Genomic DNA, 57,671 nt, shown 5'->3' on the forward strand with positions numbered 1-57,671 from the left:
GTGTGCAAGGGACGTGGGAGGGCGGTGCGAGGTTGCGGGAACAGGGCTGTAGTCGAGCGCGGTGGGCCGTGTTTTGCGGGTTTTTCAGACTATTCCTAGTCCGGTGCTCAGCAGTAGATCTTACGATTTCAAGCATCAGTTCTGGCTTGTTTGGCTTTGTCCCAATCAAGCTTGTTCAATGTTTGCCAAGGACGTCCATGTTCGCACCCACCACCTTCCCAGCCTTGCCCAAGATGCAGATGGGAGCGGCTTGCCAGGATGATTTGAAATCCGGTTTGTGGATGCCTAAACACATTTCGCCCTTGCTGTTGCGCTCGGCGGTGGGTTCGGGCGAACTGCTTGCTCCAAACAAGGCGGCTCACAGTCGGGGGGGCCGCTCCAAGCTGGTTGCAAGTGGCGGTGTGAGCAGTCAGGCAGATCAGGGAGCCATATTGATCAATCGGGCTGTCTTGCTCAATGCTCTGCGCAAGGAGCAGATTCAGGCCTGGTTTCAGCCCAAGGTCAAGGTGCAGTCGCAGCAGTTGGTAGCGCTGGAAGCCTTGGCTCGTTGGTGTCATCCGCACTGGGGGCTATTGTCGCCTGACGTGTTTTTGCCTTGGTTCAGTGCGCATGGTCTGGACGAGGCCTTGCTGATGCATATGCTTGGTGAAGTGCTGAGCTTGCAAGCCTATTGGCGGCGTCAAGGCAGGGTGATACCGGTGGCTGTGAACGTGCCCACCCATTTGCTGGATGACGCGGGTTTGCCAGATCGTTTACTGGCTTGCGTACAAGCCAAGGACGGATGCGCAGGCGATATTACGTTGGAGCTTCTGGAAAACTCCAATACTCGTACTCCCTGCGCTTTGTTCATGGGGGCATCGCGTCTAGTGGCCATGGGTTTTGGGCTGGCACAAGATGATGCGGGTGTTGCTCACAGCTCGCTGGAGCGTCTGGCTTCGGCCCCGTTTTCGGAGTTGAAATTAGACAGGCAGTTCGTGCATGGCATGGCCCATAGCCCTGAGCAGGCAGAGCAGGTGCAGCACTGGATTGGAGCCGCCAAACAGCGGGGCCTGCGGGTGACGGCTGAAGGCGTGCAAGAGCGAGCTGATTTGGAGTGTTTACAGCAGATGGACTGCGACTATGCGCAGGGGTATCTGTTTGCCAAGCCCACCCCGGCATTTGCGATGGATATGTGGATGCGTCAGCGTGCGTTTCTATGAGCAGTCAGCAAATAGCTCCGTCCTGCCAGCCCCTAGGTAAACAAGCTGTTTTGGGTGCAGAACGCAATCAGGTCCTGGTTGTTATGTACGTTGAGCTTGCGCATGGCGGAGGTTTTTTGGGCGCTGATGGTCTTGATGCTGCGGTTCAGTTTTTCGGCAATGCTGCTGATGGAATCGCCCATGGCAAACAGCCGTAACACTTCAAATTCGCGCGGGCTCAGGGATTCCAGGCGTTCTTGGACAGAACTGGCCAGCATGGTTTTGGAGTGATCTTGCTTGAAGTCGGCCGGATAGTATTTAACCCCCTGGCGCAGCAAGTGCAGGGCCACTAAAGCCTCGGACAGTTCGTCTTGTTTCAGGACCACCCCTTGGACGCCGGCATCATAGAGCGAGGAGATGATCATGGGATTGGAGACCATGGTCAGGATGATCAGTTTCACCTGAGGGAAGCGACGGCGTAGATAGGAAATAAAGCGCAAGCCATCGCCGTACTGTTCATCGCCGGGCATGGAGTAGTCGGTAATGACGGCATCTGGCGGATTAGCCTGCAATTGTTCGACTAGCTCGGACGGGGAGGATGCCACGGATTCGACCGATAGATTAATGTCTCGGCTCAAGAGCTCACGGATACCCATGAGTATCAAGGGGTGATCATCCGCGAGGATGACACGCAGTTTTTCTATGGCTGGCATGCCTGTTTCCTTGCCTTTGTAACTTAAGCTCGTTGAATCAGGTCGCGCAAATCGGCACAGAGGATCTGTGCTTGGGCTTCCGTCTCTGGATCGTAGCTATTCTGCCTGAAATTTTGCTCTAACTCTTTCATGCGTGCAGCGATTTCTTGCTGCCCCATAACTAATAGCGCCCCCGCAATACGGTGCAAGACGGTTTGCGCCGTGTTTGCGTCTTCGTTTTCCAGAGCTTGTTCCAAAGCGCTTAGATCTGCATTCATGGTCTGACGAAAAATTGCGCGATAGCGTCGGGGGACGGGCGCTTGTGCCACCTTGTCCAGCAAGCTGCTCAAGGTAGCCAGATTCATCGGTTTGACCAGACAAGCATCCATGCCGCTTTGTTTGCAGCGTTGTTCCTCATCGGACATGGCGTTGGCTGTTATGCCAATAATGGGCGCTGTCATGCCTCGTGCCCGCAGTTCTCGAGCCAGTTCATAGCCATTCATATGAGGCATGTTCACATCGGTCAGCAGCAAGTCGTGGGTTTCTCCGTCCCAAAGGCCCAAAGCTTCATCGCCATCATGAGCCAACGTGACAATGCAAGCTAATCGTTCCAACTGTTCGCGCAATGTTGCCTGGTTAAGCGGGTTGTCTTCGGCGACCAATACATGCAAACCCGGTTTGCTGGATTTGATGGGGGCCATCTTGGCGGAAGGCTCTACGGGCTTGAGGGCGCTTGCCGTCTGTCGCCAACGCGCCAGTGCGTAGCCCACGCTTTCGGGGCTGGTGCCGTCCGCTTCAGGCAGGGTGTCGCTGCCGTCCCGGCTGGAAACGCTTAGGTACTGACCTGCCCAGTCCGGAGCGGGCGCAGAAACCGGCATCATGATATCCAGCAGGATTTCGGTGGGCGTGCCTTTGGGGCGGTCTCCTGGCCTGCAGGCTAGGGCTTGTGCGCCCCAGCGCTTAAACCAGCTACACATTGATTCTGACAATTCAGCATGGGGGCTGCGTACCCGCAAGGTCATGCCATCCAGAGCAGGCGGAGGCAGGGGGGCTAAAGACGGGGCAAGTTTATCCAGCGTCAGTGTGAAAGAAAAACTGCTGCCCAGACCCGGTTCGCTGGTGAGTTGAATTTCGCTGCCCATCAGTTCAGCCAGTCGCGCACAAATGGACAGCCCCAGGCCCGCGCCGCGTATGATGTGCTCGCCAGAATGGGCGACATAAAAAGGCGTGAACAACTTGTCTTGGCGCTCACGCTCTATGCCCACGCCACTGTCCACCACTTGAAACTGCAATTGCGCCTGGCCGTTTGCATTCGTTTGCTGATGCAGGCGCACAATCACATGGCCGGCTTGGGTGAACTTGATGGCATTGTTCACCAGATTGCTTAAAACCTGGCGTGTGTGCAGCGGATCGCCCATCACACTGCGAGGGGTGTCCGGGTCCACGGCACAAAACAAGAGCAAGTTCTTTTGCTGTGCCATGGCGGCAAAGGTGGCCGTACATTCTTGAACCAGTTCCACGGGGTCCATAAGCTGGGCTTGCACTTGGGTTTGACCCGCTTCAATCCGGCTGATGTCCAGGATGTCGCTGATAATTTGCAGAAGCTGTCGAGAGGCTCCCTGAATGCGGTCTACTTGCTGGTGTTGCTGAACATTCAGCTCTGTCAGGGACAGCAGTTCCAAAGAGCCGAGCACGCCGTACAAGGGGGTGCGAATTTCGTGGCTCATAGTGGCCAGAAACGCGGATTTGGCGGTACTGGCTTCATCAGCCGCCGCACGGGCGCGCTTCAGTTCCTGCTTGATTTCCTCTTGCGCGGTCAAGTCCATCAAGACGCACAGCAGCACATCCTGGTCGTGGTAACGACTGGGGGCGCAGGCCACATGCAGGCTACGGCCATCGGCTAGATGCAGCTTGACGTTGGCCTGCTCAGACGTGGAGGCGTCTTGGGCGAGCAAGGTATCAAGCGCTTGGGACAGTTCTTCGTCAGGGGACAGGAGGTCGCCCACTCTCAGATCCAGCCATTCCAGAGCCTGTTTATTGCCAAAGATGACCTGCCGCTCTTGCTGGCTGATCACACACAGGGCCACAGGCGAGGTATCCATAATGCTGCGGTTGAAGTTCTGGCTGTCCAACAGTGCTCGCTGGGCCTGGCGGGCCGGTTCGACGACATGACGCGCATACCAGCGTGCATAAGCCAGCCCGCCCATTAGGCTAAGCAGTAAAAAGAGTAGTAAGCCAGCCGGAACCCAAGTGCTGTCCAGCAGTTGGCTGGGGCTGATCAAATAATGCCCGGTCCAGGTACCCGAGGGGTCCTGCATCCGAAAAGACAGCCCTTTCAAGCTAAAGCCGAACCCATCTTCATCCATTTCCGGGACATCGTTTTTGCCGATGAGTAGACCTTGCTGGGCGTGGCTCAGCCAAAAACGATAGCCAATAGGCGCTTCGGACTGATCAAAAAACTCCCGCAACCGGCCTTTATCAAACAGACTGACGGCTTGAAAAAGTTCAGGGTCCGTTCCTGGTACGGCCAGCCCTGGAAGGGCGATTTGTATTAGACCCAACATGTGTAAAGGATGTTCTGGCACAGAAAGCCATTGCACGCTTGGATTATGTGAGCCCAGCAGCGGGGCTGGCAGGATATGTTGACGGGCTGCCTGGTGCACATCCACGGGCAAGCCCGTGTCCTGGCGCGAGGGGGCCAGTTCCGGGATGCTCAGGCTGTCCTGCATTTGCGAGTGAAACAGGAACAGGTAGCCGGATGGAAAATAGGAGCGTGCCCAAAACGAGGCGAAACTGTCGGCCAGCTCCGCCCCCAAGGTGCCGAAGTCCTCTTGGGAAACCGTGCATTTATCAGGGCAGATCATAGAGAAAGACACGCTGGCAGTGGGGCGCCAGACACGATAGGTCTTGCTGGCAGCGACGGGTGGCGGCTCGGGAACGGGGCTGGCTTCCAACTTGTTCGCCTCCGCCTGCAACTGCACCAAAAACCGCTCTTGCTCCTTGATAGAGGCCAGTGTCACTCTGAAGTCCGAGCTTAAACGATGGCGTTCCGTACTGAAAAAGTGCTGGCCGCCCACCAGCAGTGCGCCCAGCAGAATCAAGCAGAAGGGAATGACGCCCAGTAGCAGACGAGTGTGCCCGCGAGAGCGACGTGTCATGCGGTTAAAGGGTGAGTTGGACATGCTTCTCCAAGGTGCACTGTGCGCGGCTGGTTTTTTGTATCATACCGCCCACAGCGCCTGTGGCAGCGCAGCAAAAAGGGGCATGATTACAGGGCTTATTGGGTAGAACTCAGCAGACTCGCACGCAAGCTAGCCATGGGTAAGGGCTTGATCAGCAAGTCGTTCATACCGGCTGCTGACCACTCCTTGTCTTTGTCCAGAATCGCGTTGGCTGTAATGCCAATAATGCGGCCACGGTATCCTTGCGCACGCAGGGCGCGAGCCAGGGAGTAGCCGTCCATGCCGGGCATGAACAGATCGGTAAACACAATATCAAAGTCTTCCTTCTGAGCCAGAGTCAGAGCCGATTCGCCTCGTGCCTCCAAACGAGTTGTGCAGCCTAACAAGCTCAGTTGTTCATCCAGGATTTGCCGGTTGACGGGGTTGTCGTCCACCACCAACACATGTTGTTTGCGTATAGGCGGGTTGGCCGGGCAGGCTGGTTTTTCTGTGTTTGCATCCAAGGATTGGGCTTGTTGCACAGCTAGAGCGACATCGCTCATCGCGGTGGAGGCAGTGTAAAAATAATCTGGCTGATCAGCCCGCGGCTGATTGGAGTGGCCGCTGGGTTGCACCCGCACTTGCGGCCCTGTCCATTCGGGCGCTGTGCTGGAAAACGAAGGCCAGGTGTGCAGCAAGATTGCCCCTTCCTGGGGAGGCTGGCGGTCGTAAGGCAATGCGTAGGCCCCCCAATGACGCAGCCATTTGCAGACATTCGTAGTGATTTCAGGAATGTCGCCGGTGACATAGACTGCCTGAAAAGCCAGGGTAGGCGATTGGGGAGCAGCAGAGGTGGGGGTAGCCAAAGGCAAGCTCACCTCAAGGCTGATGCTGGTGCCCAAGCCTGGCTCGCTGACGACCGCCAAAGAGCCACCCATCAAACTGGCCAGACGTTGGCAAATAGGCAGGCCCAAGCCCGTTCCCGTCGTGTCGGAGGCATTGTTGTTCTGGCTGAAGTAGGGCATGAACAGCTTGGGGATGGCTTCGGCATGGATTCCTTGGCCCGAGTCCGTCACCTGGAAACGCAAGGCCACGCGATTCCCTGCTTGCAGGTCCATATGCAGACGCAATACCACATGACCAGAGCTGGTGAATTTGATGGCATTGCTCACCAGATTGCTCAGAATTTGGCGGATCTTCAAAGGATCACCGATGACGGGGGTCAAGGCCTGCACGGGGGTAACGGAGTACAGCAGCAAGCCCTTGTTCTGGGCGGTAGCAGCAAATGCGGCGATCACCTCGTCAATTTGCTCTTGCGGGGCAAATTGACGGGGTTCCAGCGTGACATGCCCGGCTTCAATACGCGACAAGTCCAGGGATTCCCCAACGACACGAAACAAGGTCTCGGCTGATCGGCGCAAGGTGTCCATATATGGCGTGTGCGCCTGTTGCGGCTCCGACAAGGAAATCAGCTCCAGCGTTCCCAAAATACCGTATAGCGGCGTGCGGATTTCATGACTCATAGTGGTCAGGAACTGAGTCTTGGCGATATTGGCATTTTCTGCCAGTTGCCGGGCCTGACGCAGGGTGGCTTCTTCCTCTTTTTCTGTCGTGACATCAATAATCGAGCACAGTGCAGCCCGCTGGCCTCGATAGCTCAGGCTGATCGCGTGCACACGTACCGTGCGGCCATCTTTCAGGTGGACCTCCGAACAGACGCTTTGATCCTCTTGTTCAGGAAGGCGGCTGCGCCATTGGTCGTCGCCTTGCATCCAGCTACGAGCCTGGCTGTTTTCCTGAAAAACAAGCTTTCCTTGTGCATCAAGCAGGGCTAGACCAACGGGCGCCATGGCAATCAGTTTGCGATTCAATGACACGCTATCAACCAGACTTTGCTGTTGCTGCCGTGCTGGCAGCAATAAACGGCGTCGGATCAGGGTGGCCCCCACCAGAACCACGGTCGTAAAAACGGCCAGAGTCATCAAGGCGGTCATCAAGGCGGTGCGCCCATCGTGCAGCAATTGCTGGATAGGCAAGGCATAGAGAACCCGCAGGCCGCCGGTACCAATGGACTTGCTCAGGATGATGTGTTCAGGCCAGAGTTTTCCATCAAAACCAAAATAGTCTTGTTGTACCCAGCGCAGTTCGGACAAGGCAGGTGGGCCGCTGCTAAAGAGCACGGCCTGGCCGCGCAGGTCGAACAGAATGTATTCGGTTCGGGGGGGCGGAGGGCTGAGGGTCAGGGCCCGGTCTATATCTTTAAGCTCCAGTCCCAGCCAGCCACCTTCGCGGTTTTCACGGTCGATAGGGGTGTAAGCCACCAGGCGTGAGGGGGAATCATTGGCTTGATGCAGCCAGACCACGGGTATTTGACGAGCATGCGGTTCCTGATTAATGACATTCAAGCGGGCTGCCTGTATGTCTGTTTGGGCTTCCCAGTACAACGATGAGGTTTTGCGCTCCAGCCTGTAATCCTGGGCGGGGGCAAGCTGGCTGTAGGTCAGCGTGCCGGTACGATGGATGGCGTTCCAGTGGCGTCGTGTCAGCAACAAGGTGTAGTGGTCGGATAGACCTTTGCCGGGCGTGCTGATCGGCTCCAGATTGCGGGTGTCGGGCGAGAGCGTCAGTGCGTTTGAACTAACCGCGCTGGCAGCGACGGCTCGCAGCAGAACTTCTCGCTGGTCAAAGAACAGTTGTGCATGGTCTGCCGCACTGTTCAGGTGACGGCGATATTCAGAGATCAAGTGTGTGGCCGAGGCATACAGATAGGCCCCTGCGCCCAACGAAGCACATAGAATCAGGATCAAGGACAGCGCACCTAGCAAGACGCTGGGAAAGCGCGGAACCTGCATGGGGGGCAGGTTCTCTCGCAGGGGGGCTTTGTCCAACACCGTGTTCGATGTCGTCATACCGTCCCATCCTGGGCATCGCCTTGCTTGACCAGGTTGCCTGGCATCATGGGATCGGGTTCGCGATTGATGCAGTTCAGACGCAGCAACTGGTAGTTCAGACCTTCAGCACCCTCAGACAGTTCGTAGCGAGCGCGGCACAGTTGGCCGTCACGGCTGATATCCAGGTAACCACGAACTTGCTCCGGCGACACCATGGTCAGGATGCGGCCGCGGGGGTCCGTCATGCCCAGTTGTTGGCCGGAAGCATCACGCACCATGGCACCGAAGGGCAGGGCCACACCTTGCTCGTCACGCAGTTCAAATTGCACGCGGTGGCCCACTTCCGCTGTGAAGGTCGCCAGGGCGATAGCGCCACGGGTAGGAACGACCTCTTGCACGGCGTTGTCAAACTCCGCATTACGGGGAGCGTTACGCGTATCCAGGCTGATGTGGTTGCCACGATAAGGGGTGGCGTTCGGGATGATGGCGTAGCCATTCGAGCCGGTTTTGACACCCGCATGGCTGGAGATACCTACACCTGCCACTGCTGGTTCCACCTTGGCCAGCATGATGGTCTCGCCCAGCGCCTGGCCCAGGTTCACACCGCCGCCGTGGGCCACAATCGACCCATTGGCCGAGAAATTGCCGGAATTGTGACGGTTGCCGTAGGAGTAACCGGCATTCATACGGGCAAAGGAGGTAGCCGTGCCGACGTTGACCGATGCGTTGCTGTCACCGCTTGCACTGCGTCCACCTGCCACGGCATAGCTGACTTCGCGCTCGGTGGGCAGCAGACCACTGGCACCGGCCTGTACGGCATTGCCGCTGCTGTCGTGGTTGATCGTGGTAAAGCTTTGTGGCGCGTTGGCGCCACTGCCCAGTGGGATGCTCAGCGTCAGCATGATGGCGTTGTCATGCGAGCGCGAGGGGCCAGAAAAAGACTGCAGATTGCGGGTACGGGTATAGGACAGGTTGTAATTGACCTTGCCGATATTGTTGCTGTAGCCCACTGACAGGCTGTTGGACGAGCTGTCTTCCCAATGCTTGTTATAGGAAGCATTCACATACAGATTGCCGCCGCCCACAGGCTGGCTGATGTTGGCGTCGATACGCTGGCGCGAGTCGCGTCGGCCGTACAGGCGCAGATACGCCGGTGTCTCGGCTGCGGTGACGTGATCGGACAGGGTGCGATAGCCACGGCTCAGGTCGTGGCGCATATTGATGGAAACGTTCGAGCCTGTAGTTTCGATGAACTTGTTGTAGCGCAGGTTCATGCTGGTGCCTTGGGATTGCTGGCCTTGAACACGGCTGGTGGCACGGATCGCGTCCAGCGACACTGCGCCCAGCTGGGTGTTCATCCCTACGCCCAGCGAATAAGCGTTGAAGTCTTTGGATGCCTGAACACCGGCGGCTAGCGTGGTATTGGCGGTGGCTCCATACAGCATGGAAGCGCTCACAAAATTGGGGCGCTCCTGCATGTCGTCGTTCAGACGGACCTGGCCGGCTGCCACGTCATAGCTCAGACGGCCTTCGCGCACCATCAGGGGCGGGGCGGAAAAAGCCTGACGCAAGGTACGACGCGAACCATCGGCCTCGATAATGGTGATATCCAGATCGCCGTTCGAGCCCGAGGGGGCCAGATCACTGATGGCAAAGGGGCCTGGGGCCACGGTAGTGGTGTAGATAACAAAACCGTTCTGGCGCACCTCTACGGTGGCATTGCTCTCGGCCGTGCCACGAATGACAGGCGCATAGCCTTGCTCGCTGTCGGGGCGCATGGCCTCGTCAGACAGCAGTTGCACACCCATAAAGCGCACGCTGTCAAAAATAGGCGAGCGGGTATAAGTCTGGCCCGCCAGCATTTGGCTTTTCAGGCTGACGATGTCGCGCTGGGCGTAGGTGTTCTGGCTGGTAAAGGAGCTGGAACGGTTGCTGCCCGAGGTGTAGTACGAATTATTGCGCAGGCGCCAAGGGCCAAGGTTGACGCCCATGCGCAAGTCCGCGCTCATGTCATTGGTGGCCGACATGCCTTTGCTCTGGTCACGGCGTACATTCACGCCGTAGTTCACAAAGGCGGCGGTCTGACCCGAATCCCACAGGGATGGGTCCACATACCCGCGTTTGCTGGGGTTCAGATAAATCTGCGGGATGCTCAACATCAGACGCAACTGGCCACTTTCATAGGTAACGGTGGCCTCAGGCACGATTTCAGTCAGACGCACGCAGGTGGCCTCTGGGGACACGGGCGTGGGCAGTTTGCTCGGATCAATCCCGATTTGTTCGAGCATGTTCAAGTTAAAGCAGGGCTCGTTATCATCGGTGCGCGGGTTGCGTTTGAAGGTGATGTCGCGACGTCCCGTGCGCTGCTGGTTCACATATAGGTCCACTCGCTGCACACCTTCAGACACGTTGCTATTGGACAGCAAGGTGCGCAGGTCAGCGGTAGAGGCGCTGCCTTGAAGGAAAGCGGTGTTAAAGCCCATGGTCTCAGAAGCGGAAAGGGCCGCAACTTGCACCGGTTCTGCCTTCTTGTCCTCGGGAGCGGGAACGCTTTGGGTGGGTGTCGTTTGAGCCTGTGCGGTGCAAGCCATCATCACCATGCAGGGCAGCAAGGCAAGTCGCAAAGCGGCCAGGGACTGGCGGCTGGTGGGGCGAATGCGCTGGCAGAACAGATGGTTTTTTTTGAACATGACTCTGCACCCATGGGGCGTGGTGGACGATTTGAAGACGTGCAAGGGCTCCTGCTACTGGCTGGATGCCAGTAGCCGAAAGGGGGTCAGACGTGACGCGGGGTGAGAAGCGGCGGGCGGGTGCCGCCGTATTACGGCGTGTCCGGGCTCAAGGCTCGGGGCTGGACTTTGGTCCGGCCGTTCAGGCGGACCTCATACGGGTCAGCACTGCCGTAGTCACTGATAGCGCGAAACTCCAAGGTGTCCTGTGGGCCCGAGCGGCCCAATGGCAACAGACGGGTCTGGCCGGGGGCAATCATGCCGGGGTCTTCCAGATTCTGACCTTTGGCGGTACGCAAAGTGGACATGGACACGTGGTAGGCGCTGGGGTTGTGGACCTCCAGCATGGGAGCGCCCTGACTGTTCACCACAGACCACTGCAAGGCAGTAGGGGCTTGCTCTGCCGAACCGGGCAGGCCATCAGGACGGAAAAATAATTTGATGCGTTGGCGAATGGCAATCTGCAGCTGGTTGTCGCCAGGGCCCTGTTGGGGAATCTCCTGAATATTCAGCCAGAGCACCGTTTCACGGTCACGGGGCAGGCCTTGGTCGCCACCGGCGTACAGCACTCGCATGACTTGCTGGCCGTTAGGAGCCACTTTGACCAGTGCAGGTGTAATAGCAAAAGGCAGTTCGGCCTGATCGTGATCGGTATTTGTTTCCAGCCAGGACTGAACCAGGATGGGGGAGTTGTCATTGCGAACAACGATGGATGCTTCTTGTTGTTTTTCTGGCAGGATCAGACGGGTACCACTCAAGGAGATCGATGCCTGTGACTGGCTGCTCAATAAAGCAGCCCCCAGCGTCAGACATCCGAAAGCCAGTTTCTTGAAAGTTAAGATGGACATGGTTCATTCTCCTTGAGGGCTTAGGTCCGGCGAAGAGGAGGCCCCTTCGCCAGGGGCGTGGGCGGTCTTATTCGTAAGACAGCTCGTAGGCAACAGTGGCGTTGGCCTGGCCACCGACTACGTCAGCAACTTCAGAGCCAGCCTTGCGGGTGTAGTAGGCCGTCAAAGGAATATTGATGGCGCCGTCCGCGTAAGGAGCTTCCAGCTTGGCGGTGCCGCTTGTGAAGTCCAGAGCGGTTTGGTTGCTGACCAGCATGATTTGCACGTTCTGTGCGCCACCCGTAACAGCAATACCCTTGCCGGAGGTAGCGGTAGGAGTCAGTTTCAGTTCAACCTTGGTGCCGCTTGCACATTCGATTTGCATGTCTATGTTCTTTGAAATCGAAGTGATGCCACCGGCGGAGGTGGCTGGCACAGCTTCGGTACCCAGCGTCTTGGCCGATACAGGGCCCATATCTACCAGCATGTTGGCACCGGAGCTGGAAGCACCCGGCGAGCGCACGGTGCAGCTGTCAGCGTTGATGCTGCCGACAAAGTTGATGTTGCCACGGGCTGCGGTCGTGAGTTCTGCTTGGGCACCGGTAGCAGCGAAAGCGGAAAGGATTGTGAGGCCGAAAAGGATCTTTTTCATGATTGATTTAACTTCCGATTGTTGGACAAACGAAGCAACCTTGTTGTACGCCTTGGGGCGCTCTAAGGTTCCCAGGAGTGTGCTCTGTTTGGGCACAATTGAAGTTTAGGAAATCAAGCGGAGAAAAAAGTTAGGACTATTCTTAAACTGAAATCCGATTGAAAAATGGGGTTGATAGTTGTAGTTAACTTCAGGTCAAACTGACTTTCTTTCGGCTTTGTCGTTGTTGCGGCTTGGTTACTGCGGGGAGCAAGTATCTATAAAAGTTGGAAAGGGTATTCTCGGAATAGTCTTAAATAATTCAAGACATTGCGCTTTTAAAATCTCATTCTCAATTGGCCTGTCTTTGGGCTGACAGCAAACGGTGATGAATGAGGAGCGCGACATGTTGAACGTTCTAGTGAAGAAGCGGGCGTCTTCCCGCCCACGGGCCTGGTGGCCCAACGTAATGCTGTTGTCAGTCGCGCTTATTTTCGGGATTGGACAAGCTCAAGCGCAGAGCGTGTCGTGTAAGCGAAACAGAGATCTGACTCCTATGGGCTCTTGGAAGATGGCCCCTAATGGAACCGTGTTTAAAAATGGCGATCTGGTTGGGAAAATAGGAGCCAGTATCGAGTTCGACATGCCTATCAGTCATGGGGACACCGCCGGGATCATCGCGGGTGGCGCAACAACCACGAATAATTATCAAGCGGTTCCTTTGACGGGGATGCCCGGTTTAGGACTCGTTGTCCGGTGGGGCAATCAATACACCACCACGTCGCTGACAATGCTCGCTCCTCCCTTGGCTACCGGCACTATTATTTCGAGCCAGCCATGGATAAGTGTTCTGCAGGCTCGAGCACGGGTTTCGTACACCATGGTTCAAATTTATGAATTTGAGCTGGTTGTCATAGACGAGACTATCTATAAGGGCGGTAAGCTGACATTTACGGACCAAGGTCAGGTGTTTTCTGCGACCTCTCTGGCGAAGGGAAATGCCACTCCCCAACTGTGCATGGGTGGCTGGCTTGATTTGATGGGCGCTTTAACGGGCTCCGTACAGGTGCCTGAACTGCCCAAGCCGGCCTTGCCGTCTTGTAAGTTCTCGACCAGTACTTTGGCTCAAAGCGTCACCTTGGGGCCGGTTGATCCCGGTCAGATTCCAGCGGCCAGTTCACTTCGCCCTTCAGGAGAGGCAGGGCAAAATCATTTTCTGATTGAAGGCACAGGTTGCACGAAAGACACCAAGCTCAGTTTCTACTTCACTGATACCAGAGATACCGCAACGACTAAAAGCTATCTGTTGACGAGCAATCCGGCAGTGGGCATACGTCTGTTTCACCGTGGAGAATATGAGCCCGTGCCTTTTGGGCCGCCTCCCTCAGGCTCCTGGGTGCCGCCCCGTTATGCGCCTTCCGTTGGACCGGCAGAGGCAAACGGGGCTACGCTCTCGACTGGTTTTACCGCTCAGTACGTGCGTCTTCCGAATAAAACCGAGGCTGATATCCGGCCGGGGCCCTTGCAGGCGGCGGCAACCTTCGTGATTGTCTACCCTTGATGGAAAAGAATAAAAAAGCGGAGCCTGGTGGCTCCGCTTTTTTATTGCTGTTCAAGTTTTTGTTGCCAGCGTAGATAGGCGTTGCGGGTCTGGGCAGACACAGATTCCAGCACTTTTTGATGCGTCACTTTATGGCGCATCTGCAGGCGGGCATCGGCCACCGTGCGCGACTTGCAAAACCAGTGGCAACTGTGCTGGAACAGGTACAGTTCTGCCGACATATGAAAGGCACGGGTTTTGGGGTCCAGCTGTTGGGCATTGTCCACAACATGGCGCATACCTGCGGCATGAATTTGCAAAAGCTGCCGGAAGTCGCGCGTCACGGAGGGCAAAAAGCGCTCTGCATAAGGCAGGCAAAAAGGCAGCATGCCCATCCGCGTTTGTTCTGCGGGTTCTTTTTGCATGAGGTCCGCCAAAGACTGGGTCTGTGTGGCAACAGCGCGTTCGGTCTGTGCAAACATCTCCAGCACTTGCAGCTGCCGTGCCGAGTCTTGCTCTCCAATGGCGCGGGCATAGCCTTCTGTCAGCGTTTCCATATGGCGCTCCAACTGGAAGCTGCTCAAGTGGCGGCCCAGCAAGATAATGCGCCCGCGTTGGTAGCGCACCCGCACAAAGTGCAGGGCAATGGCGGCTATCAGAAGAATTATTACTGTGTCCATCGTCCGTGTTTCCGTGCTGGGCCAGACGCTCTTGCCGTGTGCAAGCTGCGTGGCATCGCTATGGCTTTTGAAGGCCGCTGTTCAAGTGAACCGGCCATTGTATCGCGGCGCGCAGCATTCTTGCTTTACTGTCATGTCCTGCAGCTGCGTGCGCCCGGGATAGCAGCCGGGCTGGGCACGTAGCAAAACAGCGAACCTGTTTGTTAAATGGCTCCTTTATATTTTGCTGACTGCTGGCATGGCGACACTCGGGTGGGGCAAGGCTTGGCCTTGCTTGATCTGACGAACCACCAGCAGCATGCAAATCGCCGAGACGATAATGCAAGGAATGGCAGAGCTGATTACGCCAGCCGCACCATAGCCCTGGCTGAGCAACATGCCTGCAATGGTGGGGCCCAAGGTGGCACCAATGCGGCCTACTGCAGCGGCGGTGCCTACACCTGTGGCACGCACGGCGGTGGGGTAGACGATGCCGCCAAAGGCATACAAGACACCCTGACAACCGATCACGAACGCACCGGTCAAGGCGGCGGCCCAATACATTTGCTCAAGTCCCGAAGCCCCGTTCAGGCTGAGCAGGCCGGCCAGAATGCCGCCATACATCAGTGCGATCACCAGGGCTTTGTGCCAGCGATCAGTTAAATACCCCAGCAGGACGGTGCCTACCGTGGCGCTTACCATGAACCAAAATTGTGCTGTGCTACCTTGCTTGCGGCTAAAGCCCAGTTCCTGGAACAGGGAAGGCAGCCAGCTCAGCATCAGGTAGACCACCATCAGCGTGAAAAAATAGCTGACCCACAAAAGCAGGGTGCGGGATGTCAGACCATTGCTGAACAAGTCTTTGAAGCGTCCTTGAACCACGTTGCGGCTTTGGCGGGCCTGTAAAAACTCTCGCGATTCGGGCAGCAGCCAGATCATGATGGGGATGACAACCAGTGGCAGCAGGCCGCCCAGATAGAAAATGTTTTTCCAGTTCTCGCCAAAGTTGGAGGCAGCCACTAGCGACAGAATAGCTGCGCCCACTGGCATGCCGGCATACATCATGCCAACGGCACGGGCGCGCTGTTCTGGCTGGACTGACTCGGCGGCCAGGGTAATCAGGTTGGGCATGGCTGCGCCCAGACCTGCACCAGCCAGAAAACGCACCATCAAGAGGATGGCCAGGCTGTTGACCCAAGCGGTGAACAAGGTAAACAGGGCAAAGATGGCGACTGAGGCAATCAGCACGGCCTTGCGACCGTATTTATCTGCCCAGCGCCCGCCCAGCAAAGAACCCGGCAGCAGGCCCAGAATACCTGCGCTAAGAAAATAGCCTTGATAGGTCTTGTCCAGGCCAAAATCGGCCGCCACGCCTTTGACAGCGATGCCAGCTGCCTGGATGTCCATGCCTTCAATAACGGCGATCAGAAAGCAGATCGCCACAGTGATGACCGCATGCTTGCGGCCGTGGGTTTGTGTCATTGCAATGTCTCCTCGCTTGACCGGGACGTTTTTTTTATTGCTTCTGCGACCTGCCCGCCCCGAATTCAGGGCGCAGAAATCCGCTCACCGCGTGTTAAAGCGGCGGTGAGTCGGGGTAGAGCTTTTTTAGAGTTCTGGAGTCAGGCCGTCGCGGCTTGTCGTTGCAGCAAGTCCAGGGCCACGTCCACAATCATGTCTTCCTGGCCGCCAACCATGCGGCGTTTGCCCAGCTCAACCAGAATGTCCACGGTTTTCAGGCCGTATTTCTGGGCGGCTACTTCGCTGTGACGCAAGAAGCTGCTGTACACACCTGCATAGCCCAGGGCCAGCGTTTCGCGGTCCACCCGCACCGGGCGATCCTGCAAGGGGCGCACAATGTCGTCCGCTGCATCCATCAAGGTGTACAAATCGGTGCCGTGGTTCCATCCCATGCGTGCGGCGGCAGCAATAAACACTTCCAGCGGGGCATTGCCGGCTCCGGCACCCATGCCTGCCAGGCTGGCGTCAACACGGTCGCAACCTTCTTCAACAGCCACGATGCTGTTGGCCACGCCCAGGGACAGGTTGTGATGGGCATGAATGCCGGTCTGTGTTTCGGGCTTGAGCACCTCTTTGAAGGCGCGGAAACGGTCGCGTACATCGTTCATGCTCAAGGCGCCGCCCGAATCGACGACATAGCAGCAGGTGGCGCCATAGCTTTCCATCAGCTTGGCTTGCTGGGCCAGGTGTTGCGGGGTGCTCATGTGGCTCATCATCAGAAAGCCTGCCGTGTCCATGCCCAGATTGCGGGCATATTCGATGTACTGCTTGCTGACATCGGCCTCGGTACAGTGCGTGGCAACACGCACAATACGAGCACCGGCATCGTAGGCCGCTTTCAGGTCGTGAATGGTTCCAATGCCTGGCAGCAGCAAAGTAGCGATTTTGGCGTGCGTGACGACAGAAGCCACGGCCTCAATCCATTCCAGGTCCGAATGTGCACCAAAGCCATAGTTAAAGCTGGAACCGCATAGACCGTCGCCGTGGGCCACTTCGATGGAGTCAACCTTGGCCTGATCCAGCGCACGGGCAATATCCATGGCGTTTTGCAGGCTGTATTGATGACGGACCGCGTGACTGCCATCGCGCAAGGTCACATCGGAAATAAAGAGTTTTCTACTGGGATCGTGTGCCATTGTGGTGTCCTTGCTTGTCATGCGGCCTGCGTCAGCAAGCGGGTGAGCGCCAGACGTTCGGCGCAAGCCAGCGCGGCACTGGTCATGATGTCCAGATTGCCGGCATAGGCAGGCAGATAGTGGGCCGCGCCTTCAACTTCGATAAACACCGAGGTTTTCAGGCCCGAGCGCCATCCCAGACCTGGCACATTGATAGGCTGGTCCTCGGGAATCAAATCAAACTGCACTTTTTGCTTGAGGCGATAACCGGGCACGTAGGCTTGTACCTTGTCGGCCATGCGCTGGATAGACTGCTCGATTTCTGCTTCTTTGCCTGCGTCGCTCAGGGTGTAGACGGTATCGCGCATCAATAAAGGCGGCTCGGCCGGATTGAGCACAATAATGGCCTTGCCCACGGCGGCGCCGCCCACGACCTGCATGGCTTTGCTGGTGGTTTCAGTAAATTCGTCAATATTGGCGCGGGTGCCTGGGCCAGCAGACTTGGACGAGATAGAGGCAATGATCTCGGCATAGTGAACCGGGGTGACTTGCGAGACTGCTGCAATGATGGGCACGGTGGCTTGTCCACCGCAGGTGACCATATTGATGTTGGGCGCGTCCAGATTGTCGTCCAGGTTCACCACCGGGATGGTGTAGGGGCCAATGGCGGCCGGTGTCAGGTCAATCACCTTGATGCCATGCGCTTGCAGCACTGCATTGTGATGGGCGTGCGCACCGGCGCTGGTCGCATCAAACACAATGCGAATGTCTTTAAAGTTGGGCAGTTTCAACAGCCCGTCCAGTCCTTCGTGGGTGGTGGGCACGCCCAGGCGGGCCGCACGGGCCAGACCGTCAGAGGCGGCGTCAATGCCGACCATCGCCCCCATTTTCAGGTGCTTGCTTTGGCGCATCACTTTGATCATCAGGTCCGTACCAATATTGCCCGAACCGATGATGGCGACGGCAATGCCGTTGGGGTTTGTCATGTGTGTTACTCCGTACAAAGAGGACTTAGCCTGCGCTGAAGGTCACGGATACCGAGCCAATGCCCTCGATCACGGCTTCAAAGTGATCACCGGGGGCCACGGGTACCATCGGCCCCAGGGCACCGGTCAGAATCAGGTCGCCCGCTTTCAGGGGTTCGCCCAATTTGGCCATGGTGCGGGCCAGCCAGGCGGCGGCGTTAAAGGGGTGGCCCAGGCATTGCGCGCCACTGCCGCTGGAGGCCAGCTCGCCATTGCGATGCAAGCTCATGCGGGCATTGCGCAAGTCCAGACCGTCCAGACGGCGGGCAGGGCCGCCCAACACATACAGGCCGCTGGAGGCGTTGTCAGCCACGGTATCCACAAAGCGGATATCCCAATTGGCAATGCGGCTACCCACGATCTCCAAAGAGGGCATGACCCAGCCCACTGCTGCGGCCACGTCGCCAAAGCTGGTGTCGGCATGGGGCAGGTCGCGCTCCAGTACCAAGGCAATTTCGGCTTCGATCTTGGCTTGCAGAACACGTTCAACGGGCACGGTTTCGCCATCGCCATAAGCCATGTCGGCAAACAGGGCGCCAAAGTCTGGCTGCGATACGCCCAGTTGTTGCTGAACCTTGGGGTTGGTCAGGCCAATTTTGCGGCCAGTCAGGCGGCGGCCCAGATCCAACGCGTGTTTTACGTTGATGTTTTGAATGGCGTAGGCTGCGTCCGCATTGTCTTCGCCGATTTGCTCACGGATGGGGCTAATGGCCTGGCCCTTGGATTCTGCCTCGCGCAGGCGCAGGGCTACGGTATTGAGTATTTCTGAAGACACGTCAGTCATTTCAGCGTTCCAGAAAGTCCAGCACCAGCTGGTTGAATTTTTCGGCGTGTTCCCACTGTGCCCAGTGACCACATTGGTTGTAGACATGCAGCTCGGAATTGGGGATGCCTGCCAGCAGACGTAGACCGGTATCGAAGGGCACGACTCGGTCCTGGCGACCCCAGATAATCAGTGTAGGGGCGCTGATGCTGGGCAGTCGGGGGCTGAAATCAGGAAACTGACGCGGGTTGGCTTCCAGGGATTTCAGGAAGTTCTCCAGGTGGTCCTTTCGGCTGAGCATATTGTTCAGACGGGCTTGCAGCAGCTCTTCAGTCAGCACGCTGGTGTCGAATACGAACACATTGTTAAAGCGCTTCAGGTTTTCCAGCGTGGGTTCGCGGTACAGACCGTTCAGCAGCTTGATGCCTTCGCTGGGCATGGGGGTAAACAGGCTCATGCCACCTGTGCCGCCACCCATCAGGACCAGCTTGGCAACGCGCTCAGGCCAGCTCAGGGCAAAAGCGACCGAGCTGTGTCCACCCATGGAGTTGCCCAGCATGTGGATTTTCTTTATTCCCAGCTGGTCAATAATGCTTTTGACCACGCGGGCATTCAGGTCCGAGCGCGAGCCGCTGTTGACGATGGAATCGCTCTTGCCCCAACCGGGACAGTCAATCAGCAAAACGCGGTAACCGGCCTGGGTCAAGGGTTCGATATTGCGGTTGAAGTTGGCCCAGCCCGTGGCTCCAGGGCCCGAGCCGTGCAGCATGACGACGGTTTGTTCGCCTTGGCCCAGATCGTTGTAGTGAATGCGCAGTTCCTGGCCTTCCTCGACAACGGTCGCGAAATGGCTGTGATCAGATTCATTAAGGCTCATGACAATCTCCTGATGTTTTGTTGTGGTGGATTCAAGTGCTGCGCGGGTGGGCGGACAAGCCGCCAAAACCGGCAATCCACTCGGGAATTTCACGGTAGTAGCGATGGCTTGCTTCATACGGGCCATAGGCCGACAGTCCGGCAAAGGCGGCTACCCAGGTTTTGACTTCGTGGGCGCTGCGGCCTGCCAGGGCGGACACTTCGTCGTTGGCCACGTCATCAAGCTGGGCATAGCGCTGCGTTTGCAGCAGATCCAAGAAGTTCTGGTCCCAGTCGGGGTTTAGCGGGTGCAATACGGACGGGTCTTGGGTGAAGGCTTTGCCAGCATCAATCGTGCGTTGCGTGCGGGCGGCCCGAGCTTCGGGGGACAGGGTATAGCCTTCGCCATCCAGTGAACGGCGCACAGGCTCCGGGGCTTCGGTATAGACGGGGACGGGCGGCTGATGGGACAGGCCACCGGAGCCAATCCACAGCACTCGTTTGCCGGTGGAACGAGCCCATTGGCCCAAGGCTTCCCCCAGCAAGCGTGCACGTTTGAACGTAGGTAAGGGGGCTGCAACCGAATTGATAAAAACCGGGATAACCGGGTAGTGGTCCAGGCTGCCCACCAGATGCTCCAGTGGATAAGCCGCCCCGTGATCGACCTGCATATCGTGCGAAATTGCCACGTCCACACCGCTGTTGATCACATGGGTGGCACAGTCGGTAGCCAGTTCAAAAGGTACGTTTAGGCGTCCGGCCAGACTGCCAAAATCACCAATGGCATGCGCGCCTGTGCCTATGCAAAAGCTGGGCATGACGTTGTAGAAAAAGCCGTTGAAGTGATCGGGCGTGAAGAGCACGATCAGGTCTGGCTTGAAGGCCGCAATGCGTTCGCGGGCGGCTTTCTGTACCGCAAAAACTTCGTCCAGTACGGCTTGGGCCGGGTCGTGATGACCCAGTAAAGGCGTGTGTGAAAGACACTCCAGGTGTGCCTGCATGTCAGTCTCCAGATTCTGATTATGGGTGTGCGGGGGCAACTGCTTCGCCAGCCAGTGCGGCGATCGTGCTTGGGCTGTTTGTTGCCTGTGCAACTTGCTTGGCCAGATTGCGTAGGGCCTGGGCGTTATCGGTCCAGACTTCCAGTGGCAAGACGGCTCTTTGCTCAATCAGCTCTTTCAGCGGCCGCATATCGCGTCCTTGATTGACAGTGATTGCTGCGCAAATGGCTCCTTCCGGGTCCAGGCCAATCAGCACAAAAGGCGCTTGTTCCAAGGTGCCACGCAAGATCCAGTGGGCAGCACCCATATCACCGGCAAATTGAATGTTCAGATCGCACTGATCGGTCCAGAACCAGGGGGGCGTGGGTTTGCATGGCTCCTGGCCCAGCAGGTGGCATACTGCTGTCACCGCTTGCCGGTTGGCGTTTTCCCAGGTTTCCTGCCGCTGCCAGCGCCCATCCAGGCCAATTTGCACGGTGGTGTCGCCGGCGGCGTAGATATGGGGGGCAGAGCTGCGGCCATGCTCATCAATCACAATCGCACCCTGCTCGGTGTGCAATCCGGCGCTATCGGCCAATGTGGTGTTGATGGTGACACCGACGCCGTAAATCAGCAGATCGCCCGTTAGCACTTTGCGGTTGGACAGGCTCAGCTCCACCTGCTTGTCGTCCTTGAGCTGGGCGTGTTCAACATGGGCTCCCAATTGAAAGCGAACGCCACGGTCTTCATGCACAGACTGTAGGTACTGGCTGAGTACCTGGGGTGCATTGCGCGACATGATGCGGGTGGCCGGGTCGATAAGCTCCACTGTGGCCCCCATGGCGACTAGGCTGGAGGCCAGTTCCAGACCAATCACTCCCGCCCCTACTAGCAGTGCATGGCTACCCGGTGTGACCTGGGCACGAATGCGATTCGCATCGTCCAGGGTGCGCAAGACATGCGATACCGGGCTCAGTGCATCCAGTTCCGGTAGACGCCGGGCCTGGGCGCCGGTTGTCAGCAAGAGCGAGTCGTAATGCAGTCTTTCACCTGTGGATAGGCTGACGCAGCGATTTTCCGCATCAATTGCCAGGGCACGGACGCTTAGCTTCAGTTCAATACTTTGCTCTGTGTAGTAGCTGGACGGATGCAGTGTCAGTTGTGCCTGCTCTGGGGCCAGCAAGGCGTCTTTGGACAGAGGTGGGCGTTCGTAGGGCAGGTGGGGCTCTTCGCCTACCAAGGTGATGGCCCCTTCAAAGCCACGGCTGCGCAGTTCGGCTGCAGCGGTGGCACCAGCCTGTCCTGCACCAATAATCACAATATGCGTTTTCGGCATCACAGCTCCATCCCGCCTGCCACATTGCGGATTCCGCGTATGCCCAAGCCTGCGTCTGCATTGATCATGACGCCGGTCAAGGTCTGGTTGTTTTGACGGGAGGCCAGCAGTACAAAGGGGCCAGTGAATTCTTCCGGCTCCGGGAAAAACTGCAAAGGCAAAATGGCTTTGATGGCATCGGGCGAACGCGAGTCCATGATGCGGGTGTCTTGCTGCCCCAAGGCTTGCGGGCCGCGCAGATCCGTTTTCATACCGCAAGGGCCTACGCCATTGACCCGTACTTTGGGGGCCAGCTCAAAAGCCAGTTCACGAATCAGACCGACCGCGGCATGTTTGCTGGCGGTGTACAAAGGGCCACCCCCTTCGGCGTAAAAAGCGGAATTGCTTAGCGTAAATATCATGCTGCCGCGTGATTTCACCAGTTCTTCAGCGGCGGCCTTGGCGCCGAGCAGATAGCCTTTGACGTTGATGGCAAACAGCTCGTCAAAGCCTTTGTCCAGTTGCTCCATGCTGGTGTTGATCAAGCGCGCGCCGTGATCCCAGACCGCGGCATTGCCGATAAAGCAGTCCAGCTTGCCAAAGCGCTCTACCGTCGCGTGTACTGCTTTCTGGTTGTCCGCAGCACTGCACACATCACCTTGTATCGCCAAGACGGCACCCCCAAAGAGCTGCTCCAGTTGGGCGCACTTTTCTGCCGAGCGTTCCAGCACCGCAATAAGGGCACCTTCTTTCAGGAAGCGTTCCACCAAGGCCAAACCCAGGCCAGAGCCGCCACCGGTAATCAGGACGACTTCGTTTTGTAGCCAGCCGTTCATGCCTGGGCCTCCAGGTCGATATAGACCATGCCTTCGCTGATGATCACCGGATAGGTACGCAGTGCTTCTGTCGCTGGCTGGCACAGGGCCGTTCCCGTTTTCAGACAAAAGCGGGCCGCGTGCAAAGGGCATTCCACCGTGCCGTCGTCCTCGATATAGCCTTCGGACATGGATGCGTTGCCGTGAGTACAGCGGTCGTCAGTGGCATAGAAGGTGCCACCAATATTGAACAAGGCAATCTGGTGCTCGGGAGTGTCTATCTTCAGTGCTTCGCCATCGGCCAGCGCACCGGTTTCACATGCAGTAATGCGGGTCATATCAGTCAACATTGGAAAATAAGCAGGTTCAGAACAGAACGCTTAAGTTGTGGGAGCTAATGACGACCTGATCCAGAACGATCTCGCGTTCGTACAGCTCCCATCCAAAACGGTTCTGGCTGCGGCGCACATAATCAATGCGTTTGCCGGCGTACCAGGTCTCGTCTCTTTCTTTTTGCGCGCGATACAGGATGTAGTTGCAGCGAATCTCGTAGCCTTGGCCGTCGACCGTTGGACGGATGCGCAGATTGCTGACGAAGTGGCGCGTGCGGGACGGCGGTTCCTCGGCCCAGGCCATGCCGGTTTCCAGACGTGCCACGCGGCGCTCCAACTGGAACTTGTTGTCGTTAAAGATCCAGGTGGAGGGGGGGTGCACACTGCGGCGGCGATCGCGCGTTTGCGCGTTGGTGGTGCTGCGCATGTGGTAGTGGACATCCTCGGCCATCAGGTCCAGCCAGTCTCGGAACTGCCAGTCATCCAGCAGTTCGGCCTCCATGTACAAGAAGTCGGCAATCTCGTGGTGCAGTTGCTGGTCAACGATGGCGGCCTGAATGGGTTCTTCGATCACGGCGTTCATTTCACCAACTCCTCTTCGTAGGCGCGGCTGCGTTCCAGCACTTCATCCCAGGTCTCGGACACCATCAGGTCAGCCCAGTGTTTGTACAGACCACGGGCAGCGGTTTCGGAGAAGATGTAGTTGGTGACACCGGGTACGCCATCGCTGCGGCGGGTTTCCTTGCCCAGGCCCATTTCCATGCACAGCTGGGTGCCGCGAGCGCGTTTTCCACGCAGAATTTTCTGGATTTCAGCCCAGTTTTCGGAGTCGTCCTGTTCCAGGAAACCGGCTGGCCCAAAGGCGCGGGTGGCACTGCGCTCGAAGGCGGCTTTCACATCATCAGGGGCGGCAGCATCGGCAATGCAAAAGGCCCAGACTTCCACCTGATTGGGGCCACGCGGATGCCAGACACGCAGTGTTGCTGTGCCGTTCAACCAGCTCATGGTGGGGAACATATTGTTGTGACCGGCCAGGCGCAGGGCACGGACTTCACCCAGTCGCTCGTGGGCTTCGGCATAAGTGTCGCGAAAGTACTGTGACACTTCGCCATCGACCCATACGTTGGCATCCGGTTTTTCGGTAAAGAAGAAACCACTGCCATGGCCGCGCTGCCCATATTGCACTGCATCCTTGGCGGTCTCCCAGACCGGGCGTGCGGTTTGGCCCGAGCCCAATGCCTTGTCCTCGTCACCGGGTTTCTGGCCCAGGACCTGGACGGCGGAAGCATGCGAGAACAGGGCGTGATACTGGTCAGAGGCAAACTGCTCGGCCGGGAATTTCCAGTTGCAGTCAATAAGCCACTTTTGTACGCCACCAATGATTTCGGTGCCGCCCTCGCGCCGGTCCAACACCCCGTCCAGATACCAGGCGATGTCGCCCATATAGTCTTCAAGATCCGGGGCGCTGGCATCCCAGTTACCAAACACCAGGCCTTTGTATACTTTGACCCGGGTCACCTCTTGCAGACCCCACTTTTCCTTGCACAAGCCTTGCGGATAGGCACGCGGTTCCAGCGGCACATCCACCAGATCGCCATTGGTGCCGTAGCTCCAGCCGTGGTAGGGACAGGTAAAGGCTTTGGTATTGCCCGAATCGGCGTAGGACACGCGCATGGAGCGGTGCCGGCACTGGTTCAGGAAGGCCTTGATCGAACCGTCTTTCTGACGGACAACAATGATCGGGTCCTCGCCCATATAGGTATTGAAGAAGTCCCCCGCTTTGGGAATCTGGCTGGTGTGACACAAAAACAGCCAGGTACGGCCAAAGATGCGTTCCAGTTCCAGCTCGTACAGGTCCGGATCGGTGTAAATGGAAGGGGTGATACGCCCGTTCCGTGCATCGACCAAGGCTTCGATTTTTTCAGGGTTGATTCCCATCGCTTGCTCCTCGCTATTGCAATGCGTGCTTTTGCAAAATAGGTTTTTGTCGCTAAGGGCAAAATGTAGAAGCTTGAAATGAATCCGACCAATACTTGCTTTAGATCGTGTAATCGGCCAGGCCGATAAGTCTTCTTTAAAACCCTTTTACGGGTATGGTCTAAGACGGAATGCCAGTATTGATGCGGCCTTGCGGACACCTAGGGTTTACGAGAGCTTCAATTGCTGCGCTGCAACAATGAGAATCAAGCCTGCATTTCTGGCCTTGGGAACAGCGACAATAGTGCCTACAAGAAAGGCTCGCTCTGGAGCATCACGGCACAGCGGGCAATCCCTCTTGCCAGGCCTTGAGCCGGGCAGGGAGTAATCAATTAGACAGGAGACAAATTTGGAGTTGCGGCACTTGCGTTACTTCGTTGCAGTTGCGGAGGAGTTGAATTTCACCCGCGCTGCCGAGCGGCTGTATACCTCTCAACCCTCATTAAGCGAGCAGGTTCGCAATCTGGAGGAAGAGATTGGCTATCCCTTGCTGAACCGCACCCGTCGCAAAGTGGAGTTGACGGACGCAGGGGCCGTGTTCCTGGATGATGCTCGGGAGATTCTGCAAAAAGTGGAGGAGGCGGTGCTGCGCGCTGGCAAGGCTGCCTCGCAGGCACGAGAGGTCTTGACGATAGGTTTTGTACCAGCAGCGGAAGTACGTATCTTTCCGGCAGTGCTCCCTGCCTTTCGTGCTGCTTTCCCGCAGGTGGACGTGGTGTTGCGCAGCCTGACGTCCAATGAGCAGGAGGGGGCGATGGCCAGGGGGGAGCTGGATCTGGGCTTTATGCGTGGCCCCGTGCGAGCCAGCAATGTCTGTAGCGAGGTGGTGCTGGATGAACCTTTGCGAGTCTACCTGCCGCAAGGCCACAGGCTGGAAGCCTATAGCCTGGTACCCCCGGCCCGTTTGCATCGCTTGCCCATGATTGCGGTGGACCGCTCATATGGACGCTCCATGCACGATGTGCTGGCGCGCTATCTGGCCCACCATAAAGTGGTGCCCGAACATATCTACAACTCGGCTAATCCTTTGATGAGCATTAACTTGGTGGCTGCGGGCTTGGGTTATACCTTGCTGCCCACGTATGCCGAATATTTCATGCCCAAGAATGTGGTGTCGCGGCCCTTGATTGGCGGTGGCCCGCGTTGCGAGCTTTTGATGGCCTATCCACGAGATACCGCCAGCTTGAGCGAAGCGGCGGCCAGCCTATTAGAGCGCATACGTGAACTGGCTCGCTGGCATGGTTCGGCACCTGCAGCGGCCAGTCCTTTGAAACAGGCTCCCAACAAGATCGCCTGTATGTAGTTGCTCATACAGGCTGCAGTATTTTCTACAAAAATACCGGCTTGATCTTATTTTCTAATAATATTGATCTCGTTAGAGATCTCAGGTGTATTGATGATTGTGTCCAGGACCGGGCAGGTTCTTTCAATAAATTGGACAAAGTTTTCTATTTCTTCATCGCTATTGTTGGCCTGAATATAGTATTTGGATGAGATTTTATAAAATCCCATTTTTGCTTCTTTGTTGATTCCGTTGAATCCATCAATATCGATTTCACCATCCATCTTTATTTGGATATCAATTAAGTCGATCTTTTGTCTCTTTGCAAAGCTTTTCGCAACAATGCATTTGCATGCACCAATTGATGAAAGCAGTGCCTCCAGCGGAGTCATACCACCATTTTTATCGTTCAGATTGCTGGGTTCATTCAGAAGAATGGAAAAATACCTAGAGGAGCACTCAACCTTTAGTTTGTCTATTAACGTTGCAGTTGCGGAAAAAACTTGCTTGTTCATGGCTTTTCCTTTTTTTGCGTCTTGTTAATTAGCTAACGATCTTATGGCTGTTTTCTCTTTGTTTCTGAGGTTTGGATGGCTTGGTTTTAGTTGATGCTAACAAATTTTATCGTGCAGCGTTTTTTAATTGCAGCTTATATATATTTTTTTTGCTGCGCTTATTTTCTATAACTTGGCTTCGTCAGTTAATAGCCGCTGACCGCTGGTATGAAATGCAGCAGTCAGTTTACCCGGCAACGGCACTGGCCATTAAAAACTACTAGGCCAGTGTGTCGGTGTTGCCGGTCCTTGCTTCAGGCTCTACAGCAGCCCTGTTTATTTATCTTCCAAAAAGCGCATGCGAAAGCGACGGCCTTTGATATTGGTTTCGGCAATGCGATCAAAGAATTGGCGGGCAATCTTGCGATCCAAAGCCACATAGGAGCTGGACTCCGTAATGGCAATTTTCCCGACTTGATCGCCTGTCAAACCCACGTCGCGGGTCAAGGCACCCAGCAAATCGCCGGGGCGCAGCTTGTCTTTTTTGCCGCCCTGAATTAGCAAGGTGATCATGGGGGCCTGCATGCTCTCTTGGTTTCGCGGACGCAAGGCTTTCAGATTGCCCCATTTCAGATCGCGGCCTTGGTATTGCTCGATCAGGGTGACCCAGCGCATTTCATTGCGGGACACCAGGCTTAAAGCCAGGCCTTTCTGGTCGCCACGGCCACTGCGGCCCACGCGGTGAACGTGCACTTCAGTGTCTTTGGTGACGTCCACGTTGATGACGGCTTCCAGATTCTGGATATCCAGCCCACGCGAAGCCACATCGGTTGCAACCAGAACGGCGCAGCTTTGGTTGGCAAATTGAATCAGAACTTCGTCACGGTCCCGTTGCTCCAGATCACCAGTCAGGGCTTGGGCGCGGATGCCTTCGGCCAGCAGCTCTTCCACTACTTCCTGACAGCGCATTTTGGTATTGCAAAACACCAGGGTGGAAGCAGGGCGGAAGTGTTCCAGCAAGGTGACAACCGCGGCCAAACGGTGCTCGGGGTGGACTTCGTAGAAGATCTGTTCGATCTGGTTGGAGTCGTGCTGGGCCTCGACTTTGACTTCAGCGGGCTTGTGCAAAAAGCGTGCGCTCAAGTTACGGATGTTTTCCGGGTAAGTAGCCGAAAACAGCAGGGTCTGGCGACGGGGCGGGCAATGCGAAGCAATGGCCACGATGTCGTCATGAAAGCCCATATCCACCATGCGGTCAGCTTCATCCAGTACCAATGTTTTCAGGGAGGCCAAGTCCAGATTGCCTCGGTCCAGATGGTCCTGAATGCGGCCTGGGGTGCCAACGACGACGTGTGCGCCGTTACGCAAGGCTTCTGTTTGCGGGCGCGATGGCACACCGCCGCACAGCGTCAACATGCGCACGTTTGGAATTTGACGGGCCAGTCGGCGCAGTTCGCTGGTGACTTGATCGGCCAGCTCCCGCGTCGGGCAAATGACCAGCGCCTGGGGAGCCAGCTTGCTGGGATTCAGCGTTTGCAGCAGGCCCAGCCCAAAGGCGGCGGTTTTGCCGCTACCCGTCTTGGCTTGGGCAATCAAGTCGCGGCCTTGCAAAATCAGCGGCAGGCTTTGTTCCTGGATTGCCGTCATTTTTTCGAAACCCAGGCTATCCAGGGTCTCGAGCAAGGCGGGCAGAAGGGGGAGGGTGTTAAAGGAGGTATGGGGCACGATGGGTGACATCAAAAAGAACTGCAAAATAAAGGATTTAGCGACAGTTTACCGTTTGCGGACCAATCGCTGGGAAATAGAACGGATCGCTTGATGAGGGGATGAGCACAGCCCGCTTTGTGCCGCTGCACAAGCCGTACCTGTCCCAGAGTTTGAGGTCTTGGGTAGGCGCAGCACGTTGCGGTAAGGGGAAAGGTAGCGGGCTGTGTGGTTGAGCTCTATACAGGCTGGATGAGCGCGCTGTTTGGTCAGCTCAATAATCAGGGGCAAAGAATTGCCCCGTGAATAACGATTGTGTTCCCTGGCGGGAGGATATCAGGCTTTGCGCGATGCACCCAGCCGTTCCGACAAGCGATTGGCCAACTTGCGCATGGCTTCACCCGCACGGCGTTGAGCGGCTTCGTCGGCTTCCTGGGTCAGCAAACTGACCGCTACGCCAGCTACTGCAGCACGGTTATTGGAATCAAATACGGCTGCCCCAAAGCAGTGCATGCCGTCGCGCACGCCACAGGCATCTACTGAATAACCCAGGCGTTGCACATCGTTCAGCTCCACCATCAAATCATCTTTGCTGCGCGGACCATGTGCGGTCAAGGGCTCGGGCCAGGGGTGATTTAAGGCATGTTCCAGATCTTGCCCTTGCAAGGTACTGAGCATGGCTTTGCCGGTAGCGGTGTAGACCGCCGGTAAACGCATGCCGGCGCGAAAGGTGAAACCCAGGGGGCGGGTGCCGTTGCGACAGGCAATATAGACCACATCTTCGCCATCCAGAATGGACAAGGTAATGGTTTCTTCAGGCAGGACGCGCATATCGTCCCAGGCCGCAAAAAACTCTTGTGTCAGATCCAACTGAGACAGGAAGGCATTGGCCCAGCCCATGACGTGCGTTCCCAGCGTGAAACTGCCATTTTCCAGCTTGCGAATCAGATGCAGGTCCAGCAGGGTGGTGCACAGCCCGTACAAAGAGCTCTTGGGCATACCCAGGCGTTTGACCAGGTCCGTGAATGACAGGGGCTCCGGCGATGCCGCCAATTCGTCCAGCACAGTGACTGCACGTACTACAGCCGGAACCAGTTTCTTCTCTTCCACTACGACTAACTCCATAACGACACACAGGAAGTCCAATAAGCCCGGGTGGCCGGGGCTGAACTCTGGAAATAGGGGCAAGGTTCTGTCAGCACTGCAAGAAGCATCTCACTGGGCATGGAGCCCGCAGACCAGGCGTACAGGCCCTGAATTAGGCCAGATTTGCCGCTTGGATGCCAGCGCTACATTGTGCCTTCAAATACCCCAAAACAAAAAATACGGCAATGGATGACCTACGGGTAAACCCGTAAGGCTATTCGTTGACGCCACGATTTTTCGGCTCCTATAATTCTATCAAGTTCACTATAAGAGAAACAGGTTCAGCATAATGAACAATATCGCGGCATCATTGATTAGCAAACTGAAGGATCCCAGCCTGGCTAAAGATCAGTCCTGGACCGCTCAGGGTTGGGTCTCGGCAGGCGACGGCAACACCTTCGCCGTTCTTAATCCTGCTACGGGCGAGTGCCTGGCCAATGTCGCCAGCCTGGCCACGGCAGAAATCGAAGCGGTTATCAGCGACGCTGAAATCGCTCAGCGCGAGTGGAAGGCTCGCAGTGGACACGAACGCGCCAAGCTGTTGCGCGCCTGGTTCGATGCCATGGTTGGCAATGCGGATGACCTGGCCACCATCATGACCATGGAACAGGGCAAGCCCTGGGCCGAAGCTCGTGGCGAAGTGCTGTACGCGGCCTCCTTTGTGGAGTGGTTCAGCGAAGAAGCCAAACGCGTTTATGGCGATGTGATGGGTCACCCCCAGTCGGACAAACGCATTGTGGTGGTCAAGCAGCCCGTGGGTGTGTGCGCTGCCATTACTCCCTGGAACTTCCCGGCGGCCATGATTACCCGCAAGGTAGCTCCTGCCCTGGCAGCCGGTTGCAGCATTATTGTTCGCCCCGCCGACCTGACTCCCCTGACCGCCGTGGCGCTGGCCGTACTGGCTGAACGCGTGGGCATCCCCGCCGGTGTTTTCCAGTTGGTGACAGGCAAGTCCCGTGTGATTGGTGCTGCTCTGACCGAGAGCCCCATCGTGCGCAAGCTGTCCTTCACGGGTTCCACCGAAGTGGGCCGTTTGTTGATGGCGCAATGTGCTCCCACCGTCAAACGCTTGTCTCTGGAACTGGGTGGGAATGCCCCGTTCGTCGTGTTTGATGATGCTGATCTGGACGCCGCGATTGAAGGGGCCATGGCCTCCAAGTACCGCAACAGCGGCCAGACCTGCGTGTGTGCCAACCGCTTCCTGGTGCAAGACGGTATTTACGACCGCTTTGCCAAGGCACTGAGCGAACGTGTTGCTGCCCTGAAAGTGGGTAATGGCATGGACGAGGGCGTGGAACAAGGTCCGCTGATCGAACAAAAAGCGGTGAATCGTCTGCGCGAGCTGATTGATGACGCCGTCGAGCATGGCGCCACTGTTCTGCAAGGCGGTGAGCCTCACTCCTTGGGGGGCACGTATTTCTCGCCCACCGTCTTGGGTGATGCCACGCCGGCCATGCGCGTAGCACACGAAGAATTGTTTGGCCCTGTGGCGCCTTTGTTCCGCTTCAAAGACGAAGCAGAGGCAATCGCGATGGCCAATGACACCGAATATGGTCTTGCTGCCTACCTGTTTACCCGCGACAACGCACGTGCCTGGCGCATGGGCGAAGCGCTGGAATACGGCATGGTTGGCGTCAATACCGGTTTGATTTCCAACGAAGTGGCTCCGTTTGGCGGCGTCAAGCAATCCGGTCTGGGTCGCGAAGGTTCCCGCTATGGAATCGACGAATACCTGGAAATTAAATACATGTGCCAGCAGCTGTAAGTTGATACATACCCGCGCCTAGCGCAGCGAAGGGGCAGCTCTCATAGATAGAGCGCCCCATCAGCAGAAACCCACAATAAGCTACATAAGGAGACGCTATGTCTATCCTGTCTGCAACCCCACGAAAATTGACTTTGGCCCTGACACTGGCCACTGCTGGCCTCATGGCCAGCACGACTGCCAACGCGGATGACGTCAAGCCCATCAAGATTGGTGTGGTCACCTTCTTGTCCGGCGCGGCTTCCGGTCCCTTTGGCGTGCCTGCCAAAAACGCCGCTGAACTGACTGCTGCTCAACTGAACGAAGGCAAGGTTCCCGCTCCTTACAACACCAAGGGTCTGGGTGGTGCACCCATTGAACTGGTGTTCATTGATGAGAACGGTGGTACTGCCAAACAGGTCAGTGAATACCGCAACCTGGTTCAACAACAGAACGTGGACATTGTGGTTGGCTACATCTCCTCGGGTGATTGCCTGGCCGTTGCCCCTGTTGCCGAAGAGCTGAAAAAACTGACACTGATTTTTGACTGCGGCACACCGCGTCTGTTTGAAGATGCCAGCTACAAATACGTGTTCCGTCCCGTGGCCCACGCCACCATGGATAACGTGGCCGCTGCCCGCTTTGTGCTGGAACGCAATCCAGAACTCAAGAGCTACGCCGGTATCAACCAGAACTACGCCTGGGGCCAAGATGCCTGGCACGACTTTGAAGGCACATTGCAAGCCCTCAAGCCCGGTGTAGAAGCCAAAACGTCGCAAATGCCCAAGCTGGGCGCTGGCCAGTACAACGCTGAAATTTCCTCCTTGATGGCGGCTCGTCCGGAAGTGATTCACTCCAGCTTCTGGGGTGGCGATCTGGAAGGCTTTGTGGTGCAAGCCTTGCCACGTGGTCTGTTCCGCAACACCTTGACGGTGCTGACAGCGGGCGAAACGGCGACACACCGTGCCAAGAACCAGATTCCGACCGGCACCATTATTGGTGCACGTGGTCCACACGCCGCTTTCGCTCCTGACAATGAATTGAACCGTTGGTTGCGTGCCAGCTACCGCGATCAGTTCAATGCCGATCCTAGCTACCCGTCCTACAAGATGACCCAAACCTTGTTGGGTCTGAAAGCAGCTTACGAAAAAGCCCAGGCTGCCAACGAAGGCAAAGCACCGTCCACCGAACAAGTGGTCAGCGCCTTTGAACACCTGACGTTCGAGAGCCCATCGGGCGATGTGACGATGTCCTTGGGTCAAGGCCACCAGGCCGTTCAAGGTACGACCTTGGGCGTGGTGAAAAACGATAACGGCGTCATCAGCTACACCGATCTGCGTCACTTCAAACCTGAAGAAGTGACTCCTCCCGAAGGCGTCAAGTCCATCGATTGGATCAAGGGTGGTTTGAAGTACTGATAGACGCAAGCGTCCTGAACAGGACGCTGCCTTGAAAATTCGGGCATGCAAGACCTTGTTTTGCATGTCCGGTTTTTACCGCTTGGCCGCTCCAAGGTAAAAGCCTCCTCCACAAGGGGAAGCGAACCGAAGGCGTGGCGGCATTTTTTATTCCATTTCCACAGAAACCGACTATGTCTCTTCTTTCTGCTGCCTTAATAGATGGCATCATGTACGCCGCCTGGCTGTTTCTGGTCGCGGTCGGACTCACGCTGATCTATGGTGTGATGAAGATCTTGAACATGGCCCACGGCAGCCTCTATACCATTGGCGCCTATACCGCCGTCACCATGGTGACGCAGTGGCTCTCTACCGATCAAAGTCCTTATGGCAGCTATTTAATGCTGATCCTGGCCGCGGTAATTGCCGGTCTGGTGCTGGGTCTGGTCATTGAATACGGCTTGCTGCGCTTCTTCTATCAAGAAGAGCCGGTGGTCTCTTTGCTGATTACCTATGCGGTCTTCCTGATCCTGGAAGATACCGTCAAGCTGGTCTGGGGCGTTGATCCATACGTGATCGCCGAGCCCTATGGCTTGTTGGGTAACGTTGAATTCGGTGACTTGTTCTACCCCACTTACAGCTTTGTGATCGTTGTGGCCGCCATTCTGGCTGGCCTGTTCCTGACCCTGTTCCTGAAGTATTCGCGTCAAGGCCGCATCTTGCTGGCCGTGATTCACGACCGCGAAGTCAGCCAGGCCATGGGCATCAACGTACAACGCTACTTCTTGCTGACCTTTATTGCCGGTGCCACGCTGGCCGCCTTGGGCGGTGCGCTGACTGCTCCAACGATTTCGGTGGCTCCCGGCATGGGCGTTGAGGTCATTGTGATGGCCTTTGCCGTGGTCGTGATCGGTGGCCTGGGTTCTTTGCCCGGTGCGGCATTGGGCGCTGTGATTGTTGGGCTGGTGCGCTCGTTTGCGGTGCATTACTGGCCTGAAATCGAACTTTTCTCCATCTACGCGGTAATGGCATTGGTGCTGGCCGTCCGTCCTAAAGGATTGTTTGCTGCTGCCGAGGCCCGAAAGATATGAACAAGACCAACATTACCCTTAAGCAGGGCATGATTGCCCTGGTCATTACGGTGGCCGCCCTGATCGTGGGCTTTGGCTTGCCATCCTGGCAGTTCCTGATCACCGTCGCGCTGGCCAAGGGCCTGGTTGCCCTGGGCGTCGTCCTTTTGCTGCGTTCGGGTCTGGCCTCCTTCGGTCAAGGCCTGTACTACTGCATCGGTGCCTACGGTGTGGGCATGGCTATGAACTACCTGGACTGGCGTGAAGCCCTGATCCTGTTGCCATTTGCGGCTGCCTGCGCAGCCCTGCTGGCCTGGGTTCTGGGTTTCTTGCTGGCGCGCTACCGCGATATTTTCTTTGCCATGCTCAGTCTGGCTTTGTCCATGATCATGTATGGCTTGCTGGTGCGTAACCCCAGCCTGGGTGGTAGTGACGGCTTTAACGTGCACGCTCCCTCTTTCATGTGGGGCGCCTTTGCTGAAACCCTGTCGCGTCCGGGCGTGTTTGTCCTGACCGTGGTGCTGGTGGGCGTGGTGCTGTGGGCCATGCAAGGTTTCCTGCGCAGCCGCGCTGGCCGTCTTGGCCCGGCGATCAAAGACAATGAAATCCGTGTTGAATACCTGGGTGCTTCGGCTTACCGCAATATTCATCTGAGCTATGTGCTGGCCGCCGCTTTGGCCGGTCTGGGCGGTGCTTTGTCCTCCCTGAGCATTGGCCACGTTGATCCTGAACTGGCGTTCTGGACCACGTCGGGCGAGTTCATCTTTATTGCTGTGCTGGGCGGTACTCGCAATGCTTACGCGCCTTTCCTGGGTGCCTTGAGCCTGGAACTGATTCGCACACTGGCTTACCAATACGCTCCCAACACTTGGCAGATCGTCATGGGTGTCAGCATGTTGGCCCTGATTGTGTTCTTGCCCGGTGGCTTGATCAGCATCTTGAATCGTCGCAACGCTGCGGCTAACACCACCGACTCTTCTTCACCGACAGGGGCCCGCTCATGAGTCAGTCACCCTTGATTTCTGCTAAAGGTTTGTGCAAGCAGTTTGGCGCTGTCCACGCTGCACGCGATATGACCGTTGATATCCATGCGCAAACCATTACGGGCCTGATCGGTACTAATGGCGCAGGTAAAACCACCTTCGTGAACATGTTGACCGGCTATATGAAGCCGGACTCCGGCAATATCTTTTTTGCCGGTCGTGAGATCACAGGTTTGCCGCCACGGGAAGTAACCCGTTTGGGGATTGCGCGCTCTTTCCAGATTCCTCAGCTGTTCACTTCCCTGAACGCGCTGGAAAACGTGGAAATCGCTTTGGGCGTGGCTCGTCAGCCCCTGTCGCAAGCAGGCGAGATCCTGGAACGCTTTGGTCTGAGCGCCTTTGCTCAGTCCCAGGCGGGCACCTTGCCAGAAGGGATTCGCAAACTGCTGGACATCGCGCTGGCCATGGTGGCCCAGCCTAAAGTGCTCTTGCTGGACGAACCCACCAGTGGCGTGGCCAGTGACGAGAAATTTGAAGTGATGGACCGTGTCATGAAAGTGGTCCGCGATGCGGGTGTGACGGTTCTGTTTGTGGAGCACGATATGGAAATCGTGCGCCGCTACAGCGATCGCGTGCTGGCTTTCTATGACGGCACCATTTTGGCTAACGGCACTCCTGATGAAGTGCTGGCTCATGAGCAGGTTCGTGAATACATCATCGGCGAGCCGGTGGGACGCAATAAACAGGAGGCCGATAATGTTGCTTGATGTCAAAAATCTGGATGTACGCATTGGCCCCACCAGCATCTTGCGTCAGGTGAACCTGCAAGTGCGCCAAGGTCAGATCGTGGGTCTGGCCGGTCGTAACGGTGCGGGTAAAACCACGCTGATGCGTACGGTGATGGGTTTGCTGGCCGTAGACAATGGCTCGATTCAGTTTGACGGTCAGGAACTGGCCAAGATGCCAGCCTACCGTCGTACCAGCCTGGGCATGGGTTTTGCCCCCGAGGATCGTAAATTGATCCCCGAGCTGAGCGTGGAAGAGAACATTCGCCTGCCCGCCTGGGCCCTGAAATCCCAGGATATTGAAGAGCGTCTGGACCGTGTCTGGCGCATCATCCCTGAATTGAAAGTCTTTGGCCCACGCCGTGCTTTGCAATTGTCCGGTGGTCAGCAAAAGCTGGTCGCCATTGGCCGTGCCTTGATGACGGCAGACAAGCTGCTGTTGCTGGATGAGCCTTTTGAGGGTGTCGCCCCTGCGCTGTCCAAGCGTATTGCAGAAGTGGTGGGCGAGCTTAGCAAAGAGGGCTTCAGTGCCTTGTTGTCGGGTGCTGACTTGCAGCACGCCGGCAATGTGATCGATTACACCTACCGGATGGACCGCGGCCGTATCGAAGTACCGCAGCCCGCCATACCTTAAGGAGAAAGCCCATGTCGGCATTCGAGTTCAGAACCACCCCCGCTATTTATGTTGAAAGCGGAGCCGCTGCCCGGCTCGGTCAAATCCTGCGCCAACGTTTCTCGCAAGAGCGCGTGTGCCTGGTGACCGACCGCTTCCTGCACGAAAGCGGCTTGCTGGATCCTGCCCTGGCTGATTTGAAGGCCAAGGGCTGGACCGTGCAAGTGATTGACGATGTTATTGCCGATCCACCCGAGCACATCATCTTGCAAGCGACCGAGCGCGCCCGTCAGGCCAAGACAGAAATTGTTGTCGGTCTGGGTGGCGGTTCGTCCATGGACGTAGCCAAATTGCTGGCCGTCTTGCTGGCCACGGATCAGCCCCTGCAAGAGATGTACGGCATTGGCAATGTGCGCGGTTCGCGCTTGCCTTTGGTGCAGATCCCGACCACCGCAGGAACTGGCTCGGAAGTTACGCCGATCTCCATCGTGACAACCGGCGAAACCACCAAGTCCGGCGTAGTTGCTCCCGAGCTGTACGCGGATCTGGCGATTCTGGACTCGCAGCTGACCTTGGGCTTGCCCCCACGTATTACGGCGGCAACCGGTATTGATGCCATGGTGCATGCCATCGAGGCTTACACCAGCCGCATCCTGAAAAACCCGCTATCGGACAACTTGGCTAAACAAGCCCTGAGCCTGATTGGCAACAAACTGGTGCACGTTTGTCGCAACGGCCAGGACGCTGCAGCCCGTCAGGACATCTTGCTGGGCGCGACCTTGGCCGGCCAAGCGTTTGCCAACGCCCCGGTGGGGGCTGTACATGCACTGGCTTACCCAATCGGCGGTATTTTCCACGTACCACATGGCTTGTCGAACTCCCTGGTTCTGCCCCACGTACTGCGCTTCAACGCTCCGGCTGCAGCCCCGCTGTATGCCGAACTGGCTGAGGTACTGATGCCAGGCATTCAGGGCGACGACACCTCCAAGACAGAAGCCTTCATCAACTTCATGGAACAGATCGCCATTGATACCGGCATCGAGCGTCAACTGCGCGAAGTAGGCATCAAAGAAAGCGACCTGCGCCGCATGGCTCAAGAAGCCATGAAACAAACTCGTCTGCTGGGCAATAACCCGCGCGACGTGACCGAAGACGACGCTTTCGCAATTTACAGCGCCGCGTTCTGATAGACCGCTAACAGCGGAAACCTTTTTGCCTGAGTCCGGTGCTGTGCCGGCTCAGGTTTTTTTTGTTCTGAAAAAACGTGCGGCTGGCCTTGGCAGGAGAATTTGGTTCGGGGATCTTATCGGCGAAAGGGCTTGGATCAGGCAAAGCATATCGCTCCCCTTAAGCGGAAACTCTTTTGGTGATGCTGCTGCCCGGCGCATTGCTGAACGCATTGGCGTGTTAAGGCTTTCAGGTCTGCAAGCAGCTTATGCCAGAGCCTAACGTCTGCTTACAAGAGGGGGCCGTACACTTCAGGCCCAATGCGGGTCTGACGCGCATCCATCGTACTAAACTAGCCGGGTTTGGCAGGGCACAGCGCTACGTTTTTGCTGTGCCTTGACGCTGTCAGCGATGGTGATCTTCCATATGCTGTCCTAGTTGAATCGACTGCTTTTTATTCACCATGATTGCGATACCACTTTCCTCTCTACAGAACCGGCGAACCCTGACTTTGTCTCTGGCCGGTGCGCTGCTGGCCCTGCTCGAATGGTTTGCGTTCGTCAGTTTGATGACGTCAGATTTGCAGCAAGTGCGGTTTTGGATCGCCTTGCTTTTCGGGGTCGGGATTTTTGGTGTGGCAGCCATGTCTTTATTGATGTACTTGCCGCTGCGCAAATCCTTGCTAGCCGCTTTGGGACTGGCAGTGCTGGGGGCTGTTCTAAGCTTTCAGGGGCTAGGCGGTTACGCGGATATAGACGGTTTTTTGCTTGCACCGCAGATGGGGGTGGGGATCAGCTTGTTGTCGACTATTACGTTGCCGTTTCTGGCCGTAATGGCCGAGCGGCGTCAGGATTGGCGTAATTACCGGCGCCTGTTTGATGTCAGTTGGTCCATGGTGTGCTCCTGGGCGGTGGCGATGCTGTTTTGCGGGCTTGCCTGGGGCGTACTGATGGCGAGCCATCTACTGCTGAGCTTTGTGGGCATTACCTTTCTGGCGGATGTGTTACTGGAGCCGACTGTCGCAGCCGTGGTGTCTGGCGGCTTGGTGGGGGCGGGCTTGGCGATAGCCTCGGAATCAGATGGCTTGCTGTCGCCGCTTATATTGCTGAAATTGCTGCGTTTGCTCACTCCCGTTCTGCTGCTGGTGATGCTGGTCTTTATTGTGGCTTTGCCTTGGCGTACAGGCGAAGGCCTGCCCTTGGCAGCACTGTGCGTGGCGGCGGTATTGGGGGCGTCCACCCTGGTATCTGCTGTAGTGGCCGATGAAGACGCTAATGCGAGTGCAACCCCTTTGCTGCGTGCTTCGGCGCGCTTGCTGGGCATTGTCATGCCCGTTTTGGCTGCGGTGGCTTTGTGGGCGATCGTGTCTCGGGTCTCGCAGTATGGCTGGACCCCAGCCCGAGTCAGCGCCATGACAGCGGCACTTGTCGCGGCTGGATATGGATTGAGTTATTTCTGGGCTGCCTGCCATGCTCGGGATTGGATGTCGCGAGTGCGCCGCTCCAATATCTGGATGGCCATGGTACTGATCGTGCTGGCCGTGCTCTGGTTGTCCCGGATACTGTCTCCCGAGTCTTTGTCGGTGGCCTCGCAGGTGGAAAGGTTCAAATCGGGCGAACTAACGGCGGCCGATTTTCCGGAGATACAAATGAGAGTGGGCTGGGGGCTGCCGGGCCAGGAGGCGTTGCGCTCTTTAGTTGAGCAGGGTTTGCTGGACGTAGAACTAGAGGAAGAAGAGGGCCCTCCATCTCCAGATCAGACATCGGAACCCTGGGAGTTCAGCGAAGAGCAGGCCAAGCAGATTCTGCTTGAAACCATGCCTAGCTCACCAGCCAATCATCCTTTGCTCAAACCTTTTATTGAGAGCTATCCGGGATGGGAGATCGCCTATCTGGCCAGAGCCTGCCTAAGCAAGACTCCTGCTGGCCATCCGGATTGCTTGCTGGTTTTTGCGGACTTGCTGCCTTCCGTCCCGGGAGATGAGGTCATTATCTTGGCGAGCGATACCATGGTGAATGGTGTGACGTTTGCCATGGCAGAGGATGGCAGCTGGACGCGGGCGACCGCCTTTAATCCTGGTTTGATCGAGGAAAAAATGGCGACTGTCATTGATGGCATTCATGCGCACGGAGCGGTAATTGAACCCGCGCCTTTCAATGTCTTGAAATTGCCCGGCGGCGCTATTCTAGGCGTGACCGAGCGCCCTTGACGGGCTGCTCGGACAAAGCTGATAGCCGTGGTGTCTTTAAAAAAGCATCACGGCTGGGCAGCGATACGCAGCGCGGGTTTCAAGGATGCGGCCAGCATCTGTCCGTGGTTCAGTTCGCTAAAGTTTTCATAGCTGACGTTCAGACCAGCCTGCTGCAAGTGCTTCGCCAAATCCTGCGTTGACCATTGAGCTGCCGCATTATTCATGGACGTATTCCTGCGTTGGCCACCCACCATAATGGCGACTTGCTTGTCTTTCGCCCGAGTGGTGTCAAAAGCCTTGGCCGTCTGCACTAAAACACCCTCATGCCACCACAAGGACGGATCACCGGCGACGTAACGCTGGTACAGGTCGGGATGGGTAAACAACGCATGCAGTGTGAACAAGCCCCCGTAAGAATGCCCCCAAAGTGTTTGTCGGGAACGGTCTATGGATTCGCGCGCCTCTACCGCCGGTTTGATATGTTTTTCGATGTAGTCCAAAAAGATATCCGCTCCGCCGCCCAAACGTCCGCGTACTTCAACGGTTTTGCTCACGCCGTTCTCCGTCACGGGAGGCGTGTAATCAAAGGAGCGGGCGAGCACATCGTGGCGGGCTTCAGTGTCGTAGCCAATGGCCACCAGTACCGGGGCCGTTAGCGCGTCGATCGCTTTCAGGTCGTCCAGGCTAATGCTGGCCATGGCGGCATTGCCATCCACCATATAAATCACCGGATGCCCGGTTGCGGGAGCAGGGCGGTTTGGCGTACCAATTTGTATTTTGTAGCGCCGTTTGCCGTCTTCCGAGGACATCAGCAGCGTTTCAAAACGATAGAGATTTTGTTGTTGGTCCACAATGGTGGGCCCAACGGTCTCGTTCCAGGGGCGAGTGTTCTGATTTTCTTGGGCTTGGGTGGGCAGGGAGAAGGCCAGGCAGAGCGTGGCGGCACTGATCAGAAGGCGGGGCAGGGATGTCTTCATCGGGATCAAATCACAGAAGTCTAAACAGGAATCATTCTTGATTATAGGGTTTGTGTGAGGATAGAAAACAAATACCCGTAAAACAAATTTCGGTCTTGATGTCAGGGAGTTTTCCTGCCGCACATCCGCTGATCCTGCTTAAAAGCAGACAGGGGCAGAGATAGGGAAGAGGGACTGATACGCCGCAGTCGGTAAAGTGCAAGGACTACCTGGGCGTCTGGTGAGTGGCTGGGGCGAAGGCTGATGAGAGTGCTGAGCAGCGGGCGTATTCGCATGTGTGCGAGTGCGCAGCCCGCCTGCTTTAGAAACTGCGGTGGATAGCCAGAGCAGCAGGCTTGGTGCTTGAAGCGTAGGGAGATGGGTGTGTAAAGGTGATGAATAAACCCGGGTTAGTTTGCAGCCAACCCGGGCTCATCTTTACAGGGACTGGTCGGGCAGGGCGAAAGGATTCAGCCCTGTGCGACCAAAGCCTTCTTCTGTTGCCGCATCATCCAGCACCAGCGTTGCCAGATCGTCGGCCACGGTTTCAGCATCGGCTGCACGTTCCTGAGAGATGACCTTCAGGTAGCTATGGCAATGACCACAGCTTTCTGCACGTACCACCGCTTCGGTGGTGTCAAAGCTCAGGTAGTCGAGCTGGCCAGCATCCCCGCAATTGGTGCACTTGGCGCGAACCATATGCCATTCGCACTCGCACAAAGAACAATGCAAATAGCGCAGGCCCTGACGAGTGCCTTTATGAATCAGGCTGGCTATCGGCGCACTGCCACAAACTGGGCAGCTGGCGGACTCTTCGTCGCTGGCCGCCGGCAGAGGAACTGCCCGAGCAGCCAAGGCCACTTCCAGGGACAAGGCAGCCCACAGGAAAGGAGCCAATGCTTCGGAGACTGCATCAAACTGGTTCTGTGCCAGAGCCAGGCCTGCTTCCAGACGAGTCTGGAAGCTCATGGCACGCAGAGCATCCAGATGAGGGGTGATGGCAGGTGATGCGTCAGGTGCCAGTTGGGCCAGCAGCGTATCCAGATGCGCCAGCCAGGCGCCTTGGCGAGCAATCTCCACAGGGTCAATGGCTAGCGCATCGGAACGGCTTTCGGGCGAAACTACTGCCTGTGCCTGTGCCTGTGCCTGTGCCTGTGCCTGTGCCTGTGCCTGTGCCTGTGCCTGTGCTTGTGCCACATCCGCAGCCAGACGCAAATAGGCTTCTAGCTCGTGGCCTTGGGCCAGTTCGCGCAATCGGGCGGCGCGGGCGGTGTAAAGTGCCTGCAATTCAGGACGAAGAATGGGATCAAAGTGGCGTGTGGATTCCTCGGAAGGAACTGAACGGATCACAGGGATTTCGTTCATGCTTTGCCTCGCTTTGTTTTGCTCTCGTTCGTTTTGAGTTCCTCGTGCCAGCGATCGTGGTGGTGACGTATCCAGTTTTTGGAGACATAGCCCGTCACCATGCCGGTGATGGAGCCACGCACCCAAATTGCCAGGTAGATATGGCCCAGAATCAGCAGAATCAAACCGATTCCCGCAATCGAGTGGATCAGGATCGCCAGCCGTAGCACGGGAATGGAAAAGAACTCGGCAAAGTAGGCGCGCCACATGATCAGGCCCGACACCAGCAAGGCCACGATGGAACTCATGATCAGCCAGAACAGCACTTTTTGACCGGCATTGTATTTACCGATTTGCAAAGGCTGTTCCACCTTGTTCAGGACGACGCTTTTGACGTTGCGAAACCAGATCAGGTCCGTTTTGGCAGGCAGGTTGTACTTCACGAAACGTACAAACATATAGCAAAGCCCGACAAACACGGCGATGCCTAAAAAGGGATGCAGGACACGCGCCATTTGCGGTGTGCCCAGAAAGGAACTGAGCCAGGAAAAGGTGGGAAAGAACCAGGACAGCCCCGAGGTGGCCGCCAGGAAAAAGCAGACCACCACGGCCCAGTGGCAAAGCCGCTCGGGGAACTTGGTGCGTAGAACAAGATTATTTTTCTTGGACATGATTCCCTCCTTCAGCGGTTTTGGTTTCCTGTTCGCTGTCGTGCTCATCTTCGTTTTCGTCGACGCTGTTCGGGCCCACGCCAATGAAGTGAGCAGCCATACCGGCAACAGCTACGGCGCCTGCTATGGCAGCCGCCGGTTTAAGTACATCTTTCCAGCCTCCCACCACAGAGCTGATTTGCGGGTCTTTAGGCAAACCTGCGTAGCGCTGCGGATCATCGGCGTGTTGCAGTACATACATCACGTGCGTACCGCCTACGCCCTGCGGGTCGTACAGGCCGGCGTTTTCATAGCCGCGTTCGTTCAAGTCCTCGATACGGCTGGCGGCCAGATCCTTCATCTCCTGTTTGGAGCCAAAGGCAATCGCGCCGGTCGGGCAGGTCTTGGCACAAGCTGGGGCCTGTCCTACTGACACACGATCCGAACACAGGGTGCACTTATAGGCTTTGTGGTCTTTTTTGGAGATGCGCGGCACGTCAAAAGGGCAACCTGCCACGCAGTAACCGCAGCCCACACACAGGTCGGACTGGAAATCCACAATGCCATTGGCGTATTGAACGATGGCGCCGGGCACCGGGCAGGCTTTCAGGCAGCCGGGGTCTTCGCAGTGCATGCAGCCGTCTTTGCGAATCAACCATTCCAGCTTGCCAGCCTCATCCTCGTGCTCGGTAAAGCGCATCAGGGTCCAGCTGTCGGGTGTCAGGTCGCTGGGGTTGTCATACACCCCAACGTTCTCTTCCACTTCACCGCGCAAGTCATTCCATTCATTGCAGGCAACCTGACAGGCTTTGCAACCAATACAGATTGATACGTCAATCAGCTTGGCCACTTCCATCTGGTGGTCGCGTACCTGCGGGGCCGGTGTGATGGCATTGGTCGCCGAGCGGCGCACTATGTTTTGCGAATTCATGCCGTGGCTCCCTTCATTTTCTCGACATTGACAAGGAAGGCCTTGAACTCCGGTGTTTGCGTATTGGCATCGCCCACGCCGGGAGCCAGGGTATTGGCAAGAAAGCCCTTGCGGGTTTCGCCTTCAAAGCCCCAGTGGCACGGAATCCCGATCTGCTGGACTTCCTGACCCGCAACGGTCAGCGTGCGCATGCGCTTGGTCACCACGGCTTTGGCGGTGATGTAGCCGCGCTTGGTCGTGACTTTGACGGTATCGCCGTGGCTAATGCCTTTTTCAGCCGCCAGTTGCTCACCGATTTCGATGAACTGTTCTGGTTGCAACATGGCATTCAGATAAGAGTGCTTGGTCCAGTGGCGGAACAACTCGGTGATCGAATAGGTGGTCGCAACATAGGGGTAATCGTGGCGATTGCCCATGCGTTCAGCATCGTTGGACAGAATCCGGGCCGTCGGGTTATGCGTCACCTTTTCATGCAGCGGGTTTTTGGCGATCGGGCTTTCCACCGGCTCGTAGTGCTCGGGGAAGGGGCCATCGTTAATGCCTTTTTCCGAGAACAGGCGGCCCAGACCTTCAGGCAGCATGATGAACGGTGACGCCGGGCTGCCGGGGGGCAGGTTGGCGGGAAAGTCCGGGATATCCGAACCTGTCCATTGCTTGCCGTCCCAATGCAGGATCTGGCGCTGCGGGTCCCACGGATTACCCATTTCGTCCATGGAGGCGCGGTTGTACAAAATACGGCGGTTGGCAGGCCAGGCCCACGCCCAGCCCGGAGTATTGCCCAGGCCCGTATCGGTATTGTCCCGATTGGCCATCTGGTTGCCTTTCTCCGTCCAGGAACCGGCAAAGACCCAGCAGTAGCTCTGTGTAGTGCCGTCATCGCGCAATTGCGCGAAGTTGTCCAGAAGCTGGCCTTTACGCAAAATCTGCTTGCCGTCTTCATCAAAGACATCAGCCAGCGCATAGCCGTTTGCCTCTTTCGCCACTTCTTCTGGATGCGGGAAATGCGGGTCGTGGTAGGTGTCGCTGTCCCAAGTCATGCTCAGGACTTGCTCGGGACAGGCGCCGCCTTCTTCTTCGTACAGACGGCGCAATTCCATCATGATTTCGCCCAAAATATTGGGGTCATGACGGGCATCGCCGGGAGGCTGCTGACCGGCGTAGTGCCATTGCAGCCAACGGCCCGAGTTCACGATAGAGCCGTCTTCTTCAGCAAAGCAGTTGGAGGGCAGACGGAACACTTCCGTCATGATCTCTTCGGTCTTGACGTCGTTGAACTGTCCTTCGTTGCGCCAGAAGTTGGAGGTCTCGGTGACCAGCGGGTCCACAATCACCAGGAACTTCAGCTTGGACAAGGCCTTGGAGGTCTTGTTCTTGTCCGGCATGGCGGCCAGTGGGTTAAAGCCTTGGGCAAAGTAACCGTTGACCTTGCCCTCATACATCATGTCAAAGTAGGCCAGCATGTCGTAGCTGCGGTCCCACTTGGGCAACATGTCAAAAGCGAAATCATTGTCCGGCGTGGCGTGCTTGCCATACAGGTTTTTCAGCAAAGAGATGAAAAACTTGGGCGTGTGCTTCCAGTAATTGACTTGTCCTGGCAGCACATCTTTGGGCGTTGTCTCTTCCAGATACTGAGCCAGACTTTGTTGACTGTCCGAAGGCAGGTTCATGTAGCCCGGCACACGCAGGGAAAGCAGACCTAAGTCGGTATAGCCCTGGATGTTGGAGTGTCCGCGTAAAGCGTTCACGCCGCCTCCGGCCATGCCGATATTGCCCAGCAAAAGCTGAATCATGGCTGCGCCACGGATGATCTGGGCGCCCCCGGTGTGGTGAGTCCAGCCCAGCGCGTAAAGCCAGGTCAGGGTCTTGTTCTTGGCCGAACAGGAGCCAATGATTTCAGCAATTTGCAGGAAATCCGCTTGTTTGACGCCTGTGATGTTCTCGACCACTTCGGGTGTGTAGCGGTCTACGTGCGCCTTGAGCAGCTGCAGCACGGAGCGCGGATGCGTCATGCTGGGATCACGCATCACCTGGCCATTGTCGTCAAGGGCGTACGTCCAGGAGGACTTGTCGTAGACCTTTGTTTTCGGATCAAAGCCGGAGAACAGGCCTTCATCAAAGGCGAAGTCATCGCGCACAATCAATGAGGCGTTGGTGTAGGCACGTACATAGTCGTGCTGGATCTTGTCATTGTCCAAGAGCCAACGCACCATGCCCATCAGAAAGGCGGTGTCGGAACCGGCGCGAATGGGCGAGAAAATATCTGCCACGGCCGCGGTACGGTTAAAGCGCGGGTCCACCACAATGACCTTGGCTTTGTTTTTGATCTTGGCCTCGATTACCCATTTAAAGCCTACCGGGTGTGCTTCAGCCGGGTTGCCGCCCATCACGATCACCACGTTGGCGTTCTTGATGTCCACCCAATGGTTGGTCATGGCACCGCGCCCAAAGCTGGGTGCCAAGGCAGATACGGTAGGGGCGTGGCACAGTCGTGCCTGGCAGTCGATGCCCAACATCCCTAAAGCACGGGTAAATTTGAAATCCAGCAAGCCGGTTTCATTGGAGGCGGCAGACGAGGCCAGAAAGCCGGAGGACAACCAGCGGTTGACCACCTGGCCTTGTTCGTTTTTGGCGATGAAGTTGGCATCGCGGTCGTCTTTCAAAAGGCGCGCAATGCGTTTGGTGGCATCGCTCCAGCTGATCTTTACCCACTCTTTGGCGCCCGGCGCCCGGTATTCGGGGTGCAGCAGGCGGTTTTTAGAGTGGATCATGTCCAGCAGGCCTGCCCCTTTAGGACAGAGCGAGCCGCGGCTGACCGGATGATCCGGATCGCCCTCGATATGAAAGATGCGTGGTTTCGCGTTTTTGGCGCCATCTCCCAAGGAATACATCAAGATGCCGCAGCCGACCGAACAATACGTACAGTTGTTTCGGGTCTCTTTGGAGCGCAGTAATTTGTAGGGCCGAACGGCGGCGGAAACTTGAGCAGCGGCTGTCGAAAGTCCCATCGCGGTCGCTGACAGCGCAGCTGCCCCAGCACCAAGAATTTTGAGAAATTGACGCCGACCAAACCTTGGTACGGTGTTATTCATGAAGGCTTCTTCTTGCAGAAAGAGGTATTGGCAAAAGGATCACTAATTGCCGGGCCGCATTATAGCAGTATGCGTATAGTGTGCTTTTGCTCTGGGAATACCGTCCGCGTGCTGACGCTGAGTCTTCTTTCAGGCCAATCTTAAATAGCTAAGATTTATTTAAGTGCTGGCGAAAAAGCAATCTTCCAAGATAGTAAAGGGCGAGGCCACTCAGGATAAAAGCAGGGAGTGCCCACACCATGCCCGCACTGGTCAGGTTGGCTCCCTGAGCGGTCAGGCAACTGGAGGCTGCTGCTTCAATGCACGCCTGATGACGGTAATAGCGCTCGTAAAAAAGCCACCAGAAAAGACCGGCCAACATAGAAAAAATGATGAAAAGAAGAGCGCTTTTAAACCGGGAGGCAGGGCTGGGAGTCATGCTTGAAAGTGTAAGGTGAAAATAGTCGTGCGCGGTGTGTCATTAGTGCGCTGTTTTAAGCCTGGCTGCGCGCGATAAATAAAAATACTAATCGCTTTTTTTTTAGAAAACGGCTGGCTGAGTGAAGAATTGGCGCGTTCAAAAATGAATAAAATCCTGATCTTTCAAGGCGCTTGCAGCCTGTGTGGCTGCTGATAAAAGCTGCCATATAGTTGAGAATGTATGCTATTCTCAATTGGGTTTTTCTCTCTACTTTAGCCTTTTCTGCCTTCATATTGCCCTCCCACCGGGCAGGGCACGCACCTCTTCCACGCTAGTTTCCTATGATCAGATTCACGGTATCGGACTTTGACCGACTCGGTAGCCCTGCGGGATTCCGCTATCGTTTGCCGCATTACTCTGGTTCAAGTCAGAGCATGGAACAGCTTTGCATCGCGGAAGGGCGTGTACAGGAATACGACGTTCGGCCCGGCTTGAAACTGGTGCTCTCGGACATCATCACCCACCATCACTACGAAGCGACTTCCCTGGCTGCGCCGCAGTTCTCGGCCATTGTCATGCTGCAAGGCCGGGCACAGACCCAGCTGTCCAGTCAGAAGACCGTCAGCATGATGGCCCAAAGCGGTGCCACCATTGCGCATTCTGACGCTGTAGCAATGACCGGGGTGCACCCGGCTGGGCAGCGCCTGCGAGGCATCAATATTTCACTTAGTACGCCAGATAGTCTGGCGGATTCGCCACTGGGCGAGCTGCTGGTCAAGGCCATGGCTTCGTCGCGGATACGTCTGCAACGCTGGGCGGTGCCTGCCCACTTGCTTACAGCGATCGACCAATTGATAGACAGCCCCTTGCAGGGGACGTTGCACAATCTGCTGCTGGAAGGCGTCAGTCTGCAAGTGCTGGCCCATGCGCTGGATGGCTTGGAGCGAATGCCAGACAACAATTCTCCTGTTTCGGCACGAGACCGTCAGTTACTAGAGCGTGTCAAAGAGCGTCTCTACCATTCGCCGGGCGAAGACCATACCCTGGCGGACTTGGCCAAGCTGGCTTGCATGAGCCCCAGCACCTTGCGGGTGAAGTTCCAGGCTGCTTACCAATGCTCTGTGTTCGGCTGGCTGCGCGAGCGCAGGCTGGAACTGGCACGCGAATATCTGAGCCAAGGATGGAGTGTGCAGCAAGCTGCCCATTTTGTGGGCTACCGCCATGCCACCAACTTTGCTACTGCCTTTCGCGAGAGATATGGCATTTCGCCCAGCGAATTGAACTAGCCCTAAGTTCAGGAAAGGGCAGCTTAGGCATTCGGCAAAGCTCTTTAGGCATTTGGCATTGCCCGCTTCAGTCCTCATCAGCCATTCTGAATAGTATGTGTCCCTTTGGGCGCCTTCTTTCCTGAATCAAATAGAGCTGTGTTGCCTTCCTTGCTTCCCCCTTATCCCGTGATGGTGTTGATTCTGGGCCTGTTAGCCTGCGTAGCACCTGCCACGATCGACGCCTATTTACCCGCATTCAGCGCTTTGGAGCGTGAATTCAATGTGCCGCCCCACGCCGTGCAGCAGACACTGGGGGTGTACATGTCCGCCTACGCGGCCATGCTGCTATTGCATGGCACTTTGTCCGATGCCTGGGGGCGAAAACCAGTGGTTCTGGCTTCCCTGGGAGTCTATATAGCGGGCTCTGTACTGGCTGCCTTGGCACCCAGTTTTGAGTACTTGATGGTGGGCCGGGTGCTGCAGGGTTTTTCGGCCGGCGCGGGCTTGGTTATCGGCCAGGCAATAGTGCGTGACTGCTTTCAGGGTGAGCAGGCCAGCCGTACGCTGTCATACATTGTCGTGGTGTTCAATGTGTCGCCCGCTTTGGCCCCTATTGTGGGCGGACAACTGATTGCTCATCTGGGTTGGCGCTCTGTGTTCTGGATGCTGGCCATCCTGGCTGCGGTGGCTTGCTGGCTTTGCTTGCTGCGCTTGCCGGAGACTTTGCCAGCCAGCAAACGCCAAGCCTTGGCCTGGCGACCCTTGCAAGTGGACGTGTGGCACTTACTGCGTGATGTGCAGTTCATGGGCATGAGTCTGGCCATGAGTCTGCTGATCGGTGCCCAAGCATTTCTAATTGGAGCCGCACCTGATTTCATTGTGCATACCTTGAAGCTGCCCGAAACTGCTTTTGCGGTTTTGTTTGTGCCTTTGGTTATCGGGGCGACAGTGGGGGCCTTGGCCTCGGCGCGGCTCTCCCGGCGCTGGGGAGACTTGAAAATTATTCGCTGTGCCTACGCGCTGATGTTGGGCAGTTGCATTGCCTACGCCGTGTATTTGGGGAACTCTGGAGCGCCTGCCTTACCTTGGGCGGTTGCCTTGCCCGCCTTCTTTGCGGCTGGACTGGCCATGTTGCTGCCGGCGATGACCATGCGAGTATTAGCGCGCTTTCCGGCACGCTCGGGCCTGGCGGCATCGTTATTGGGCTTTTTTCAGATGGCGACGTTCTCGCTGATCAGCGGCTGGTGCGTACCGTGGGTATATGGGCAGCCCTTGCGTATGGCGGGGGCCATGTTGTTCGCTGTCTTCTTAAGTGCGGCCACCTGCCTGTGCTTACAGGCCCGGGCGGATCGAGTGTTGGTGTAGCGGCGGTCAAGACAGGACTGATATTTAGCATAGGGTTTCTGCGTTTATAGATACATGACGCACAGACTTGAGGATGATAATTGTTCGCATCTAATTCATTTGCTGAGATCCCCGTTCATGTCTGCCGTTTTTTCCAGTCCCGCCCGCTTGCGAGCCCGTCTGCTGACTTCTTTGACTCGTTCCGCCATGCTCTTGGCGGCGGCTGGCGGCCCGGTGTGGGCGCAGGACAAAACACCTGATGATTCGCCGGTAGAGCTCTCTACTATTACGGTCAGAGGAACGCGGGACCCCGCCGTCACGGAAACCAGCCCTTCCTACACCACCAAAGCCATGAGCACGGCGACTGGTTTGTCTTTGTCGATCAAGGAAACACCTCAATCGGTCAGCGTGGTGACGCGTCAGATGATGGAAGACCGTGGCATGCAGACTACGGCTGATGCTTTGCAAAGCGCGCCGGGTATTTCCGTGACGCGCAGCGACACCAACCGTTATTCCTTCTCGTCCCGGGGCTTTGGCATCGATAACTATCAGTTTGATGGCTGGACCCAGCCGGTGCTCTCGCCATGGGCGTTCGGTGAAAGCAATCTGGACCTGGTGGTGTTTGATCGGGTGGAAGTGGTGCGCGGTGCAACCGGTTTGATGACAGGGGCGGGCAGCCCTTCGGCAGCAGTCAACTATGTGCGCAAGCGCCCACTGCGAGACTTTGCCGCTTCGGCGGGCGTGGATGTGGGTAGCTGGGATTTCGCCCGTGGCTATGCCGATGTCTCTACCCCTATCACCGAAGACGGCCGTGTTCGCGGACGTATCGTGGGGGCCTACGGCAAGGCCAACAGCTATACGGATTTGCAGGACACTAAAACCCGTACCTTATATGGCGTGATTACGGCCGACCTGATTCCCGGCATGGAGCTGACGGGCGGGGTGGCTTACCAGTCCAGTTCAAACAACGGGTTTGGTAGTGGCTTTCCGCTGTTCTATAGCGATGGCTCACGCACGGATTTCAAGCGATCCATTTCCAACAACGCAGATTGGGCGCGAATTGAGAACGATACGACAACGGGTTTTGTGGATCTGAGCCATCAGTTCGCCAATGACTTGAAGTTGCGTCTGACGTACAACCAGTCGCACACCGATGCATCCATGAAGCAGATTTTCCGGGGCGGCTATCCAGATCGGGAAACAGGCTTGGGCACATCGAACTCCTATTCGTATTACAAGGGCGATGTGCGCCGTAAAGCATTCAATGCGTCCTTGTCCGGGCCGTTTGAGCTGTTCGGTAAAGAGCACGAGTTCTCGGTGGGCTGGATGATGGCCCAAGACCGTGTGTCCTTCCCGCAGTATCGGGCCATGGCTCCTTTGCCGGATGCAGGCAGTTTCTACCAGCCGGGCCGAGTGCCCGAGCCAAATTGGTCGGGTGATCCTTCCCAGGCCGATGATATGGATAACAAACAATCCGGCGCTTATGCCGTCGGTCGTTTTGCGCTGATGGATGATCTACGCTTGATGGTGGGTGGGCGCATCAGCAACTGGGAAACCGACCAAACCTATTTCGGTGCCAAGCGTCAGTATCGTCACCGTAATGAATTCATCCCCTACGCTGGCCTGATCTACGACTTCAATGACACGTACACGGCTTACGCCAGCTATACGGAAATCTTCAAGCCGCAAAATGCTCGTAATGAGCAGGGCGAAATACTGGCGCCCATTACCGGCAAAAGCTATGAGCTGGGTCTGAAAGCGGCCTGGCTGGATGGTCGCCTAAACGGGGCGTTGTCCTTGTTCCAGACGCGGCAGGATAATCTGGCCGAAGCTACAGGCACCAATGTGATTGGCGCACCGCCCAATACTCCGGCATACCGCCCGGTGTCGGGAGCCAAGGTAGAAGGGGTCGAGCTGGAGCTGGGTGGTGAATTGATGCCCGGCTGGAATCTTGCCAGCAGCTTGACCACCTTCACGGCCAAAGATGCGCAGGGCAAGCCTATCAATACCAGCAAACCGCGTACGCTGGTCAAGGTCTACACCACGTACCGCTTGTCGGGTGATTGGCAGGGGCTGACTGTCGGTGGTGGTATCGACTGGCAAAACCGCATGTACCAGGATGCCACGGCCCCAGGCCGTAAGGTGGTCAAGGTGGAGCAGGGCAGCTATGCCATCGTCAACCTGATGGCACGTTATGAGTTCAACAAACGGGTGTCAGCCACGCTGAATGTGAACAATTTGTTCGACAAGAAGTACTACTCGCAGATCGGTTTTTATAACCAGGGCTGGTATGGTGCGCCGCAGAATGTGATGCTGTCCTTGCGGGCGCAGTATTGATTGCCTGTCAAGGCACCAAAGCCAATAAATCAGTCACCCCAATATCGACACCCGCCTGATACAACAAGGTGCTGGCCTGGCCACGATGGTGAGTCTGGTGATTGAAAAAGTGCGTCACCAAAAGCGCAAAATCCTTCTCCATGCTTTGGCTCGCCATAGTGCTATAGCGTAGCGTCTGGCCCAGTTGTTTCGGTGTAAGGGTAGCGGTCCAATCAATAATGATCAGGTCCAGCTTGCGGCGATACTGGTCCAGTTCCGCCAAGGTGCCGAACAACTGCTGATCTAATGCGCCTGGCTTGGCAAACGCTCCGATTTCTTCGCGCAAGGCGTGAGCATCAGGATGCTCGGCAAAGCGGTGCAACCAGACCGTGTCTCCCACCGCAATGTGCATCATGGTCTTGAACAGCGAACCAAAGAACGCTCCACGCTCCTGATGCAAGTCCTGCACAGAAAGATTCGCCGCCGCATCGTAAAGACGGTGGTTCATCTGGCTGTTGTAGGAGGCCATGCGGATGGCGGTTTGGGGTGTCATGGAAAGATCATCCGGGCAGCGTCATGGGTTTTTAAAGATGCTGGTGATGTGCATCACCAGCATCTTATGTAGTCGTACAACATAGAGTAAACGGTTTGCAGATCGACTCCCGTTTTTTTACGCTCTCGGATATGTCTCCCGTACGCCCAAAGAGCTGAGCAAGCCCAGCAAGCTGATGACGACAGACAAGGACAAACCACCTATGTAGGCTGATTCGGTGGATAGGGGAAGCGATAGAAGATGTGAAACCAGCCATCCATACAAGGACTGAATAATGGCTGTGACTAAAAACACCCCCATGTTCACATAAGCAATCGCTGATCCCGTGATAGTGGCCGGCACACTTTCTTTGACCGCTGCAAAGCAGACGACCACCTGCACACCGCTGGACAGGCCTATCAAAGCAAAGCACAGGTACGCGGTATATAAGCCGGGGCTAGGGATAAGCATCAAGCAAAGCCAGGCGAGTGTGTTGAGTAAGGCGGATACCCAGATAAACAGCTTTCTGGTTTGGAGTTGATCGGAAATCTTGCCAAAAAACAGAGACGAGAAACCATAGATCAGTAAAGCAAGCGTGATGATCATGGAAGCATCCAGGGCGGAGATGTCCATCGCACGACTAAATAAATGCGTGCCCCATAGCCCCGAAAAGGCATAAAACGTGCCATTCGTGCCAGAGATAGCCAGCATGATCAGGCCCAACTGCTTGTTGGACACAATAGAGGGCCAAGTGCCACCTGGGGGCTGGTGAATTGTTTTGCGGGTTTCAGGTGTCTCGGCGGCCTTAGGGCTTGGTGCACGCCATAAGCAAAAGATCAAAACAGCGAGAACAAGGGTGACCGCACCAACGCCCAGAAAGGCTTGTCTCCAACTGACATATCCCAGGATGAATAAAGAAGGGGCCTCCGAGAACACCGCCCCCAAGGTGCCAATCAACATGGTCAGTCCAGTGATAAATCCGAACTTGCTGCCATCGAACCAGATGGCATTGTTTTTCATGACGGCCACAAAGACTAAAGACATCCCCAGTCCGACAAGGCCTGGTCCCAACAGTGCCATCCCATAGTTCTGGGCGCTGCCCAAAATGATGGTTCCCAGCCCGGATAGCAAGGTGCCGACCACGGCGGGAATTCGGATACCGAAACGATCAACCACCATGCCTGCGGGCACTTGCATCAGGGTATAGACCCAGAAATGCAGGGCCGCAATGCTGCCCACAACGGTCAGACGCAGTTCCAGACTGTCGGCTATGTACGAGGAAAACGTGGCAGGGGAAAAGCGGTTGAAAAAGCCAATGAAAAATGCGCTGGATAGCAGGAGGTAGCTGATAAGGCTTGCATTCTTTCTGCTCTTCATTCGCTTTTCTCGTTGCTGAATTCGCTTGAAAGAATGATTTTCATTATTTTCTTATCAAATTTATGAACGTTTTTTTCTGCGTCGGTGTAATTTCCTGTGACATCATTGTGCAATCCTTTTTGTTGGTATTGAACGATCATCTCATCCTCATGTATTACTTGGTTTAGGCGTTCAAAGTATTTTTCATGATTTTCTTTAAATTCCTTGGTTTCTATTATTGATTCATCGAATGCATAACCAACTTCTACGCTTGTTTCTTTTTCGTTTATTGGTATCTTTTGTATCCACCACATGCAGTCAATGCTATTTATGACAAAAAAACCGGGGAATATAATGCAAAAATGAGTTCCCTCTAGTCCTTCTCCGTAGGAGTTTTTATTTGCAGGGAGTTGCAGGTGTTTATCTTTTGGTTTAAGTGCTGCTGTTTCTTTCGATAAGTGGAAAACTCCCATCCATTGTCCTTCTGAGTCTATCTCCTCAACGGCCTGTTTGCCAATGGATTCGGTATGTATAAAAGGAGTGTGCAGGGTTTCCATATCTACTTCAGTGTAGAGCTTCCAGTTAGCCTTAATGTTATACCTTCGCCGCTGTACGCACCTCATATCCCTTGTGGAGTGAGGCCTAGCTATTTTTTCTATATAGTTTCCTAAAAACTGATCTATTCCTAATATTGGGAGTTTTTCTAAGCATATAAAAATCATGTTTTCTCTAACTTCACATGGTATTTCAACTAGGTCCAGGTTTTTTTTGTTTTTGCATTTGTTGCTGATTTCATATCCAGTCGTTTTTATTATTTTACCTTCGGTGCTGTATGTCCATTTATGATAAGGGCATACTATTTTTTTTATGGTTCCCTTTGTATCGTCAATGACAGGCGCTCCGTGGTGTCTGCAAGAGTTTATGAATGATCTTATTTTTAAATCTGATCCTCTAATGGTTATGATGTTTGTATCCATATAGGTTTTTGATATGTAGCTTCCTGGCTCTTTTATATCATTGCTCAGGCATGCGAAGTGCCAAGAGTGTTGAAATAGGAAGTTTCTCTCTTTCTGGGCCCAGTTGTTTGATTGATATACAAATGCAGGCGGTCGTTGAGCTTCGTTGAGATCAAGAAAAACGTTATTGATGGATTTTTCTAATGTCATATTGCCTCCTTTTATTGTGTCAATATGGTATCTCTTATTGTTTTTCGTTTATGAAAATATGGCTTTGAGTTCGTAACTCTTTGTTCTTTCTATCTGAAAATATAGGGGCTATCCCTTGTGGCATTTTTTTTGTTAGGGCTGTACTTGTTATCATCATTTAATGGTCTGACTGTATTGGGGGGGGGCGATGATTTCTTCGCTTGACCCCAATATAAGTAGTCAGCTACATTTCAGCCATGATGATTATGTGGCAGCACGATGTTTGAACTTAAGGATCTACCTAGCTACGACACTCTGGTAAAGATGGGCGTCGAGTACAGCAACCCGGATGTGGATGGGTTGCAGGCTTGGCTTATCTGGGCTTCGGCGACCAGTGAGATGTTGTCGGCTTTTGAGGCCAATCTTGACCGTACAAGCGGTTTGTCACAGACCCAGTTCTTCGTTCTGATTTTGCTTAAACGCAATCCTGAGGGCTTGAGTATTGGTGTACTCGCCGACGGGGTTTCGGTGACGTCACAAACCATGACTCGCATTATTGATCGCATGGAAACAGCCGGTCTTTGCGAACGGGAGCAGCATCCGAAAGATCGACGTGCCTGGGTGGTCAGACTGACAGAACATGGAGCTCAGGTCCTGGGTAAAGCCTTGCCCGCTCACTATGTCTGGGTCGCCAAACTGATGAGCCATTTTGATGAGTCAGAGCGGGACGTGCTGGTCAAACTCATGTTCAAGCTTAAACAGGAAGGTGTGTTGCCCAAGGCAAACGGCGGATAGTTGTCTGCCGTTTTTTTTAAATTAATATGTAGCTTGCTGTATAACAGCCTGGAACATTAATGATGAAAGCATCTGTATCTGAAAGGGATTCAGTGGGTACCGGCCAGCGTGCGCTGATGGTGGTGTGTGCCTTGTCGGTGGTTTCTTTGCTTTACCTGCCATTGCCTGTGCTCGCCGTTCTGGAGCAATCCTACGGTGTGGGCGCGACGGGCATGGTCAGCAGTTTTGGTTTTGCCTACGCGCTGGGTTTTCTGATTTTTGGTCCGCTGTCTGATCGTTTGGGACGTTGCAAAGTCATGGTTGGCGGCCTGTTGGCTTTGGCCGGAATTACGGCCTTGCTGGCGGTGGTGCAGTCCCCTGTGGCCATCGTTGTCGGCCGTATGTGTCAGGGCCTGGCGGCGTCTTCCTTTCCTCCGGTTGCGATTGCCTATCTGGCAGAGCGGGGCAGTCCAAGACAAAGAGTCTGGAGTGTTGCCTGGATGAGCACTGCCTTTCTGTCAGCCGGCCTGCTGGGGCAAATCTATGGTGGATTGATTGCGGGACGCTGGGGTTTGGGCGTGGCTTTCTTGCCCTTGAGCGGCATTTTTATGCTGACGGCATGGCAGTTATGGCGTCGACCTGCCGACCTGCTTGAGTCGCAGGGCTTGCCAGGTTTTCTGCGTAATTACCAGTCGATAGGCCGCTTGCTGGCAGATTCAAGATTGCTGCGTGTCTATGTTCCGGCTTTCTTTCTGCTGCTGTGTTTTGTCACTTTTTACATGATGTTCGATAACAAGCTGGGAGCGCAGTTTATGCAACTGGGCCTGACGCCCCTGATGACCCGCGTTCTGGTTGCCCCCGCCTTTCTGATGCCTTTGCTGGTGGCATTTGTTATGCCCAAGTTGGGGCCCCTGCCAGTTCTGAGCGCTGGCCTGGTTTGTGCGGCGACAGGGTTGGCCCTTAGCGCGATGGCTGGACAGGCCCATCCCTGGGGCCTGCTGGGAGCCAGCTTTATCTTCGTGGCGGGTATTGGCATCAGCGTACCCGGCCTGATCGCCCGAGTTGCCGGGCTGAGTGATCTGTCGGTACGAGGTATGGCGGTATCGCTATACACCTTCGTGCTGTTTATAGGGGCGAGCCTGGGGCCATGGCTAGTCCAGCAGACGGCAGCCATGCCTTTGGAGGACACGTATTTATTGCTGGCTGGATTACTGGCGGGGTGTGCGATCTATGCCCTTAGCGGGTTAAGGCGCAGTGAGGTGCTCGTTAATAAGTAATAAGAAAAACAAGCAGCTACCACAGAAGGATGGGAGGGACTCAGTGCATGGGTGCCTTTACAAAACATCGGCGTCAAAAATTTTTAAGGGAGAGTAGAAAAATGGAAGTATTTATTGTTGTTCCGAAGGGCTTTGACCGCTTGTTCTCTAGCCCGTTAGACCTGTAGTGGCCACGGAGTGGAGTTACACGCCGCCAAACGCGGCAGTTTTTCTGAAAACTGCTTGTGGGAACGGAGCCATCAATTTCGTTTTCCTTAGCACGATGCTTTTATTCCTGAAACCCATGCCCAGGTCATGAGCCGTCAGGTCAGCGCTGATGGCCAAGCCGTTGTGTTGACGCGCTATGAGCGCAAGGACGGGCGCAATGCAGGGTTGGAAGGCGAGCACTTCAGTTCTGTGATGGCGGAGTCGGGTCGTCTCAAGGGCTTTGCCAACATCTCTTTGGATTTGGTGGATCGACCCCTGCCAGACAGCCAGCGCAGTGAAGAAATTGCGCGTGCCTTCTTGCAGCAATATGCCCCTGACTTGCTGCCTCGTATGGAGATTCATTGGATCGACAAGCATGACGAACCGATTCGTGTGGAGCGAAATGGCCGCATGGAAACGGTCACCCTGACAGGCATGAAGGTGAAGGCCCGGAGTCTGGAGGACCGTCTGTGGTTCTGGGTGATTGTTGGACCGGATGGGCAGCCTATGGTGTTTGAGCG

47 protein-coding genes (1 of these 47 cut by a window edge) are annotated in these 57,671 nt (G+C 55.9%); 17 read left to right on the plus strand and 30 right to left on the minus strand.

Annotated elements, in window-relative coordinates:
• The first annotated feature begins 197 nt into the window (after nt 1–197).
• The gene (locus AC1RSM_RS00535; protein ID WP_492928430.1) at nt 198–1,199 is read left to right on the plus strand and encodes an EAL domain-containing protein; all 1,002 of its coding nucleotides are present in this window, start codon (nt 198–200) and stop codon (nt 1,197–1,199) included.
• A gap of 32 nt (nt 1,200–1,231) precedes the next feature.
• Here AC1RSM_RS00535 and AC1RSM_RS00540 read toward each other — a convergent pair whose 3' ends face one another.
• The 6 genes from AC1RSM_RS00540 to AC1RSM_RS00565 all read right to left on the minus strand — a co-directional run bounded on the left by AC1RSM_RS00540 (nt 1,232) and on the right by AC1RSM_RS00565 (nt 12,130).
• Nucleotides 1,232–1,891 (minus strand): response regulator, encoded by a 660-nt coding sequence (locus tag AC1RSM_RS00540; protein ID WP_492928433.1) that lies wholly within the window; start codon nt 1,889–1,891, stop codon nt 1,232–1,234.
• A gap of 23 nt (nt 1,892–1,914) precedes the next feature.
• Entirely contained in the window at nt 1,915–5,052 is a 3,138-nt protein-coding gene (locus tag AC1RSM_RS00545) for a hybrid sensor histidine kinase/response regulator (protein ID WP_492928436.1), read from the minus strand.
• A gap of 95 nt (nt 5,053–5,147) precedes the next feature.
• A complete protein-coding gene (locus tag AC1RSM_RS00550; protein ID WP_492928438.1) occupies nt 5,148–7,940 on the minus strand; it encodes an ATP-binding protein in 2,793 nt (930 codons plus the stop codon).
• Nucleotides 7,937–10,612: a fimbria/pilus outer membrane usher protein gene (locus AC1RSM_RS00555; protein ID WP_492928440.1), complete on the minus strand. Its 2,676-nt coding sequence runs from the start codon at nt 10,610–10,612 to the stop codon at nt 7,937–7,939. Before AC1RSM_RS00555 ends, AC1RSM_RS00550 begins: the two co-directional genes overlap by 4 nt.
• A gap of 131 nt (nt 10,613–10,743) precedes the next feature.
• Nucleotides 10,744–11,499 (minus strand): fimbrial biogenesis chaperone, encoded by a 756-nt coding sequence (locus AC1RSM_RS00560; RefSeq protein ID WP_492928442.1) that lies wholly within the window; start codon nt 11,497–11,499, stop codon nt 10,744–10,746.
• 67 nt (nt 11,500–11,566) lie between these two features.
• Nucleotides 11,567–12,130, minus strand: a complete 564-nt coding sequence (locus tag AC1RSM_RS00565; protein WP_492928444.1) for a fimbrial protein — start codon at nt 12,128–12,130, stop codon at nt 11,567–11,569.
• 385 nt (nt 12,131–12,515) lie between these two features.
• Between AC1RSM_RS00565 and AC1RSM_RS00570 the strand changes: the two genes are divergently transcribed.
• A complete protein-coding gene (locus AC1RSM_RS00570; RefSeq protein WP_492928446.1) occupies nt 12,516–13,670 on the plus strand; it encodes a fimbrial protein in 1,155 nt (384 codons plus the stop codon).
• A gap of 41 nt (nt 13,671–13,711) precedes the next feature.
• Here the strand turns inward: AC1RSM_RS00570 and AC1RSM_RS00575 are convergent, their stop codons facing one another.
• The 12 genes from AC1RSM_RS00575 to hcaE form a co-directional block, all read right to left on the minus strand.
• Entirely contained in the window at nt 13,712–14,329 is a 618-nt protein-coding gene (locus tag AC1RSM_RS00575; protein ID WP_492928448.1) for a hypothetical protein, read from the minus strand.
• Nucleotides 14,330–14,545: 216 nt separating this feature from the next.
• Nucleotides 14,546–15,790, minus strand: coding sequence for a 3-(3-hydroxy-phenyl)propionate transporter MhpT (mhpT, locus tag AC1RSM_RS00580; protein WP_492928450.1), 1,245 nt, complete (start codon nt 15,788–15,790; stop codon nt 14,546–14,548).
• Between the two features lie 140 nt (nt 15,791–15,930).
• The gene (dmpG, locus tag AC1RSM_RS00585; protein WP_492928452.1) at nt 15,931–16,965 is read right to left on the minus strand and encodes a 4-hydroxy-2-oxovalerate aldolase; all 1,035 of its coding nucleotides are present in this window, start codon (nt 16,963–16,965) and stop codon (nt 15,931–15,933) included.
• Nucleotides 16,966–16,982: 17 nt separating this feature from the next.
• A complete protein-coding gene (locus tag AC1RSM_RS00590) occupies nt 16,983–17,930 on the minus strand; it encodes an acetaldehyde dehydrogenase (acetylating) (RefSeq protein WP_492928454.1) in 948 nt (315 codons plus the stop codon).
• Nucleotides 17,931–17,955: 25 nt separating this feature from the next.
• Entirely contained in the window at nt 17,956–18,753 is a 798-nt protein-coding gene (gene mhpD / locus AC1RSM_RS00595) for a 2-keto-4-pentenoate hydratase (RefSeq protein ID WP_492928456.1), read from the minus strand.
• A gap of 1 nt (nt 18,754) precedes the next feature.
• Complete coding sequence (locus tag AC1RSM_RS00600; protein WP_492928458.1) at nt 18,755–19,609, minus strand: alpha/beta fold hydrolase; 855 nt, start codon at nt 19,607–19,609, stop codon at nt 18,755–18,757.
• Between the two features lie 31 nt (nt 19,610–19,640).
• Nucleotides 19,641–20,588, minus strand: coding sequence for a 3-carboxyethylcatechol 2,3-dioxygenase (locus AC1RSM_RS00605; protein WP_492928460.1), 948 nt, complete (start codon nt 20,586–20,588; stop codon nt 19,641–19,643).
• A 19-nt stretch (nt 20,589–20,607) separates the two neighbouring features.
• A complete protein-coding gene (hcaD, locus tag AC1RSM_RS00610; protein ID WP_492928462.1) occupies nt 20,608–21,903 on the minus strand; it encodes a 3-phenylpropionate/cinnamic acid dioxygenase ferredoxin--NAD(+) reductase subunit in 1,296 nt (431 codons plus the stop codon).
• On the minus strand, nt 21,903–22,718 hold the full coding sequence (gene hcaB / locus AC1RSM_RS00615) for a 3-phenylpropionate-dihydrodiol/cinnamic acid-dihydrodiol dehydrogenase (protein WP_492928464.1): 816 nt from the start codon (nt 22,716–22,718) through the stop codon (nt 21,903–21,905). Before hcaB ends, hcaD begins: the two co-directional genes overlap by 1 nt.
• Nucleotides 22,715–23,035: a 3-phenylpropionate/cinnamic acid dioxygenase ferredoxin subunit gene (gene hcaC, locus AC1RSM_RS00620; protein ID WP_492928466.1), complete on the minus strand. Its 321-nt coding sequence runs from the start codon at nt 23,033–23,035 to the stop codon at nt 22,715–22,717. The genes hcaB and hcaC overlap by 4 nt, the downstream gene beginning before the upstream one ends.
• 28 nt (nt 23,036–23,063) lie before the next feature.
• Entirely contained in the window at nt 23,064–23,612 is a 549-nt protein-coding gene (gene hcaF / locus AC1RSM_RS00625) for a 3-phenylpropionate/cinnamic acid dioxygenase subunit beta (protein ID WP_492928468.1), read from the minus strand.
• A complete protein-coding gene (gene hcaE / locus AC1RSM_RS00630; protein WP_492928470.1) occupies nt 23,609–24,967 on the minus strand; it encodes a 3-phenylpropionate/cinnamic acid dioxygenase subunit alpha in 1,359 nt (452 codons plus the stop codon). The genes hcaF and hcaE overlap by 4 nt, the downstream gene beginning before the upstream one ends.
• Nucleotides 24,968–25,355: 388 nt before the next feature.
• On the opposite strand from hcaE, the gene AC1RSM_RS00635 reads away from it, so the two are divergent.
• Nucleotides 25,356–26,309, plus strand: a complete 954-nt coding sequence (locus AC1RSM_RS00635; protein ID WP_492928472.1) for a LysR substrate-binding domain-containing protein — start codon at nt 25,356–25,358, stop codon at nt 26,307–26,309.
• Between the two features lie 47 nt (nt 26,310–26,356).
• Here AC1RSM_RS00635 and AC1RSM_RS00640 read toward each other — a convergent pair whose 3' ends face one another.
• The 3 genes from AC1RSM_RS00640 to AC1RSM_RS00650 form a co-directional block, all read right to left on the minus strand.
• A complete protein-coding gene (locus AC1RSM_RS00640; protein WP_492928474.1) occupies nt 26,357–26,803 on the minus strand; it encodes an OsmC family protein in 447 nt (148 codons plus the stop codon).
• A gap of 315 nt (nt 26,804–27,118) precedes the next feature.
• Nucleotides 27,119–28,519, minus strand: a complete 1,401-nt coding sequence (gene dbpA / locus AC1RSM_RS00645; RefSeq protein WP_492928477.1) for an ATP-dependent RNA helicase DbpA — start codon at nt 28,517–28,519, stop codon at nt 27,119–27,121.
• Nucleotides 28,520–28,822: 303 nt separating this feature from the next.
• Complete coding sequence (locus AC1RSM_RS00650) at nt 28,823–29,596, minus strand: IclR family transcriptional regulator (RefSeq protein WP_492928478.1); 774 nt, start codon at nt 29,594–29,596, stop codon at nt 28,823–28,825.
• Nucleotides 29,597–29,921: 325 nt separating this feature from the next.
• Between AC1RSM_RS00650 and AC1RSM_RS00655 the strand changes: the two genes are divergently transcribed.
• From AC1RSM_RS00655 to AC1RSM_RS00690, 8 genes are all read left to right on the plus strand, one after another.
• Complete coding sequence (locus AC1RSM_RS00655) at nt 29,922–31,397, plus strand: NAD-dependent succinate-semialdehyde dehydrogenase (protein WP_492928480.1); 1,476 nt, start codon at nt 29,922–29,924, stop codon at nt 31,395–31,397.
• 98 nt (nt 31,398–31,495) lie between these two features.
• Nucleotides 31,496–32,794: an ABC transporter substrate-binding protein gene (locus AC1RSM_RS00660; RefSeq protein ID WP_492928482.1), complete on the plus strand. Its 1,299-nt coding sequence runs from the start codon at nt 31,496–31,498 to the stop codon at nt 32,792–32,794.
• A gap of 173 nt (nt 32,795–32,967) precedes the next feature.
• Nucleotides 32,968–33,864: a branched-chain amino acid ABC transporter permease gene (locus tag AC1RSM_RS00665; RefSeq protein WP_035272061.1), complete on the plus strand. Its 897-nt coding sequence runs from the start codon at nt 32,968–32,970 to the stop codon at nt 33,862–33,864.
• Complete coding sequence (locus tag AC1RSM_RS00670) at nt 33,861–34,847, plus strand: branched-chain amino acid ABC transporter permease (protein WP_492928484.1); 987 nt, start codon at nt 33,861–33,863, stop codon at nt 34,845–34,847. Before AC1RSM_RS00665 ends, AC1RSM_RS00670 begins: the two co-directional genes overlap by 4 nt.
• Nucleotides 34,844–35,593 (plus strand): ABC transporter ATP-binding protein, encoded by a 750-nt coding sequence (locus AC1RSM_RS00675; protein ID WP_492928486.1) that lies wholly within the window; start codon nt 34,844–34,846, stop codon nt 35,591–35,593. The genes AC1RSM_RS00670 and AC1RSM_RS00675 overlap by 4 nt, the downstream gene beginning before the upstream one ends.
• Nucleotides 35,583–36,245, plus strand: coding sequence for an ABC transporter ATP-binding protein (locus AC1RSM_RS00680; RefSeq protein ID WP_492928488.1), 663 nt, complete (start codon nt 35,583–35,585; stop codon nt 36,243–36,245). The genes AC1RSM_RS00675 and AC1RSM_RS00680 overlap by 11 nt, the downstream gene beginning before the upstream one ends.
• 11 nt (nt 36,246–36,256) lie before the next feature.
• Complete coding sequence (locus AC1RSM_RS00685) at nt 36,257–37,411, plus strand: iron-containing alcohol dehydrogenase (protein WP_492928490.1); 1,155 nt, start codon at nt 36,257–36,259, stop codon at nt 37,409–37,411.
• 443 nt (nt 37,412–37,854) lie between these two features.
• On the plus strand, nt 37,855–39,600 hold the full coding sequence (locus tag AC1RSM_RS00690; RefSeq protein ID WP_492928491.1) for a DUF4153 domain-containing protein: 1,746 nt from the start codon (nt 37,855–37,857) through the stop codon (nt 39,598–39,600).
• A gap of 47 nt (nt 39,601–39,647) precedes the next feature.
• Here AC1RSM_RS00690 and AC1RSM_RS00695 read toward each other — a convergent pair whose 3' ends face one another.
• The 6 genes from AC1RSM_RS00695 to AC1RSM_RS00720 form a co-directional block, all read right to left on the minus strand.
• A complete protein-coding gene (locus AC1RSM_RS00695) occupies nt 39,648–40,559 on the minus strand; it encodes an alpha/beta hydrolase (RefSeq protein WP_492928493.1) in 912 nt (303 codons plus the stop codon).
• Between the two features lie 417 nt (nt 40,560–40,976).
• Entirely contained in the window at nt 40,977–41,903 is a 927-nt protein-coding gene (gene fdhE / locus AC1RSM_RS00700) for a formate dehydrogenase accessory protein FdhE (RefSeq protein ID WP_492928495.1), read from the minus strand.
• Nucleotides 41,900–42,553 (minus strand): formate dehydrogenase subunit gamma, encoded by a 654-nt coding sequence (locus AC1RSM_RS00705; RefSeq protein ID WP_492928497.1) that lies wholly within the window; start codon nt 42,551–42,553, stop codon nt 41,900–41,902. Before AC1RSM_RS00705 ends, fdhE begins: the two co-directional genes overlap by 4 nt.
• The gene (gene fdxH / locus AC1RSM_RS00710; RefSeq protein ID WP_492928499.1) at nt 42,537–43,463 is read right to left on the minus strand and encodes a formate dehydrogenase subunit beta; all 927 of its coding nucleotides are present in this window, start codon (nt 43,461–43,463) and stop codon (nt 42,537–42,539) included. The genes AC1RSM_RS00705 and fdxH overlap by 17 nt, the downstream gene beginning before the upstream one ends.
• Complete coding sequence (fdnG, locus tag AC1RSM_RS00715; protein ID WP_492928501.1) at nt 43,460–46,552, minus strand: formate dehydrogenase-N subunit alpha; 3,093 nt, start codon at nt 46,550–46,552, stop codon at nt 43,460–43,462. Before fdnG ends, fdxH begins: the two co-directional genes overlap by 4 nt.
• 473 nt (nt 46,553–47,025) lie before the next feature.
• Nucleotides 47,026–47,244, minus strand: coding sequence for a hypothetical protein (locus tag AC1RSM_RS00720; protein ID WP_492928503.1), 219 nt, complete (start codon nt 47,242–47,244; stop codon nt 47,026–47,028).
• A gap of 49 nt (nt 47,245–47,293) precedes the next feature.
• Here AC1RSM_RS00720 and AC1RSM_RS00725 point away from each other — a divergent pair, with 49 nt between their 5' ends.
• The 3 genes from AC1RSM_RS00725 (at nt 47,294) to fauA (ending at nt 51,901) form a co-directional block, all read left to right on the plus strand.
• A complete protein-coding gene (locus AC1RSM_RS00725; RefSeq protein WP_492928505.1) occupies nt 47,294–48,238 on the plus strand; it encodes a helix-turn-helix transcriptional regulator in 945 nt (314 codons plus the stop codon).
• Nucleotides 48,239–48,409: 171 nt separating this feature from the next.
• Nucleotides 48,410–49,585 (plus strand): multidrug effflux MFS transporter, encoded by a 1,176-nt coding sequence (locus AC1RSM_RS00730; protein ID WP_492931400.1) that lies wholly within the window; start codon nt 48,410–48,412, stop codon nt 49,583–49,585.
• A 117-nt stretch (nt 49,586–49,702) separates the two neighbouring features.
• The gene (gene fauA / locus AC1RSM_RS00735) at nt 49,703–51,901 is read left to right on the plus strand and encodes a TonB-dependent alcaligin siderophore receptor FauA (protein ID WP_492928507.1); all 2,199 of its coding nucleotides are present in this window, start codon (nt 49,703–49,705) and stop codon (nt 51,899–51,901) included.
• 7 nt (nt 51,902–51,908) lie between these two features.
• On the opposite strand, the gene AC1RSM_RS00740 is transcribed toward fauA, so the two are convergent.
• The 3 genes from AC1RSM_RS00740 to AC1RSM_RS00750 all read right to left on the minus strand — a co-directional run bounded on the left by AC1RSM_RS00740 (nt 51,909) and on the right by AC1RSM_RS00750 (nt 54,934).
• On the minus strand, nt 51,909–52,433 hold the full coding sequence (locus AC1RSM_RS00740; protein WP_492928508.1) for a DinB family protein: 525 nt from the start codon (nt 52,431–52,433) through the stop codon (nt 51,909–51,911).
• A gap of 117 nt (nt 52,434–52,550) precedes the next feature.
• Nucleotides 52,551–53,789 carry an MFS transporter gene (locus tag AC1RSM_RS00745; protein WP_492928510.1) on the minus strand — a complete coding sequence of 413 codons (1,239 nt, stop codon included), beginning with the start codon at nt 53,787–53,789 and terminating at the stop codon, nt 52,551–52,553.
• Nucleotides 53,786–54,934, minus strand: coding sequence for an aromatic ring-hydroxylating oxygenase subunit alpha (locus AC1RSM_RS00750; RefSeq protein ID WP_492928511.1), 1,149 nt, complete (start codon nt 54,932–54,934; stop codon nt 53,786–53,788). The genes AC1RSM_RS00745 and AC1RSM_RS00750 overlap by 4 nt, the downstream gene beginning before the upstream one ends.
• A 258-nt stretch (nt 54,935–55,192) precedes the next feature.
• On the opposite strand from AC1RSM_RS00750, the gene AC1RSM_RS00755 reads away from it, so the two are divergent.
• The 3 genes from AC1RSM_RS00755 to AC1RSM_RS00765 all read left to right on the plus strand — a co-directional run.
• Nucleotides 55,193–55,708 (plus strand): MarR family winged helix-turn-helix transcriptional regulator, encoded by a 516-nt coding sequence (locus AC1RSM_RS00755; RefSeq protein WP_492928513.1) that lies wholly within the window; start codon nt 55,193–55,195, stop codon nt 55,706–55,708.
• Between the two features lie 59 nt (nt 55,709–55,767).
• Entirely contained in the window at nt 55,768–56,964 is a 1,197-nt protein-coding gene (locus tag AC1RSM_RS00760; protein WP_492928514.1) for an MFS transporter, read from the plus strand.
• Nucleotides 56,965–57,258: 294 nt separating this feature from the next.
• Nucleotides 57,259–57,671, plus strand: the 5' portion of a protein-coding gene (locus tag AC1RSM_RS00765) for a hypothetical protein (RefSeq protein ID WP_492928516.1). The gene runs 112 nt beyond the window's last position; only the first 413 of its 525 coding nucleotides appear in the window; the start codon lies at nt 57,259–57,261; its stop codon lies off the right edge, out of view.

It is taken from the genome of Alcaligenes sp. GW821-FHT11D07 (assembly GCF_058808495.1).

What these genes read in the sequence shown, in the direction of transcription:
- AC1RSM_RS00535 (WP_492928430.1), top strand. Translation starts at nt 198, where the DNA reads ATGTTCGCACCCACCACCTTCCCAGCCTTGCCCAAGATGCAGATGGGA.
- AC1RSM_RS00540 (WP_492928433.1), bottom strand. Translation starts at nt 1,891, where the DNA reads ATGCCAGCCATAGAAAAACTGCGTGTCATCCTCGCGGATGATCACCCC.
- AC1RSM_RS00545 (WP_492928436.1), bottom strand. Translation starts at nt 5,052, where the DNA reads ATGTCCAACTCACCCTTTAACCGCATGACACGTCGCTCTCGCGGGCAC.
- AC1RSM_RS00550 (WP_492928438.1), bottom strand. Translation starts at nt 7,940, where the DNA reads ATGACGACATCGAACACGGTGTTGGACAAAGCCCCCCTGCGAGAGAAC.
- AC1RSM_RS00555 (WP_492928440.1), bottom strand. Translation starts at nt 10,612, where the DNA reads ATGTTCAAAAAAAACCATCTGTTCTGCCAGCGCATTCGCCCCACCAGC.
- AC1RSM_RS00560 (WP_492928442.1), bottom strand. Translation starts at nt 11,499, where the DNA reads ATGTCCATCTTAACTTTCAAGAAACTGGCTTTCGGATGTCTGACGCTG.
- AC1RSM_RS00565 (WP_492928444.1), bottom strand. Translation starts at nt 12,130, where the DNA reads ATGAAAAAGATCCTTTTCGGCCTCACAATCCTTTCCGCTTTCGCTGCT.
- AC1RSM_RS00570 (WP_492928446.1), top strand. Translation starts at nt 12,516, where the DNA reads ATGTTGAACGTTCTAGTGAAGAAGCGGGCGTCTTCCCGCCCACGGGCC.
- AC1RSM_RS00575 (WP_492928448.1), bottom strand. Translation starts at nt 14,329, where the DNA reads ATGGACACAGTAATAATTCTTCTGATAGCCGCCATTGCCCTGCACTTT.
- mhpT (WP_492928450.1), bottom strand. Translation starts at nt 15,790, where the DNA reads ATGACACAAACCCACGGCCGCAAGCATGCGGTCATCACTGTGGCGATC.
- dmpG (WP_492928452.1), bottom strand. Translation starts at nt 16,965, where the DNA reads ATGGCACACGATCCCAGTAGAAAACTCTTTATTTCCGATGTGACCTTG.
- AC1RSM_RS00590 (WP_492928454.1), bottom strand. Translation starts at nt 17,930, where the DNA reads ATGACAAACCCCAACGGCATTGCCGTCGCCATCATCGGTTCGGGCAAT.
- mhpD (WP_492928456.1), bottom strand. Translation starts at nt 18,753, where the DNA reads ATGACTGACGTGTCTTCAGAAATACTCAATACCGTAGCCCTGCGCCTG.
- AC1RSM_RS00600 (WP_492928458.1), bottom strand. Translation starts at nt 19,609, where the DNA reads ATGAGCCTTAATGAATCTGATCACAGCCATTTCGCGACCGTTGTCGAG.
- AC1RSM_RS00605 (WP_492928460.1), bottom strand. Translation starts at nt 20,588, where the DNA reads ATGCAGGCACACCTGGAGTGTCTTTCACACACGCCTTTACTGGGTCAT.
- hcaD (WP_492928462.1), bottom strand. Translation starts at nt 21,903, where the DNA reads ATGCCGAAAACGCATATTGTGATTATTGGTGCAGGACAGGCTGGTGCC.
- hcaB (WP_492928464.1), bottom strand. Translation starts at nt 22,718, where the DNA reads ATGAACGGCTGGCTACAAAACGAAGTCGTCCTGATTACCGGTGGCGGC.
- hcaC (WP_492928466.1), bottom strand. Translation starts at nt 23,035, where the DNA reads ATGACCCGCATTACTGCATGTGAAACCGGTGCGCTGGCCGATGGCGAA.
- hcaF (WP_492928468.1), bottom strand. Translation starts at nt 23,612, where the DNA reads ATGAACGCCGTGATCGAAGAACCCATTCAGGCCGCCATCGTTGACCAG.
- hcaE (WP_492928470.1), bottom strand. Translation starts at nt 24,967, where the DNA reads ATGGGAATCAACCCTGAAAAAATCGAAGCCTTGGTCGATGCACGGAAC.
- AC1RSM_RS00640 (WP_492928474.1), bottom strand. Translation starts at nt 26,803, where the DNA reads ATGAACAAGCAAGTTTTTTCCGCAACTGCAACGTTAATAGACAAACTA.
- dbpA (WP_492928477.1), bottom strand. Translation starts at nt 28,519, where the DNA reads ATGTCACCCATCGTGCCCCATACCTCCTTTAACACCCTCCCCCTTCTG.
- AC1RSM_RS00655 (WP_492928480.1), top strand. Translation starts at nt 29,922, where the DNA reads ATGAACAATATCGCGGCATCATTGATTAGCAAACTGAAGGATCCCAGC.
- AC1RSM_RS00660 (WP_492928482.1), top strand. Translation starts at nt 31,496, where the DNA reads ATGTCTATCCTGTCTGCAACCCCACGAAAATTGACTTTGGCCCTGACA.
- AC1RSM_RS00665 (WP_035272061.1), top strand. Translation starts at nt 32,968, where the DNA reads ATGTCTCTTCTTTCTGCTGCCTTAATAGATGGCATCATGTACGCCGCC.
- AC1RSM_RS00670 (WP_492928484.1), top strand. Translation starts at nt 33,861, where the DNA reads ATGAACAAGACCAACATTACCCTTAAGCAGGGCATGATTGCCCTGGTC.
- AC1RSM_RS00675 (WP_492928486.1), top strand. Translation starts at nt 34,844, where the DNA reads ATGAGTCAGTCACCCTTGATTTCTGCTAAAGGTTTGTGCAAGCAGTTT.
- AC1RSM_RS00680 (WP_492928488.1), top strand. Translation starts at nt 35,583, where the DNA reads ATGTTGCTTGATGTCAAAAATCTGGATGTACGCATTGGCCCCACCAGC.
- AC1RSM_RS00685 (WP_492928490.1), top strand. Translation starts at nt 36,257, where the DNA reads ATGTCGGCATTCGAGTTCAGAACCACCCCCGCTATTTATGTTGAAAGC.
- AC1RSM_RS00690 (WP_492928491.1), top strand. Translation starts at nt 37,855, where the DNA reads ATGATTGCGATACCACTTTCCTCTCTACAGAACCGGCGAACCCTGACT.
- AC1RSM_RS00695 (WP_492928493.1), bottom strand. Translation starts at nt 40,559, where the DNA reads ATGAAGACATCCCTGCCCCGCCTTCTGATCAGTGCCGCCACGCTCTGC.
- fdhE (WP_492928495.1), bottom strand. Translation starts at nt 41,903, where the DNA reads ATGAACGAAATCCCTGTGATCCGTTCAGTTCCTTCCGAGGAATCCACA.
- AC1RSM_RS00705 (WP_492928497.1), bottom strand. Translation starts at nt 42,553, where the DNA reads ATGTCCAAGAAAAATAATCTTGTTCTACGCACCAAGTTCCCCGAGCGG.
- fdxH (WP_492928499.1), bottom strand. Translation starts at nt 43,463, where the DNA reads ATGAATTCGCAAAACATAGTGCGCCGCTCGGCGACCAATGCCATCACA.
- fdnG (WP_492928501.1), bottom strand. Translation starts at nt 46,552, where the DNA reads ATGAATAACACCGTACCAAGGTTTGGTCGGCGTCAATTTCTCAAAATT.
- AC1RSM_RS00720 (WP_492928503.1), bottom strand. Translation starts at nt 47,244, where the DNA reads ATGAAGGCAGAAAAGGCTAAAGTAGAGAGAAAAACCCAATTGAGAATA.
- AC1RSM_RS00725 (WP_492928505.1), top strand. Translation starts at nt 47,294, where the DNA reads ATGATCAGATTCACGGTATCGGACTTTGACCGACTCGGTAGCCCTGCG.
- AC1RSM_RS00730 (WP_492931400.1), top strand. Translation starts at nt 48,410, where the DNA reads ATGGTGTTGATTCTGGGCCTGTTAGCCTGCGTAGCACCTGCCACGATC.
- fauA (WP_492928507.1), top strand. Translation starts at nt 49,703, where the DNA reads ATGTCTGCCGTTTTTTCCAGTCCCGCCCGCTTGCGAGCCCGTCTGCTG.
- AC1RSM_RS00740 (WP_492928508.1), bottom strand. Translation starts at nt 52,433, where the DNA reads ATGACACCCCAAACCGCCATCCGCATGGCCTCCTACAACAGCCAGATG.
- AC1RSM_RS00745 (WP_492928510.1), bottom strand. Translation starts at nt 53,789, where the DNA reads ATGAAGAGCAGAAAGAATGCAAGCCTTATCAGCTACCTCCTGCTATCC.
- AC1RSM_RS00750 (WP_492928511.1), bottom strand. Translation starts at nt 54,934, where the DNA reads ATGACATTAGAAAAATCCATCAATAACGTTTTTCTTGATCTCAACGAA.
- AC1RSM_RS00755 (WP_492928513.1), top strand. Translation starts at nt 55,193, where the DNA reads ATGTTTGAACTTAAGGATCTACCTAGCTACGACACTCTGGTAAAGATG.
- AC1RSM_RS00760 (WP_492928514.1), top strand. Translation starts at nt 55,768, where the DNA reads ATGATGAAAGCATCTGTATCTGAAAGGGATTCAGTGGGTACCGGCCAG.